Raw genomic sequence first — 55,666 nt, forward strand, 5'->3', positions numbered from 1 at the left:
GTCGCGGTCGGTGCCGCCGCAACCTGCGAGAACGGTTCCCAGGGTGAGCGCGGCCGCCGCGGCTGTGGCGGATGCGGAGACGATCGTCTTCCGACGCATCGGCCCAGTGTGTCTGACGGTCAGTCAGGAGTACAGAGGCGGGTGGCGCAGAAGTAGGCGGCGCAGAAGTGGGTGGCGCGGAGATGGGTGGCGCGGAGATGGATGGTGCGGGCCGGCGATCCCCCGTGCGACTCGCCGAATGGTGGATGTTCCCCCGTGAGATCCCCCGTGGTGGTGCGTCTAGTCGGCGATGAGACCCTCGCGGAGCTGTGAAAGCGTCCTGGTCAGGAGGCGGGAGACGTGCATCTGTGAGATGCCGACCTCTTCGCCGATCTGCGACTGCGTCATATTGGCGAAGAAGCGCAGCATGATGATCTGCCGTTCCCTGGGGGGCAGTTTGGCCAGGAGGGGTTTGAGGGACTCGCGGTACTCGACGCCCTCCAGCGCGCTGTCCTCGTAGCCGAGCCGGTCCGCGAGGGAGCCCTCGCCGCCGTCGTCCTCCGGGGAGGGGGAGTCGAGGGAGCTCGCGGTATAGGCATTGCCGACGGCCAGGCCGTCGACGACGTCGTCCTCGGAGACGCCCAGGCACAGGGCCAGTTCGGGCACCGTCGGCGAGCGGTCGAGCTTCTGTGCGAGCTCGTCGCTGGCCTTGGTGAGGGCGAGGCGCAGCTCCTGCAGCCGGCGCGGCACGCGCACCGACCAACTCGTGTCCCGGAAGAACCGCTTGATCTCGCCCACGACCGTGGGCATCGCGAAGGTGGGGAACTCCACGCCCCGTTCGCAGTCGAACCGGTCGATCGCCTTGATCAGGCCGATCGTGCCGACCTGGACGATGTCCTCCATGGGCTCGTTGCGGCTGCGGAAGCGGGCGGCCGCGTAGCGCACGAGGGGGAGGTTGAGCTCGATCAGGGTGTCGCGGACGTAGGCGCGCTCCGCGCTGTCCCGGTCGAGGGCGGCCAGGCGCAGGAAGAGGGAACGGGAGAGGGTGCGGGTGTCGATGGATTCGCAGTCGTCGAGCACGGCGTGCGGTGCGTCGGTGGCGAGCACCTTCGCGCTGCCCAGGTCTACGGACATGCCACCCCCTTGAGGTCGCGGACGGGTCACAGCGGTGCCCCTCGCACGAGGGGTTGGCCCCCACCTGAATACCGGAGGCCGCGCTGTGGCAAACGCAGTTCCTGCAGAATGTCACATGTCGGCAACACGCTGTAGCGTCAAGTCGACATATCTGCTGCCTCGTATGAGGAGGGGGTCACTCGTGAGGGTTAGGCTTCGATCCGATTTGCGGAACGCAGCCGCGCGAAGCTCCGCGAGAGCAGCCGGGATACGTGCATCTGGGAGACGCCCAGCTCCGCACTGATCTGGGACTGCGTCAGATTGCTGTAATAGCGCAGCAGCAGAATGCGCTGCTCGCGCTCCGGCAGCTGCACGAGCAGGTGGCGCACGAGGTCACGGTGTTCGACCCCGGCGAGTGCCGGGTCCTCGTAGCCCAGCCGGTCCAGCAGCCCGGGCAGCCCGTCGCCCTCCTGCGCGGCCTCCAGTGAGGTGGCGTGGTACGAGCGACCGGCCTCGATGCAGGCCAGCACCTCGTCCTCGGGGATGCGCAGCCGCTCGGCGATCTCGGCGGTGGTGGGCGTGCGGCCGTGCAGCACGGTGAGGTCCTCGCTGGCGCCGTTGACCTGCACCCACAGCTCGTGCAGCCGGCGCGGGACGTGCACGGTGCGCACGTTGTCGCGGAAGTAGCGCTTGATCTCGCCGACCACGGTGGGCATCGCGAAGGTCGGGAACTGCACGCCGCGGTCCGGGTCGAACCGGTCGATGGCGTTGATCAGGCCGATCGTGCCGACCTGGATCACGTCCTCCATCGGCTCGTTGCGGCTGCGGAAGCGGGCGGCGGCGTAGCGGACGAGGGGGAGGTTCGCCTCGATGAGCGCGGCCCGCACGCGTGCGTGCTCGGGCGTGCCGGTCTCCAGGGTGACGAATTCCTTGAAGAGCACCTGCGTGAGGGCCCTGGCGTCGGCGCCGCGGCTCCTCGGGTGATCGGTGCCGGCGTCGTCGGTGTCGGTGTCGGGGTCGGTGTCGGTTCCGGCGTCCCCCGTGGTGCCCGCGGCGGGGGGCGCGGCAGCCTTCGTCGCGGCGGTTTTCACGGCGGTGCTGGCGGGGCCGGCCGGGCCGGCGCCCGGACCGCTGCCCCGGCCGGGGTCGTCGAGGAGCTCGGGGCCGCCGGGGTCGGCGTCGGGTCCGAGGGGGCGCGCGGTGGCACCCGCGGGCGGCTGGTCGCGCTGGGGAGGGGCTTCCTGGAGGGGGGCTTCGGGGACGGTTCGGGCCGACACGGTTCTGCCACCCTTCATGGTCAACTCATCCGGCAAAAGCGGTCATAGCATCACAAGACATGTGCACTGTGTGCAAGAACCCCATAACATCGTGTTGACCATAAAAACGGCCCCTCGCCCAGGTGGCGAGGGGCCGTGCGCAGCGGGCGCTCAGAAGGGGTAGTCGGCGATCACCCAAGTGGCGAATTCACGCCACTGCGCGACACCCGCCTGATGCGCGGGGTGGTCCAGGTAGCGCTGCAGCGCCTCGGCGTCGTCGACGGCCGAGTTGATGGCGAAGTCGTAGGCGATCGGCCGGTCCGAGATGTTCCAGGCGCACTCCCAGAAGCGCACCTCCGGGACGGCGTCGCCGAGCGCCTCGAACGCCTGTACCCCGGCGACGACGCGCGGGTCGTCGCGCCGGACGCCCTCGTTGAGCTTGAACAGGACGAGGTGACGAATCACGGCACTGCCTCCACGCCGGGCGGACCGGACCGCTCCGGCTCGGCGGCGCGGCCCGTCAGCTGATCAGTTGGGTCATAAACTCGCCGACGCTCTTGGCGGCGTCCGAGATGCCCTCGAACCCTATCTGGACGAGCTCCGCCGACCGCTTGGGGGAGTGGATGATCGTGTACGACACGAAAATGACGGCAGCCCAGAGCGCGATCTTCTTCGCTTGCGCCACGAGGCACTCCTCCCCCGGTGATCCCTGCGACCGCGTCCCCCGTGATCGCCTCCTACGGTGGCGGAGTCTATCCGTACATGTGACCGAACCCGTGGTTTCCCCTTCCGCGCGCCGCGTGCGCGCCGCCGTCCTCACACCACCTTTAAGGACCAAAGGCCCGCCAAGCAGGGTCCTTCGCCGTAAGGGGGCCGGTGCGCCGGGGCGCAGGATAGGGGGAGCCCGTACCGGATCTGGCAGGAATCCGGAGGGCCAGGGACATGGCCTCACTGCGGGGTCAGGGCCGCGAGCTTCCCCCCGACTGCGGCCCGGACTTGGAGGCCGTGACCCCGACGGGGGAAGCGGCTGTCCCCCCGATGCCGCTTCCCCCGACCTGCTTTTCCGGAGCCCCGGCCCCGGACCCGTAGAGCGCCCGGGTCCGGAGCCGGGGCCTCGTGCGTTCCGCGCCCGCGCGCGCTCCGGCGCGGGCCGATCCGGAGGCGCGATCACAGCTTTGCGACAAAGGTGAGATTCACGTACTGCGGGGGCACCAGAAAGGTATCCGGCAGCCGGCGGATCGCCGGTGCCGGAGGTGAGGGGCCGAGGGAGGTCGGTGAGGGGCGACATGGGCGCGGACGAGCCCGCCTTCGCCATGCGGGAGCGCGTGGCGTGCGGCGCGATCATCATTGAACTGCACGGTGAGATGGACATCTTGGCGGAACAGGAGCTCGGGCCGCGCATGGACGCGCTGACCGAGCGGGGCCGCGCCGACATCGTGATCGACCTTCGCCGGGTGACGTTCCTGGACGCGAGCGGACTCCGGCTGCTGCTCAGAGCCCGGCACCGGATGCTCTGTCGCGGCGGGCGGCTACGGGTCGTGCGGGGCGTGGCGCGCGTGTCGCGGGTGATGCGCGTGGCCGGAGTGGAGAGCGCCTTCACCATCGTGGACGCGTTTCCCTCCGTACGGACGGAGGAGGCGGGTCCGCAGGACGGCAGCGTCGCCTGAGCCCGAGCCCGAGTCCGAGCCCGAGTCCGCGCCAGCGCCCGAGCCCGATCCCGAGCTTGGGCGCCGGCCCGGCCGGCGGCGCCGTCAGGCCGTGGCCCCCGCCGCCTCCACCAGGGCGCGGGCCGTGATCCGGCCGCCCTCCAGGGCGTGTTCGGCCGTGCTCGGGCGGAGGCGGCCCAGTGCCGGGTCGAACTCGCTTCCGAGGACGCCGGCGTGGTCCGTCCGCGGCTCGTCGAGCCGCACCGGCCACCCGTGCCCCTGGAGCGCGGCGGCGAACTCCCACGAGGAGCGGATGTCCACCTGGTCGTCCACCGTGCCGTGCACGAGCCGCACCGGCACCGGCGCGGGCGCGGTCCCGGCCGTGAGCCCCGCGATGCCCGTGAGGCCCGTGAAGTCCGCGAGGTCCTTCAGGGGGACCGAGCCGGTGGTGCGGGCGGGCACGTCGTAGCGGCCGGCCAGACCCACGACGGCGGCCGGCCGCCACCCGTCGAACAGGTCCGGCCGCAGCGCGGTGGCCACCGCCGCCCCCGCGCCGGCCGACCACCCCGCGACCACGACCCGGCCCGGGTCGCCGCCGAACTCCGCCGCCCGCTCCCGTACGAACGCCAGGGAGTCCAGCAGGTGCGCCATGCCGCGGTCGGCGGCGTCGGAGCGCCAGTCCGCGGCGAGGACCACGACCCCCTGAGCGGCCGCCGCCTCCGCGACGGGCCGCACGATCTCCCGCTCGTCCGGCCCCATGCCGTGCCAGAGCAGGACGGCGGGCGCGCCGGCGGCACCGGGCCGCCCGTAGACGTCCACGGCCTTGCCGGTCGCGGTGCGGGCGGGGGTCCGTGTCACGCCGGTCTCCACGCTCATGCTGGTGCGCTCCTGTCGTCGTCCGTCGTCCGCCGTCGGTTCGTTCGCCGTCCTGGCCTCTCCTGTCACTCTTTCACCACGGCAAGGGACTTCGTCACGGGACCCGTTGCAGCACCGTGTAGCCCAGCCGGACGTCCGGGTTGTCGGTCAGGACCGTGTCGTGGAGCTCGGCCCACGAGTGGAAGGCCTGGGACGGGGAGGGCGTGGCGCGGCTCCGGGCCACCGTCATGCAGGCCGGCAGGCCGAGCGCGCACAGATAGGTGGTCAGGGCCAACGACCTCGGCAGGCAGGGACCGTTGGGCAGCATGGCGCGGAGCACCAGCTGGGCGCCGAGGATCTCCCGGCGGGCCAGCCGCACCGCCGTGCCGGGGGACAGGCCGGACAGGGCGGCCGAGCCCCGGGCGGGCCGGGCCCGGCACAGGTACGGGTACGCCCCGCGCCAGCCGCGCCGCCGGTACAGCCACAGCGCCCGGGCCGTGCGGGCGACGGCGACGGCCCGCAGGCGGAGCGGGACGGCCGGCGGGGGCGGGCCCTCCCGGGGGCCGTCCAGGAAGAACTCCCAGTCCGCGGTCACCGCTCCGCCCTCCGCAGGCGGCGCCTGCGCGGCGGGCGCCCGTCGTCCCCGAGCAGCAGGGACCGCTCGCCCAGCCGGTCGGCGAGGCCGGCCAGCCCGGCGGCGAGCGTCGCGTCGTCCGCGTCGAAGTCCTCGCGCAGCCGGGCGACGGCCGCGGGCACGGAGTCGCACGCAAGGGCGGTGCGCAGCATGTAGGTGGCCGTGGAGTTGAGGGACAGGCAGACACCGCGGCGGGTGTCGAGGATGAGGCCGGCGTCGTCGGTGTCGTCGAAGACGGCGTGCTCGGCCAGGCCGATCAGAGGCATCGGGTGAATCCCCTCCGGTTCGCGGGCGTGCGCCGCGCGTCGCTGCGCAGGAACAGCTCGGTCATGGCGGTGCTGAGCAGGGTGTCCGCGTTCAGGCGCAGCCGGGCCGGCTCGGCCAGGACGTGCGCGAGCCGGAGCGGGTCGACGATGCCCGTGCGGACGAGGTGCGCCTGCGGCCCGCCGATGAGGGCGGCGAGGACGTGGCGGTGGCCGAGGACGTAGTCCTTGTGCGGGGAGCCGGGCCACAGCCGGCCGTGCCGCCGCCAGACGCCCGCGGGGAAGCGGCTGGAGAGCATCAGCCGGAGCACCGGCTTGGTGATCAGCCGCCCCTGGTGCGGCAGGAGCCGGTAGGCGTCCGGCATGCGGGCGGAGAGCCGCCGCAGGTCCTTGCTGCCCAGGGGGTTGTACAGCTGGATGCCGCGCGGTCTCCACAGGGTCAGGTTCGCGCAGTGCTCCTGCGGTGTGAGGCCGGGGTACTCGGGCAGGGCGCTCGCGGCGGGAGCGCCGTCCCGGTCGGCGGCGGACGGGGTGAGGAAGTCCGCGGGTCGCCCGCCGCCGCGCCCGGGCGGGCCGTCGTCGAGCAGGGAGGAGCCGGGCGAGGCGCTGCGCAGGATGCGGGGGAGCTCCCAGCGCGAGGTGAGCAGCCCCCGGCACAGGACGGCCTTCTCGCGCGCGGGCAGGTCGCCGGTGAGCACGCCGTGCAGCCCGTAGCGCGCCGGGCCGAAGATCCGGTCGCCCTCGCGGCCCCAGGCGAGGAAGGTGATCCCGTCCCGGGCGACGCGCTCGGCGGTCTGTTCGAGCCACCGGTAGGCCGTGTGGTTGTACGGGTGGGGGAACTCCCACCGCTCGTCGAGGTATCCGGCGCCGTGGTCCGTCACGACCGGCACGAACGGCACCCCCAGGTGCTCGCAGACCGCCCGGGCGTACCCGGACTCGTCCGCGAGGGGGTCCCGGGTGGCCCGGTGGTAGGCGACGACGTCGGCGCCGGCCGCCGCCAGGGCCGCGAGCACGGCCGCCGAGTCCAGGCCGCCGCTGAGCAGGATGCCGGTCCGGCCGCGGCCGGCGTACGGCCGTACGGATTCCAGCAGCAGGTCCCAGGCGGTCTCGGCGTACTCCGCCATCGTGGTGCGCGCGGGCAGCTCCAGCGGGGTCACCGGGTCGTACTCGGCCGTGGTCACCGCCCCGCGCTCGACGGTGACGATCCGGCCGGGCGGGACGGGGGTGACGCCGGGGTAGACGAAGACCGCCTCGCCGCGGCAGGAGCGCCGGACGGCCTCCGGGTCGAACTCCCCGGGGCCGTCGAGCAGGTCGGTCGGGTCGGTGGAGAACCGCAGCAGGTCCCCGGAGCACCGGTAGTGCAGGCCCTCCTCGCCCGCGGCGCTGCGGAAGAGGAACACCCGGTGGTCGGTGACCAGCGCCCCGGCCATGGTGCCGGGCATACGGGCCAGTTCCGCGTGGCGGCCCTCCTTGAGGGCGGACACGAGCCGCCCGACCCACGAGGGCGTGACCGGGCCGCGGACGACGCCGGTCAGCAGGAGCCTCTCCCGCTCGGAGGGGAACGGGACCCGGGGCGTCCCCGGCGCCGCCCACTGGACGAGGTGGCGCCCGGGGTCGGACCAGGACGGGCGCTGCCCGAAGGGAGTAGTCACGTACGAGATGCGGGACGGGCCGTCGCCGAACGGGACGCGTCCGTAGCAGCCCAGGTAGTCACCGACGGGTACAGGGACGGGCTCCATGACTTCCCTTCCGGGCCTTCCGACGGCCGTCCGGCACGGCCTTCCGACGACGCGCGCTGCTCAGAGAAGGGGTTCGGACGGCTGGGGGAACCCGCCGTGGGCGGTCAGCTGTTCGACCGTGCCGAGCTCGTCGATCCGCGGCTCCACGTAGGGGCGTTTGGCCGCGGGCGGATCGTCCGGCGCCGGCCGGTCGGTGGCGTGCGTGCTCTCCATCGCGGTCCCCCTCTTTCCGCAGGGCACTGTGTCCGTCCCCCTCCACGGTCGGGCACTCCTGCCGCTTCCGCACAGAGGGTGCTGACGCGCTGGAGCGGCGCCCCGGAGCGGGCGCAGGGGCGCGCGGCGCGCAAACGCTCAGGTACCGGGGCGCGCGCCCGGACGGCGGTCACGCCGCGTCATGCCGCCTCGATGAATCTCCGCACCATCGCCGCGAACGCCTCCGGGTGCGACACATGCGGAATGTGGCCTGCGCCTTGCAGACCCCTCAGCTCCGCCCTCCGCATCGTCCGCGACAGCTCGACCGTGACCGGCGGCAGCCACGCCGGGCTCTCCGTGCCGTACGTCAGCAGCGCCGGCCCGGCGCAGGCGGACAGCCGGGTGAGGTCGAGGCTCGCCCAGCCCGGGTCGGACTGCTCGGCCGCGAACGCGCGGCTGTTGGCGACGAGGGTCGCGCGCACCCGGTCGGGCAGGGCCTCCCAGGAGCCCGGGCCGAGGGCGACCTCCTCCGTGAAGCGGCGCACGCCCTCGCCCGCCTCCCCGGCGAGGATCAGGGCCACCGCCGCGTCGATGCCGTTCTGCGCGGCCCGCATCAGCACGTGGGCGGGGTCGTCGCCGCGGATGACGCCCAGCAGCGGGGGTTCGTGGGCGATGACGGTGCGCAGGAGGTCGGGGCGGCGGACGGCCAGGCCCAGGGCGGTCGACGCGCCGAAGGAGTTGCCGACGACGTGGGCCGGGGCGAGGCCGAGCGTCTGCAGCAGCGCGGCGAGGTCGTCCTCGTGCTCCCTGCGGGTGCAGCGGCCGGCGCCGCGGGTGCTGGCGCTGTGCCCGCGCCGGTCGTAGACGAGGACGCGGAAGGACTGCGCGAGGGCCGGGACGACCGCCCGCCAGGTGTAGTGGTCGGTCAGCCCGCCGTGGACGAGCACCAGCGGCTCGCCCTCGCCCGCGACCTCGTGGAAGAGCTCCGCGCCGCGCACCCGGACTCGCGCCATGCGCCGGCCTCCCTCGCTCGGACGTGCCGCTCGGGCACCCCGGTGGGTCCGGCCGCAGTCCGTCCATGACAGCCGCCGCGGCGCACCGTCCGCAAGACCGCCTCTCCTTCGTTCACCCGTTCGCACGCCGGGGCGGGAACGGGTGACACCCCCGGGCCTCCGGCTCCCTCCCGCGCGGGCGCCGCGGGGCGATCATCGAGGCATGGACAAGACCCTTCACCTCGCCCAGCAGCCCGAGGCCGACGCCCTGCTCGGCCGCAGCCCGCTCGCCGCGCTGACGGGGATGCTGCTGGACCAGCAGATCCCCATGGAGTGGGCGTTCGCCGGGCCGTACGCCATCGCGCAGCGGATGGGCCGCGACGACCTCGACGCGTACGAGATCGCCGCCTACGACCCCGAGGCGTTCGCGGCGCTGCTGTCGGAGAAGCCGGCCGTGCACCGCTACCCGGGGGCGATGGCCAAGCGCGTCCAGCAGCTGTGCCAGTACCTGGTCGAGCACTACGGCGGCGAGGCGAGCGCGGTCTGGGAGGGCGTCGCGACCGGGGAGGAGCTCTTCCGGCGGCTCAAGGAGCTGCCCGGCTACGGCGAGCAGAAGGCCCGCATCTTCCTCGCGCTGCTGGGCAAGCAGCTCGGGGTCGCGCCGGAGGGCTGGCGCGAGGCGGCCGGCGCCTACGGCGAGGAGGGCTCCTACCGGTCGGTCGCGGACATCACCGGGCCCGAGTCGCTGGCCAAGGTGCGCGAGCACAAGCAGGAGATGAAGCGCGCCGCCAAGGAGGGGGCGGCCAAGAAGGCGACCGTCCGGCCCGCCAGGCGGACTCCGCGGCAGACCCAGGGCTGACCCCGTCCGCCGCCCACCCGCCTCCCGGCCGGGCCTCCGGCCGGACCGCCGCGCTCAGACCAGGCGGGAGACCGCGCGCAGGTCCGGCGCGCGCTCGCGCAGCCGGGCGAGGAGGTCGCCGGCGGCGGCGTGCAGCGCGTCGAGCGGCATGGGGTCGAGCCGCTCCAGCAGGAACAGGGCGCTCGTGGACTTCTCGGTGATGCGGGTGCGGACGCACTGGCGGTGGTTCCAGCGGCGGCAGGTGACGCCGAGGTCGTCGCGCCAGACCACCTCGCCGGGCTCGGGGTGCTCGACGGCCGGCGCGCCGCCGGCGACCGTGTCGAACGGCTCGTCGCCGGTGGCCCGCACCAGGCGCGGCGCCCCGGCGTACGCGGACAGGTCCTCGCCGCCGACCGGGAGGCGGTGCGCGACGGACACGGCGTTGTAGACGTCGACCAGGAGGTTGACCTCGGGCAGGCCCGCGGGGGCGCGGCGGATCAGGGCCTCGGCGCTGTTGCGCGTACGGCTTGGCTTGGCGCCGAAGGCGCTGTAGGCCGAGCGCCAGGCGGCGATGCGGGGCTCGGCGGTGACGTCGAGGCCCTCGGCGGTCGCTGCGGCGTCGGCGAGTTGCCGGCGCGACCAGGGGTCGCTGGGGCCGGCGGGCAGCCCGTCCGCCGCGATCACCAGCACGGCGAAGTCGGGCCGCAGCGCGCGGACGGCCTCCTCCACGTGCACGCTCGCGGCCGCCGCTTCGAGATCCGGGTCCGGGGACATGGACGGTGCCCACCCTCCTGCAGTCGTTTGATTGAAATGGACGGTAGCATCAAACGACCGGATCCCGGGAGGCGGGAAGATGACCGGCATGAGCGGGAACACGGAAGCAACGGCGGACGCGGGCGAGCCCGGCGACGACAGGTCCGTCATGGAGGCCGTCGCCGCCCGTGTGCGGGCCCTGCGCAAGGACCGGGGCTGGAGCCTCGACACCCTCGCCGCCCGCGCCCGGGTCAGCAAGGGCATGCTCGTCGCCCTGGAGAACGCCCGCTCCAACCCCAACCTCGCCACCCTGGTCCGCCTCTGCGACGCCTTCGGCGTCCCCCTGACCGAGCTGCTGCAGCAGCCCGCGGCGCCGCTGCTGCAGTCCACGGCGCCCGACGGCCAGCCCGTCCTGTGGAACGGCCCGGGCGGCGGCAGGGGTCTGCTCGTCACCGGGGCCGCCCCGCCCGTGGGCGCCGAGCTGTGGCACTGGCGGCTCGCCCCCGGCGAGGAGCACCACAGCGAGGCCCACGTGCTCGGCACCGTGGAGCTCCTCCATGTCCTGCGCGGCACCCTCGCCGTCACCGTCGGCGGACAGGAAGTGGTCCTTCCGCAGGGGTACGGTCTCCGCATGGCGGGCGATCACCCCCACTCCTACGCGAACCGTACGGAGTCGGAAGTCGAGTATTCCGGCGTGGTGCTCGTACCGCCGCACGGCTGACCCCGTGTGGACGGCCGGAGCGCTCCGGCCGTGTCCACAGGCTGTGGGCAATGTCCCGGAAGGCGTGCCGCGGGGTCCCCGCTGCTCCTGGTATGCGGCCGATTGTCGCCTTCGCGCTCCCGTGCCGTGGCTGCGCCGGGAGCCTGTCGCCCGGTAGGCTTTCCGTGTGATCTTCAAGCGCATCGGAAACGGGCGGCCGTACCCCGACCACGGCCGGGAGAGCACCCGGCAGTGGGCGGACGTCGCCCCGCGCCCGGTGCGGCTCGACCAGCTGGTGACCACCAAGCAGCAGCTCGACCTGGAAACCCTGCTGGCCGAGGACTCGACCTTCTACGGCGACCTCTTCGCCCACGTCGTCAAGTGGCACGGCGACCTCTACCTCGAGGACGGCCTGCACCGCGCCGTGCGCGCAGCGCTCCAGCAGCGCCAGGTGCTGCACGCCCGCGTGCTCGAACTGGGCTAGCCGGAGCCGTCGCCCCGCGCATCCGGCCGGACCGGCGGGGGGCGGGGCCGTCCGGAGGCTGTTTCCGGCCGTTGTTCGGCCTTTCGGGTTGGGCCGTGCGAACCCATTGATCATTTAGTAGGCAGCGGCCCTGCCCCGCACTACGCTGCGCCCATGAGCATGCTCACCCCTCCCGGCATGGGCAGGAAGTACCGCATTACGGGCAAGCGATTCCCGCACATGCGCCGCCCCAGAAACCGCCGCAGGATCGTGCTCGCCGCAGTCACCTCAACCGCCGCGTTCGCCCTGGCCGGATGGGGGACCTTCCAGCTCGTCGACGTCTTCACCGGGGGCCCCAGCGAGACCCAGGCCCACGGCGCGGGCGCGAAGGGTGCGAAGGGGGCTAAGGACGGCGACTGCAAGGCGGCGGACGAGGGCGAGGAGTCGAAACCGCTGCCACGGCCCTCCGACATCACCGTCAACGTCTACAACGCGACTCCGCGCGGCGGACTCGCCAAGATCACCGCGGATGAACTCAGGAGCCGCGGCTTCAAGATCGGCAAGGTGGGCAACGCACCCGCCCTCTACGACAAGAAGGTCGAGCAGGTGGGCCTGCTGATCGGTGCCCCGACGGCCGCCGAGGGGGCGCTGAGGGTCGTCGGCACCCAGATGGCCGGGGCCGAGGTCAAGAACGACCAGCGCGCGGTCGACGAGGAGGTCGACCTCGTCATCGGCAACGAGTACAAGGAGCTCACGGGGCGGCAGGACGCCGACCGGGCCCTGACCGACATGGGCGTCGAACCGGGCGAGGCGCCTCCCTCGGACGCGCCCTCCTCGGCGCCGCCCTCACCCTCCAAGGCGCCGTCCCCGGTGCCGAAGCCCTCGAAGTGCTGAGGGAGAACCAGGCTCGCGGCGGCCCGGCATGACATGACACCGCCGGTCTTCCACGGTGTGGAAGACCGGCGGAATGCGCGGTGACGGCCCGCGCGCGCGTCGGAGCCGGCGGCTAGCCCGCCGTGCCGTACATGCGGTCGCCCGCGTCGCCCAGGCCCGGGACGATGTAGCCGTTCTCGTTGAGGCGCTCGTCGACCGAGGCGGTGACCACGGTGACCGGGGCGCCCGCGAGCTCGCGCTCCATGACCTCGACGCCCTCCGGGGCGGCCAGCAGGCAGATGGCGGTGACGTCGTCGGCGCCGCGCTCGATCAGCTCGTTGATCGCCGCGACCAGCGTGCCGCCGGTCGCCAGCATCGGGTCCAGGACGTAGACCTGGCGGCCCGAGAGGTCGTCGGGCATGCGCGTGGCGTAGGTCTCCGCCTTGAGGGTCTCCTCATTGCGGATCATGCCCAGGAAGCCCACCTCGGCGGTCGGCAGCAGCCGGACCATGCCGTCGAGCATGCCGAGGCCGGCGCGCAGGATCGGCACCACGAGCGGGCGCGGGTGGGAGAGCTTGACGCCGGTGGTCGCCGTCACCGGGGACTCGATGTCCACCTGCTCGGTGCGCACGTCGCGCGTGGCCTCGTAGGCGAGCAGGGTGACCAGCTCGTCGGCGAGACGCCGGAAGGTGGGGGAATCGGTGCGCTTGTCGCGCAGGGTGGTGAGCTTGTGCGCCACCAGGGGGTGGTCGACGACGTGGATCCGCATGACATCGACATTAACCGAGCTTTCGGCCCCGAGCCGCCGCCGTGCGGCGTTCGACCCTCCGCCGCAGGTCCGCGGCGGTCTGTCGCCGCACTGGCATCAAACCACCACTTAGGGGGAAAGTGGGCACGTACGCCCGGTCTGTCGCTCCGGGCGTGGCCGGCGAAGCACTCGGCACGAGGTGGTCCTGCCATGGCTGAAGACGCCCCCGAGAAGCCCGACACGACGCGTGGCGCACCGGCGCCCGAACCCCGCTCCGGCGCCGGATCCGGCCCCGGGGCCGAGGAGGAGGCGGACCGCCGCCGCAGACGCGCCCAGTTCCTGCGCGAGCTCAACGAGGCCAAGGAGCTCCGCGACCGCGTCCAGCCGCGCCGGGCGCGGGCCGCCCGGATGCGCCAGCAGATGCGGATGAGGACCTTCCGCTGGTGACGCGGCCGCCCGGACGGCGGTGCCCGCAGCGCCACGTGAGGCACATCTCTTCGGACTGCTGCACGACGCAGCGCGGAAGACCTCTCGCAACGGCGAGGTTTCTGCCACGATTCCGAGTGGGCGGGGTGGTCCCCGTCCGGCCCGGCACCGCCTATGACCAGTGGGAGAGTCACGGTGTACTTCGCCGCACTGCTCGCGCGCACCGACGACGGATGGGAAGCGAGCGACACAGAACTCGACAACGTGGAAACCCTGGCCGACCTCGCCGACCTGGCCCGGGAGACCTCCTCCGGGGACGACACGGTCCTCGCCCTCATCGAGCAGGAGGGCGCCTGGTTCGGCGTCGTCCGCGTCGACGGTGAGGACGACCCGCGCGTCTTCGTCTCGAACGCCGTCGTCGCGGGCCGCAGCTCGTACGGCGCGATGCTCGTCGACGAGCTGATCGGCCGCGACGACACCGACGCCGACGAGCTCGACGACCTCGACCTGGACGGCACGGAGGACGGCGAGCCCGACCCCGTGGAGGACGAGACCGAAGGGACGGACGCCGCCGAACCGCGGCCGCACGGCCCCCTCGGCGACTACGAGCTCCTCTCCGACCTCGGCGTGAGCGGGAAGGAGCTGCTGGCTCTCGACGGGGACGCGCTCAGCGAGATCGCCGACCTCCTCGGCTGCACGGAGGTCCTGGAAGCCGTGCGCTGACGCCCGCCCGGGCAGGTTCGCTCACACTGGTGCCATGAACGAAGCCGTCCGCGATCCCGGTCCCTCCCGCGCCGCTCCGGCGGGGGAGGAGCACGACCCTGTACGCGCACCGTGGACCGGCCCCATGCGGGCCGCCCTCGACGAGGCCGTACGGGCCCCCGCCACCGGCGACGTGCCGGTCGGCGCCGTCGTGCTGGGGCCGGACGGCTCCGTCATCGGCCGCGGCCGCAACGAGCGCGAGGCCACGGGCGACCCCACCGGCCACGCCGAGGTCCTCGCCCTGCGCGAGGCGGCGCGGGCCGTGGGCGAGTGGCGCCTGGCCGGGTGCACGCTCGTGGTGACGCTGGAGCCGTGCACGATGTGTGCGGGTGCGATCGTCCTCTCCCGCGTCGACCGCGTCGTCTACGGCGCCGTCGACGAGAAGGCCGGCGCGGCCGGCTCCCTGTGGGACGTCCTGCGCGACCGCCGGCTCAACCACCGCCCCGAGGTGATCCAGGGCGTCCTCGCCGGGGAGTGCGCGGGGCTCCTGACCGACTTCTTCCGCGGCCGCTGAGCGCCCCGGCGCCCATGATGAGCAGCGTCACACCCCTCCGCCCCCGGACCGATTTCAGAGCACGGCCCACCGTCCGCTAAGCTCTCTCTCGGTAGCGTGTCCGAGCGGCCTAAGGAGCACGCCTCGAAAGCGTGTGTGGGGGCAACTCCACCGTGGGTTCAAATCCCACCGCTACCGCCAGCGACACCCCTTCGCCCGTGGAAACACGGACGGAGGGGTGTTCTGCTTTTCCGGGGCGGTTCCGGTGGGCCGGGGCCCGGCCCGGCCGGTTCCTCGGAGAGCCGCCGGTCCGCCGGTCCGCCGGTCCGTTCCGGCGAAAGTGACATTCTCTCCGGGCTCCGGGAACTCGCGGCGCCGGGCGCGGTCGCCGGCCCGCCCGAGGGCGGGCGCGGTGTCCTCGGCGGGCAGCCGACGGTAACCCCGGACGGGCCGGCGGGGGCGGTCCGGATGACCTGCGCCACGACGGCGCGCGACGCACCATCAGCTTCCTTGACTGGTAAGGCGTTTCCGCCGAGGATTCCGCGGCGTGCATCGAGCGGCACGGTTTCGTACGAATGCTGCCGGGAAGCCGGCGGGGCAAGGAGTGACAAGGTGTGCGGCGCGGGCGTCATCAGCCTGCTGGCGGACGAGGGCGTCTCGCGCTGGCTGGACGGTGCCGGGTGGCACGAGCCCAACCCGCGCCGGCTGGCCCGGCTCGTCGACGACGGGCTGATCACCGGGCTGGCCCTGGGGCCCGAGCCCCTCACCCGCTCCCTGCGCCGGCGCACCCGCGCCCCCTGGCCGGGCCGCCCCCCGCGCGAGGCCGGGCCGGCCGCCGAGGCGCTGCTCGCCGCCGAGGCCCGGCGCGCCTGCGACGTGCTGCTGCCCGTCCACGAGCGCACCGGCGGCCGCGACGGGCACGTCGCGGTGGAGGTCGGCCCCGCCGCGGACACGGCCACGGCGCTGCGCCTGTGGCGGGCCGTGGACCGCCCCAACGCCCTGGTCGCCCTGCCCGCCGGCCCCGAGGGGCTGGCCGCGGCCGCCGACTGCCTGGCCGAGGGCGCCGGCGTGGACGTCGGCCCCGTGCTCTCGCCCGGGCACTACGACCTGGCGGCCGCCGCCTGGCTGGACGGCCTGCGCCGCGCCCGCCGCGCGGGCCGCGACCTCTCCCGGCTGCGGGCCGTCGTCTCGGTGCCGCTCGCGCCCGTGGACGCCGCCTTCGACGAGCAGCTGTGCCGCTCCTCGTCCGAGGCGGCGCACGTGATGCGCGGGGAGGCCGCGCTCGCCTCGGCGCGGCTCGTCCTCCACCGCCACGAGCAGCTGCTGACCGGGCCCGCCTGGCGCGAGCTCGCCTCCCACGGCGCCCGCCCGCACCGGATGCGCTGGACGGACACCGCCGTACGGACCCCGGGGATCCCCGACACCCGCTACGTGGACGAGCTCGTCGTCCGGGACACCGTCGCCACCATGACCCCGGCGACCCTGGAGGCCGTCGCCGAGCGCGGCAACCCGCGCGTCGACGCCGTCACCGGCCGGGGCCGCGCCTCCGCCCGGGTCCTGGACTCCCTGGAGATCCTTGGCGCCGGCTACGCGCACACCACGCGCGAGCTCGCCGAGCGCGCCGCGCGGCTGCGGTCCCTGCGCTGGCGGGAGCTGCTCGGCGCCGTCAGCGCGAGCCCGCCGGAGTAGCCGGCGCGGTGGAGGAGACGGCGCGGCGGGGGAGACGGCGCGGCGGGGGAGACGGTCAGGTCGTCGCGACCCGTACCGAGATGCCCGCCAGGACCGTGCCCATCACGTAGCGCTGCATCCGCAGCCACCGCGGCCGGCGGCGCAGGAAGCCCGATATGGCGCCGGCGCTCATGGCGATCAGGCCGTTGCCGGTGACGGCGACGGCGATCAGGGTGAGGCCGAGGACGAGGCTCTGCCCGGCCACGGAGCCCCGGTCGGGGTCGATGAACTGCGGCAGCACGGAGATGAAGAGGATGGCGATCTTCGGGTTGAGGAGGTTGGTGACCAGGCCCATCATGAACAGCTTGCGCGCCGGGTCCGGCGGCAGCGGCTTCGGGTCGAACGCGGAGACGCCGCCGGGCCTGAGGGTCTTCCACGCGAGGTAGGCCAGGTAGCCGGCGCCGGCCAGCTTGAGGGCCGTGTAGACGGCGGGCACGAGGCTGAAGAGCGTGGCGAGGCCGGCGACGGCGGCCAGCAGGTAGACGAAGAAGCCCACCGCGACGCCCAGCAGGGAGACGAGCCCGGCCCGCCGCCCCTGCGTGATCGAACGGGACACGAGGTAGATCATGTTGGGGCCGGGGGTGAGGACCATGCCGAGTTCCACGGCGGCTATGCCCACCAGCGCCTGCGTGCTGACCATGCGACTCCTCCGGGAGTGTGGGGTGCCGGCGGCCGGCCGGACCGTGGTCCCGCCCACCGCCGGTGATCACGGTCATTCAACCCGGGCCCACGCCCCCGTGGCGGCGATTTTCGTGGCGTACGCACCGAAGTCGGCGGCCTCGCGGCCCAGGACGCGCCGCACCCCGTCGGCGGGCACGGCCGTGTGACCCGCGCGGTGCAGGGCGAAGAGCGCGTTGAAGGCCGTCGCGGCCGCCTCGGGCAGCCCCGCCGCGATCAGTTCGGCGCGGTACTGCTCCGGCGTCAGCTCCTCGTAGGCGATCGCCCGCCCCGTGGCGCGGGCGATCACCGCGACGGCCTCGCCGAAGGTCAGCCCACGCGGCCCGGAGACCTCGTAGACCTCGTCGGCGTGCTCGGCGGCGCTGCGCGTGAGCAGCGCCGCCGCCACCTCGGCGATGTCGTCCGCGTCGACGAACGGCTCGGGCACGTCCCCGATCGGCAGCCCGAGCCGCCCCTCGCGGACCGGCTGCCACCACAGGTCCTCGCTGAAGTTCTGGCTGAAGTTGCTCGCCCGGACGATCGCCCACTCGGCGCCGGAGCCGCGGACCGCCTCCTCGGCGACGGCCATGCCCTGCCCGAAGTCCGGCCCCACGTGCTCGATGCCGCGCCCGGAGAGGACCACGAACCGGCGCACGCCCGCCCCGACGGCCTGCCGGACGAAGACGGGCACGGCGTCGTACCCCTCGTCCGGGGCGATGAGGTAGACGGCCGAGGCCCCTTCGAGGGCGGCGGCCCACGTGCCGGGCTCGGTCCAGTCGAAGCGGACCTCGCCGGATCGGGACGCGGCCCGGACGGGGACCCCCGCGGCGCGGAGGACGCGGACGACCCGGCGGCCGGTCTTGCCGGTGGCGCCGAGGACGAGGATGTCGTGGTCGGAGCGGGGGGAGTCGTGGTGGGAAGTCGTGTTCTCGGAAGCGGTGTTCGTCATGGCTACAGCCAATCCGGCGGCCGCCGTACCCACCATGGGCGACAGTCCGGGGCGCATGTCCGGGCGTACGAGCAGGAGGACGAGGGGGAGGACGAGGACGAGGGGCGTGCGGTGGCCCGGGCCACCGCACGCCGCTGGTCATGCCCTGGCTCAGGCCTCGGTCCGCTCCACCGGGATCCACAGCTCCGCGTCCGCCCGCGCCGCATCCTCGGACAGGCGGGTGCGGAGGATCTCGGGGCCGCGGCGGCTGCGGTAGGGGTTGGACGGGAACCACTGGGTGAAGACGTCCCGCCACAGGTGCTGGAGCGCCTGCGGGAACGGCCCGGAGCTCTCGAAGACGGCCCAGGTGCCGGCCTGGACGGTGAGGGCGTCCATGTCCTCGGGGACGGCGTCGGATCCGCTCACCACACCGTGGTAGTAGTCGAGTTCGGTCCCCTCCGCCCGGCTCGGGTCGAGGTCGTCGCTCACTCCCACGATGCCCTCGGGCTGCTGGTCGGACAGGGCGGCGATGCGCCGTATCGTCTCCTTGTCGATGCCCCGGATGAAGTCGGCGATCACCGGGTTCACCCCCTCGTGGACCAGTGGGGCCCGGACCTTCTTGCCGACCACGCGGAACTCTTCCTTCTCCACGACCCGGTATCGCATGCTGCTGTTCCCTTCGACGACGAGGCGGAAGGACATCCGGGGCTGGGAGTGCAGGGCCGCACCGGCCCGCCGGGCCTCGCCCGGGCCCACACCGTGCACGGCCCGGAAGGCACGCGCGAACGCCTCCCCCGAGCCGTAGCCGTAGCGCACCGCGATCTCCAGCAGCGTCCGCTCCCCCGCGAGCACCTCGGCGCCCGCGACCGTGAGCCGCCTGCGCCGGACGTACTCCGACAGCGGGATCCCCGCCAGGGCGGAGAACATCCGGCGGAAGTGGTACTCCGACGTCACCGCGATCCGTGCCAGCTCGGTCACCTCGATGCGCTGATCGAGATGCGACTCGATGTGTTCCAGGGCCTGGTTCAGCTGCTCCAGCACCTCGGTCTCCTTCCTTTACGTCCCTCACGTTAGGAAGGAGACACCCTGCCGGACCCGACATCCTGTGCCCGGTCCGGTCCGGTCCGGTCCGGTCCGGCCCGGCCCGGTCAGTGCGTGCGGGCCTCGCGCGTCACTTCTCGTCCGTCAGTCCCGGCATCGCGCCCTTCGTCGTGTTCAGGTCGATGACGGCGAAGGACGCGCCCTGGGAGTCGGTCAGGGCCGCGAAGCGGCCGAAGGGGCTGTCCATCGGGCCGAAGTGGAGTGCGCCGCCGCGGTCCCTGGCCTTGGCGACCGCCGCGTCGCAGTCGCCGACCGCGAAGAAGATCTGGATGTAGGGAGGGATCTCCGGCGGGAACTCCTCGCCCATCGCCATGCGGCCGAGCACCGTCTCGCCACCGAGGCTGAAGAGCTTGAAGTCGATCTGCTCGTCGCCGGCGTCCGCCTCGCCCTCCATGTGCTGCAGTCCGTAGGGGAAGACGGCGGGGAAGAAGGCGTCGGCCTTGCCGGGTTCGCGGGTGAAGACCTCGGCCCAGCAGTACGCGCCGGGCTCGCCGCGCTTCTGGAAGCCCTCGTGGGTGCCGGCCTGCCAGACGCCGAAGGTGACGCCGGCGGGGTCGCGGGCGAGGACCATGGTGCCGAAGTCGCCGACCGTCATCGGTTCCATCAGCAGTTCGCCGCCGGCCGCGCGGATCCTGTCCGCGGTGGCGGCGGCGTCGGGCGAGGCGAAGTACAGGCACCAGGCGGACTTGCCCTCCTGGCCCGGCATGGGGGGTACGACGGCGGCCACGGCCTTCCCGTCGGAGTACGCCTCGGTGTAGTTGCCGAACTCCGTCGCGCTCTCGCCGAACGTCCATCCCAGGACGTCACCGTAGAACTCCTTGGCCTCCTCGATGTCCGTGAACATCGCGTCGGCCCAGCACGGCATGCCCTCTGCTTGCGCGGCCATGGTCCCGGCTCCTTCCCGGCGATCAGCGAGCGATCCCCACCGTCCCCGAGCGTTCCCCCCATGCCACGCTAGCCACCCGCGACCGCCCCCGCACGGGGAGCGCGCAGCGCGATCAGCCCGACGATCGCCGCAGCGGCCACCGCGACGAGCCCGCACGCCAGGATTCCGGCCCTCGCCCCGTAGTGCTGGACCGCCCAGCCCACCACCGGGCCGCCGATGGGCGTTCCGCCCGTGTACACGAGCATGTACAGGCCCATGACGCGGCCGCGCATCGCGGGATCGGTGTGGAGCTGGACCAGGGAGTTGGCCGTCGTGGAGAACGTCACGCTCAGTAGGCCCACCAGCACCATCAGCGCGCCGAAGAGCCAGACGGACGGCGCGAGCGCCGTCACGGCCTCCAGGGCGCCGAAGGCGGCCGCGGTACCGACCAGCACCACCGTGCGGCTGCTGCGCCGCCGCGCCGACATCAGGGCCCCGGCCAGCGCGCCCAGGCCGACCGCCGTCGTGAGGAAGCCGAACTCCTTCGCGCCGCCGTCGAAGACGTTGTACGCGAAGCCCGAGAGCAGGGTGGGGAAGTTGAAACCGAAGGTGCAGACGAAGCCGACCAGGACGATGGGGCGGATGAGCTCGGGGTGCTCCCGCACGTGCCGCAGACCCGCCCTGATCTGGCCCTTCTCGCGCCGCTGCGGTGTCGCCGGCCGCAGCTCGGAGGCCCGTACGGCCAGCAGCGAGGCGATCACCGCGACGTAGGACAGCGCGTTCAGCGCGAACGCCCAGCCGCTGCCGATCACGACGATCAGCGGTCCGGCGGCGGCGGGGCCGAGCAGCCGGGCGCTCTGGAAGTTCACCGCGCCCAGGCTGACCGCGTTCGCGACGCGCTCGGGGCCCACCATCTCGGGGACGAACGTCTGGATCGCGGGGTTGGCGAAGACGTTCATGAGGCCGAGCAGGAACGCGAAGACGTAGACGTGGGCGACCACGACGACGTCGGTCAGCGTCAGCACGGCGAGGGCCGCGGCGAACAGGCCCATCGCGCCCTGCGTGGTGAGCAGGATCCGCCGCTTCGGGTACCGGTCGGCCACCACGCCGCCGAACAGGCCGAGCAGCAGCACCGGCAGGAACTGCAGGGCCGTGGTGACGCCCACCGCGAACGTGCTGCCGGTGAGGTGGAAGACCAGCCAGTCCTGGGCGACGAACTGCATCCACGTGCCGGAGTTCGAGATGAACTGGCCGAAGAAGAAGTAGCGGTAGTTGCGGACGGCGAGCGAGGCGAACATGCGGCTGCCCGGCTTCGCGGACGCCGGTGCGGGGGCCGCCTCGGCGGGGCCCCCTCGGGACGGAGCGGTCATCGGAACCAGGCCTTCGTACGGGTGACGCGTCGGGTGAGGCGTACGGACTACGGACGACGCGTCCGGATCACGCGTCGCGGCGGGCAAGGACCAGCAGGTAGGCGAGGCCCGGCAGCTCTCTGCGCACCGTCCGCACGGCGGTCACCGTGAAGCCCGCCCCGGCCAGCAGCTCCGTCGCCTCCCGCTCGTTGAACCACCGCGACAGACGGCCGTCCTCGGCGCGGTTCAGGACGCCCTCGGCGAGCTCCTCCGCCGTGGTGAAGAGGCTGACGGCCAGCAGCCCGCCGGGGCGCAGCCGCTGCCGCACGTTGGCCAGGTAGGGCGCGTAGTCCTCCGGGGCCTGGTGGTGCAGCACGCCGTTGTCGACGGCGGCGTCGAAGACGCGGTCGACCGCCAGGTCGGCGAAGTTGCCGACCTCGAAGGCGGCCGCGGCGCCGTACCGGCGGGCGATGTCCTCCCAGTCGGGCAGCCGTACGAGGTCGACCGCGGTGACCCGGTGGCCCTGGGCGAGCAGGAGCTCCATGTCCCGGCCGCGGCCCGCCCCGATGTCGATGACGGAGCTGCCCGGTGCGAGTTCCGTGCCGAGCAGCGGCACGAGCTCCCGCATGGCCGGCTCCTCGCTCCAGGAGTCCGCGCCGTCCTCGTAGCGCCGGACGAACGCCTCGCGGAGCAGCTCGCGGTAGCCGGTGTGCTCCCCGGTGCCGGGGCCGGTGCCGGGGCCGGGGCCGGTACGGGTATCGGCACCCGTATCCGTGGCTACGCCCGCGCTCGTACCCGCGCTCGTACCCGCTCCCGTACCCGTGCCCGTCTCCGTGCCCGTGCCTGTACTCACAGACCGCCTCGCTTCCTCTTCGCCGTGGCCTTCGCTGTCACGTTCGTCGTCACGTTCGCCGAGCCGTTCGTCGTCCCGTCCGCCGCCGCTTCCGTGCCGCCCGCCGCCCGTACCGCGGAGGGTTTGCCCCTCGGGTGGACCTCGCTCTTCGGCGCCCACACCCGGCTCCCGGCCGGGACGTCGGCCATCACCAGTGCGTGCGCGCCGACGAGGCTGTCGTCGCCGATGCGCACGGGGCCGAGGACGGAGGCGCCCGCCCCCACCACGACGCGGTCGCCGAGGGTGGGGTGGCGCCGCTCGCCCGGCAGCCGGTGGCGGTCCCGCCACCAGCCGATCGCGCCGATCGTGACCTGGTGGTAGAGGGTGACGTCGTCGCCGATCACGGCGTCCTCGCCGATGATTACGGCCGCGCCGTGGTCGATGAACAGCCGCCGCCCCACGCGTGCACCCGGGTGGATGTCGACCCCGCCGGACAGGAAGCGGCCGACGAGCGACAGCACGCGGGCCGTGACCCGGTGGCCCCGCGCGTGCAGCCCGCTCGCCGGACGGTGCAGCCACAGGGCCGGCAGGAAGGGGGCGAGGAGCGCCTCGCCGCGGCTGCGCACGGCGGGGTCGCGGTCGGCGACGACCTTCAGGTCCTCGCGCAGGAGGCGCAGACAGCGGGGCAGGAGGGACGGGCGCGGGGGCAGGGGCGGGGTCATGCCGCCACCTCCGGGGTGTCCTGCGGGGTGACTTCCGGGATGTCCTCCGAGGTGCCCTCCATGGCGATCTGGGCGGTGCCCTCCGTGGAGACCTGGGCGGTGCCCGCCGCACCTCGCATCGCCCGCGTGAACGCCGCCAGCTGGTCGGCGAGTTCCACGCAGCGCGCGTGCACCGGGCCCGTCACGTCCAGCCCGCGCCGCCCTCCGGCCGCGGGCGTGAAGTCCGCGGAGACCGTGCTGACCTGCATCGGCACCGCCCAGCCGCCGAGCGCCTTCACGACCTGGCGCAGCTGTTCGCAGGCGGTGGCCGAGCCGCGCGGCCCGCCGGCGTGGGAGACCAGGCCGACCGCCTTGCCCGCGAGGGCGTCGGACGGCAGGAGGTCCACGGCGCTCTTCAGCAGTCCGGAGTACCCGGAGTGGTAGACGGGCGTCCCGAGGACCAGCGCGTCACTGGCGAGAACGGCCTCGATGAACTCGCGTGCCTGGACGACGGGGTGGGGAGCCTCGCTCCAGTAGTGGTCGGGGTGGCTGCGCGGGAGGTCGAGCACGGCGAGGTCGGCGACCCCGCCGTCGAAGCCGCGCTGTTCCAGGAGGCCGCCGATGTGCCCGACGAGGGCGCGGGTGTGGGAGGCGGCGCTTGGGCTGCCGGCGACGCACAGCACGCGCGGGCGGGCGGTCACGACGCGTCCCCGGCCGGATGACGGCCGTCGCCATGACCGTCCCCGTCCCCGTCGCCGTCGCCCTCGCCGGCACCAGCACCGTGACCGTCGCCGTCCACCGTCACCCGTACGAGGTCGTGCGCCTCTTCCGCCGCCTTGCGCGCCTCGGCGGCCGTCGCCGCCGTGGTGATGAGGAAGCCGAGCCGGTCGAAGTTGTTCCGGGCGGGGCGCACCTCCTGCCCGGGCCTGGCGTGCAGCATGACCTCGGCCGTGCCGGGGGCCTGCCGCGCCGCGTCCGCGTCGATGCCGGTGAGCACGCCGGACACGGGTGCGGTGATCGCCCGGATGCAGCCCACGCCGTGCACGGGCGAGGGCGACGGGCTGCCGCCGAGGGCGAGTTCGACGACGTCGTGGTAGATGTTCCGCTCCAGGACGTAGTTGATCATCGTGGGGACGTAGCCGCCGATGAGGCGGCCGTTGATCTCGATGATCTGCGGCCCGTCCGGCCCGAGGACGACCTCGGTGTGGGTGTGCGCGCGGCGGATGCCGACGGCGGCGAGCGCGTCGGCGCACACGCGCACGACGGCCTCGCGCACGTCGTCGGCCAGCTCGGCGGGGAAGCAGCCGCCCAGCTCGACCGGGTGGGGCGCGGGGGCCAGCATGCGGTCCACGCAGCCGTACGGGGTGCTGACGCCGTCGACGGTCACCATCTCGCAGCTGACGACGGGCCCGGGGACGTACGCTTCCAGCAGCACCACTCCGCTGCCGGCGACCCCGCGCCCGTAGGAGCGCGTCCCGGTGACGGCCTCCGCCAGTGCGGCGACCTCGACGGCGTCGTTCGCGACGCCGACGTGGAGCGAGCCGAAGCCGTCGGCGGGCTTGACCACGACCGGGTAGCCGAGCTCCCCGGCCGCGGCCACGGCCTCCGCGACCGTCAGGGCCCGCCGGAAGGCCGGCTGCGCGACGCCCGCGGCGCCCAGGAGCTCGCGCACGGCGTGCTTGTCGCGCAGGCGCCGCATCACCGCGGTGCTCTCGAAGGGCAGGCCGAGCGCCTCGGCCACCTCCGCCGTGGCGGGCAGGTGGCCCTCACTGAGGGCGAGCACGCCGTGCACGGGGTGCTTGCGGTGGAGGGAGCCGACGACGTCGAGCAGGCCGGCCGGGTCCGTGGTGGGGACTCCGGTGAGCAGCCGGGTCGGGGTCTTCAGCGCCTCCTCGCCGCCCTCCGCTGCTAGGTAGGGGTCGAGGGAGTGGGCCACGAAGGTCACTTCGTGGCCGAGCGCGACGGCCTCGCTCACGACCTTGAAACCGGCCGTCGGAGTCGTCTCGACGAGGACCAGGTGAGCCATCTCAGCGCCCCTCGGGGGTCGTTGTCGTCACTGCGGTGGCTGCGGTGGCTGCGGTGGCTGTGGTGGCTGCGGTGGTTGCCATGGTTGTAGTGGCTGCAGTGCTTTCGGCGTGGCGGGTCATCGTCCGAGCTGCTCCCACTCCTCGGGCGTCCCGGCGTCGGGAAGCACGGTGACGACCGTCGCCGAGGGCGGCAGCGCGGCGGCCGTCTCTTTCGCGGCGAGCCAGTTGGCGGCGGCCGAGCTGCCGATGCGCAGGCCCGTGAGGTCGTGGAACTCCCCCATGGCGGCGAAGGCGCGCGGGTAGGACACCGTGCGGTGTTCGACCTCGTCGTCGTGGAGCGTCACGAACGGCTGCCGGATGCCGTGGCCCATGCCGCCGGAACCGGCGTACTTGCGCTGCCCGTTGGGCGGCTGCTCGCTTCCGTACGGCAGCTCGGCGGGGGTGACGCCGACGGCCCGGACGGCGGGGAAGCGTGCGCGCAGCGCCCGCAGGACGCCGACGAGGGTCCCGCCGGTCCCGATGGAGGCCACCCAGGCGTCCGGGACGCGGCCGCCGAGCTGCGCGGCGAGCTCCGCACCGGTGGTGCGCTCCTGCAGCAGGACGTTGGCCGGGTTGCGGTGCTGGTAGAGCAGGGTCCACTCGGGTTCGTCGGCGGCGATGCGCAGGGCCTCGCGCACGACGTCGAGGAAGCCGCGCTCCTTGTCGACGAGGTCGACGCGCGCGCCGCGCCCGGCGAGGGTGTCGAGGAGGCTGCGGGGGCTCGCCGAGGACAGGACGAAGCGGGAGCGGATGCCCAGCTCGGCGCAGAGGTGGGAGAGGGCGTTCGCGAGGTTTCCGCCGGAGTACTCCAGGACGCGGAGCTCGTCGAGCGGGCGGTCGCCGTGCTGCTGCAGGGCGCTGCCGAGCAGGGCGTAGGCGACGCGGTCCTTGATGGAACCGGCCGGGTTCTCCCACTCGCACTTGGCGAGCACGGTCGCGCCGCCGTCCGGGCCCGGCAGTTCGATCAGGGGCGTGTTCCCGAGCTCCTGCCCGAACTTCGCGTAGACCGGGTGCCGGTCCTCCAGGGCCGCGTGGTCCACCGTGGCCCCGTCCAGGCTGCCGGCCGGGTAGGGCGCTTCGAGCGGCTCGGGGCGGGAGGAGAGCAGCAGGGAAGGGGGTGAGGGGGGTACGGGGTTGTCGATGTCGCCGGCCTTATCCACCGTCAGCCTCCCTGAGCGGTTAACAAGCAAAGCAATCCGCAGTGCAGTTCCTTCATGAGCACTGCTCATCCATAAGCACTGCATCGGGCAGCGCGATCACCCTAGGCGGGATGGCGACTTACGCCACGAGGATTGTGATTGCTGCCACATTTGCAGGGAAAAGATGGCTGGTTGCTTTTCGCGGTTGCTGCGGGTGGCGGCAGGTGGTGCGGCGAATCGGACGCTCAAGTTCCGCTTTGCGCAAGCGAGTTGGACGGCCCGCGTCCGCGACCGCCCGGGCCCCCTCCGGGCGTAATTTCCAGCCACCTTCGGCATATTCCTATGTTTGGGCGGCGGGTAAGAACCCGAATGATTCAGCTCGCGAAAACCGGCTGATCAGCCGCTTTCTGTCCCGCCCGGTAAGCGCTCGGGCTCACCCCCCGGACCCGTTTGAACGCCGTGCTGAATCCGAACGGATCGGCATAGCCGACCCGGCGGGCGACCGACGCCAGCGTGGCCCCCGGCTCGCCGAGCAGATCCACGGCCAGCGTCATCCGCCATTCCGTGAGGTACGCCAGCGGCGGCTCCCCGAGCAGCTCGTGGAAGCGCTTGGCGAACGTGGAGCGCGACACGCCCGCCACCGCCGCCAGTGAGGCCAGCGTCCACGCCCGGTGCGGCGCGTCGTGCATCGCGCGCAGCACGGGGCCCACGACCTCGTCCCCCAGCGCCCGGTACCAGGCGGGGGACGCCGCCTCGGGCCGGTCGAACCAGTCCCGCAGCGTGCACACCAGCAGCCAGTCCAGCAGCCGGTCCACCACGATCTGCCGCCCGGGCAGGTGCGCGGCCAGCTGCGCCTCCAGATACCTGCGCATCGGCGCGCAGTCGTGGTGGCCGTCCGGGACGACGAGCACGGGCGGCAGCACCTGCAGCAGCCGGCGCGGAACCTCCCCCGGAACGCGGTAGGCGCCCGCCATGAGCACCGTCCGCCCGTCCACGCCCTCGCCGACCGGGTCCGAGCGCCCGCCGGCCGCGTCCGGGCTGCCGCAGGACACCTCCCGCACCGGCCCGGCGGCGCCCTCCGCCGAGGACGGGTCGTCCGTGAAGACGAACGGCTCCGGGCCCCGCACGATCGCCGTCTCACCCGCGGCCAGCCGCCGCGGCCCGCCCTCCGCCGGGACGAGCCAGCCCTCGCCGCGCAGCGGTGCGCACAAGGTCAGGAAGGCGCCGTCGGTGAAGCGCAGCGCCCACGGCGGCGACAGCACCGATCCCCCGAAGACCGCACCGTTGGCGCGCACGCCCCGCAACAGATCATCGAAAGGGTCCATGGAGGGCACGATATGCGGCGTGCGGAGCACCCTGTGCGGGCGGCTGCCGGACTCCCGGGCTCCGGGAAAGCGGCCTGGAGGTGCCTCCCTATTTGCGGTGGCAGACGAACGTCCTGCTCCCGTCGTCACCGGTCTGGATCACGGCACTTGCACATCCTTCCGGGCACCGGGGTGGTGCGGCGTGGGCGCTTCGCTGCCGGTCGGGCGGGTAATTGCATGCGGAGCAGTACCACGTGGGCTTGTACGGGTACGTCACGTCCCACCACATCGCGTTGCGGCAGTGCGGGCACCTGACCAGAGGAGGGCCGTTCCGGCCAGCGTTCATATCGGCATGCTGCCCCAGTGGGCCCGGCTCCGGGTCCGGTCCGGGAAGTTGTTCACCCGTTCGAGTCGCCACCCCTCAAGCGGAGTTGAGGCCTCAGCTCTCCACCGCCAACCGGTACCCCCTCTTCGGCACCGTCCTGATCAGGCCCGCGTGGGCCCCCAGTGCACTGCGCAGGCGGCCCACCGCCGCCTCGACCGCGTGTTCGTCCGTCTGGTCGTCGTTCCAGACGCGGCGCAGGAGTTCGCCCCGGCTGAGGACCCAGCCGGGGCGTTCGGCGAGGGCGCGGAGGATCGCGGCGGGGAGCGGGGGGAGCCAGAGGGCCTGGCCGTCGGCTATGAGGGCGTTGCCCTGGAGGACGAGGGGGCGGGGGCCGTTGCGGAGGGTGCGGCGGTCGCGGGCGGGGAGGATCTGGGTGAGGGTGCGGACGAGGGCGCCGAGGCGGCCGCGTTCGGGCCGGACGGAGGGGACGCCCGCGGCTTCCAGCGGGCGGGCGCAGACGGAGCCGACGCACACGGGCAGGACGGGTCCCCGGAGGGCGTCGAGGACCTGCGCGGACAGGCCGGCCCCGCGCGCGCAGTCCAGGAAGAAGTCGATGGCCGGGGCGCTGGTGAAGGTGAGGGCGTGGACCTCGCGGCGTACGGTCTGCTCGACGAGGCGCCGGACGGCACCCGGGTCCTCGGGCTGCCTCCAGCGGTAGACGGGCACTTCGATGACCTCGGCCCCGCGCTCGCGCAGGGTGTCCGCGAAGCCCGGGAGGGGCGCGCCGTGTTCCTGGACGGCGATGCGGCGGCCGGTGAGGTCGCGGGCGAGGAGCCAGGCCAGCAGTTCGTCGCACGCTTCGGAGCCGGGCGAGTAGGCCTCGGCCAGGCCGCTGGCGCGGACGGCGCCGGTCGCCTTGGGGCCGCGGCTGAGGACTTCCGCGTCCCGGCAGGCCCCGGCGAGCCCGGCGCCGTGCCCCCAGCCCTCGGCGGCGCTCATCCAGCCGCGCCAGCCGACGCCGGTGGTGGCGACGACGTAGTCGAGGGGGCCGGTGAGGCAGCGTTCGGTGGCGCGGCGCAGGGCGACGTCGTCGTCGAGCGGGACGATCCGCATCGTGGGCGCTTCGACGACGCGGGCGCCCCTGCGCCGGAGCAGGGCCGTGAGTTCGTCGCGCCGCCGGTCGGCGGTGACGCCGACGACGTAGCCGAGGAGCGGGCCGGGGGCGGGGAGCGTGGGGGGAGAGGTGCCGGTTCCCATGCTGCGCATGTTCGGGCGACGGGGTTTCGGGGTCGTTGCGGGCCCGTCACGCAGGGGTAAGGGAAGACGTCCGGCAGGTTACGGCGCATGTCGTCCGCCCGACGCCGCCTGCCCGGCCGTGTGAACGGCATGTACCGCACGGGCAACACGGCCGACGCGGCCGCGTAACGCCGCGGCGTGATCCTCGGTGCCATGACGACGACCGGCACCGATCCCGCCAGGGCCACCGACAGCCACTGCCCCTACTGCGCCCTGCAGTGCGGCATGCGGCTGCGCCCGCTCCCGGCCGGCGGCCCGGAGCCGGTCGAGGTCCTGGAGCGGCCCGGCTTCCCCGTCAACCTCGGCGCCCTGTGCGGCAAGGGCCGGGCGGCCGCGGCCGTGCTGCGCCCCGGCGCCCGGCTGACCGGGCCGCTGGTCCGTGACACGCGGGGCGTCCGTGACACGCGGGGCGGCCGCGATGGCCCGCTGCGCCCGGCCTCCTGGGACGAGGCCCTCGACCGGGTGGCCGCCGGCCTGACGGCGGCCCGGCGGCAGTACGGGCGGGACGCCGTCGGCGTCTTCGGCGGCGGCGGGCTGACGAACGAGAAGGCGTACCTGCTGGGCAAGTTCGCCCGGGTCGCCCTGCGCACCGCGAACATCGACTACAACGGCCGCTTCTGCATGTCGTCCGCGGCGGCCGCGCACCGGCGGGCGTTCGGCATCGACCGCGGCCTGCCGTTCCCCCTGGCGGACATCGCCCGTACGGACTGCGTGATCCTGGTCGGCGCGAACCCGGCCGAGACGATGCCGCCCGCGCTGCGCTACTTCCGCGAGCTGCGCGAGAACGGCGGCCGGCTGATCGTCGTCGACCCGCGCCGCACGCGCACCGCCGAGCAGGCCGACCTGCACCTGCAGCCGCTCCCCGGCACGGATCTCGCGCTCGCGCTCGGGCTGCTGCACCTGCTGATAGCCGACGGCCACCTGGACGAGGACTTCATCGCCCGCCGCACGACGGGCTTCGCGCAGGCCCGCGCCGCCGCCATGGCGCACTGGCCGGAGCGCGTGGAGCGGCTGACGGGCGTGCCGGTGGCGCAACTGTCCGCGGCGGCCGCCCTGTTCGGCGGGGCCGGGCGGGGCATGGTGCTGACCGCGCGCGGCCCCGAGCAGCAGAGCAAGGGCACGGACACGGTCAGCGCCTGGATCAACCTGTGCCTGGCGGCCGGCAAGGCGGGGCGCCCCGGGTCCGGCTACGGCTGCCTCACCGGCCAGGGCAACGGCCAGGGCGGCCGGGAACACGGCCAGAAGGCGGACCAGCTGCCCGGCTACCGCTCGATCACCGACCCCGCGGCCCGCGCCCACGTGGCCGCGGTGTGGGGCGTCGACCCCGCCGCCCTGCCCGGGCCGGGGCGCAGCGCGTACGAGCTCCTCGACGGCCTCGGCCGCGACGGCGGCGTCCGCGCACTGCTGCTCATGGGCTCGAACCCCGTGGTCTCGGCGCCCCGCGCCGCCCACGTGACCGAGCGGATCCGCGCCCTGGACTTCCTCGCCGTGAGCGACGTGGTCCTCTCCGAGACGGCTCGGCTCGCCGACGTGGTCCTGCCCGCCACCCAGTGGGCGGAGGAGACCGGCACGACGACCAACCTGGAGGGCCGGGTGATCCTGCGCCGCAAGGCCGTCGACGCCCCGGAGGGCGTCCGCGGCGACCTCGCCGTCCTGCACGGGCTCGCCGCACGGCTCGGCGTGCCCGAGGGGTTCCCCGAGGACCCCGAGGAGGTCTTCGAGGAGCTGCGGCGCGCCTCGGCGGGCGGGCAGGCCGACTACGCGGGCATCAGCTACGACCGCATCCGCGACGAGGACGGCGTCTTCTGGCCGTGCCCCGGCGAGGACCACCCCGGCACGCCCCGCCTCTTCCTGGACCGCTTCGCCACCCCCGACGGGCGGGCGCGGTTCGCCGCCGTGTCGCACCGGCCCGCCGCGGAGGAGCCCGACGGGGACTACCCGCTGTTCCTGACGACGGGCCGCGTCGTCTCCCAGTACCAGAGCGGCGCCCAGACCCGGCGCGTCGACGAGCTCAACAAGGCCGCGCCCGGCCCCTTCGTGGAGCTCCACCCCGCCCTCGCCCGCCGGCTCGGGGTCGAGGAGGGCGAGCTGCTGGCCGTCAGCAGCAGGCGCGGGCGGGCGGTCGCCCCGGCCCGCGTCACCGACACCGTCCGGCCCGACACCGTCTTCATGCCCTTCCACTGGGGCGGCGCGGGACGCGCCAACTCGCTGACGAACCCGGCCCTCGACCCCGTCTCGCGCATGCCCGAGTTCAAGGTGTGCGCGGTGCGCGTCGAACGGGCCTCCTCCGCAGATGCCTCCTCCGCCGCTACGGAGGCGGAACGGTGACGCGCCGCATCGCCGTCGTGGGCGCGGGCATGGCCGCCGCCCGGTTCGCCGACCGCTTTCAGGCGCTGGGCGGGGACGCGGAGGTGACGCTGTACGGAGCCGAGCCCTGCGCCCCGTACAACCGGGCGCTGCTCGCCGACGCCCTCACGGGCCGCTACGCCGCGGACGACCTCACGCTGCCGTCCGGCGACGCGCGGCTGCTGACGGGCCGCGCGGTCACGGCGCTCGACACCGTCGCGCACACCCTGCGGCTGGCGGACGGCGCGCACGTCGCCTACGACGAGCTCGTGCTGGCCACCGGCGCCGAGCCGGTCCTGCCGCCCGTCGAAGGACTGCGCGGCGCCGGCGGCCGCCCGCGCCCCGGGGTGCACGTGCTGCGCACCGCCGCCGACTGCCGCGGCCTGACCGGCGCGGCGGCGCACGCCCGCCGGGCGGTGGTGATCGGCGGCGGCGTGCTCGGGGTGAGCGCGGCCCGCGCCCTGGCCGCCCGCGGTCTGCCGGTGACGCTCGTCCACCGGGCCGGCCACCTCGTCGAACGCGACCTGGACGGCCCGGCGGGCGGGATCCTGCGCCGGGGCCTGACGGAGCTGGGCGTCGAAGTCCTCACGGACAGCGTGGCGGAGGAGGTGCTGACGAACGCCCCGGAGCCCGTGGCGCAGGCGGTCCGGGCGGGCGCCGCGGGGCGTACAGGCCGTCCGTCTCCCACCGCCCGCACCGCCCGCACTGCCCGCGCCCCGCGCCCCGTCGCCGCCGTCCGGCTCTCCGACGGCCGCCTGCTGGACGCCGGCCTCGTCGTCGCCGCCTGCGGCGTCGTGCCCCGCACCGCGCTCGCCCGCGCCGCCGGGCTCCCCGTCCGCACCGGAGTCGTCGTCGACGACCGGCTCTCCTGCGCCCCGGACGCGTACGCGATCGGCGACTGCGCCGAGCACCGCGGCACCGCCCACGGCACGGCAGGCGCCGCCTGGGACCAGGCCGACGTGCTGGCCGCCCGGCTCTCCGGCGCCGCACCGGACGCCCTGTACCCGGGCTCGCGCCCGTACACCCGGCTGACGGCCGGGCCCCTGGCGTACGCGGCGTTCGGCGAGACCGGACCCGAGGCGCCCGGGCCCGGGACCCCCGGGGTCGACGTCCTGCGGCTCGCCGACGCGACCCGCGGCTCGTACAAGAAGCTCCTGCTGCGCGGCGACCGGATCGTCGGCGGCATCGTCCTCGGCGACCCGGCGGCGGCCGCCGCCCTGGTCCGCGCCTACGAGCGGGACGAGCCCCTGCCCGGCGACCCCCTCCACCTGCTCATGGCACCACCCGCCCCGCAGCTGTCCACGCCACCGCACCCGCACCCGCCCCTGCCCACGGCCCGAGGAGCCTCCTGATGACGGTGAAACACCTGGTCCTGATCGGCCACGGCATGGTCGGCCAGCGCTTCCTGGAAGCCCTGACCGAGTGCACCCCGCAGTGGCAGGTGACCGTCCTGGCCGAGGAGCCCCGGCCCGCGTACGACCGCGTCCACCTGACCTCCTGGTTCTCCGGCACCTCCGCCGAGGAGCTCTCCCTGTGCAGCCCGGGGTTCGTGGCGGAGCACGGCATCGACCTGCGCCTCGGCGACCCGGCCGCCGCCGTCGACCGGGCCGCGCGGACCGTCGCCACCGCCTCCGGCCGCACCTTCCCCTACGACGCCCTGGTGCTGGCCACCGGCTCGTACCCCTTCGTCCCGCCCGTCCCCGGCCACGACGCCCCGGGCTGTCACGTCTACCGCACCATCGAGGACCTGGAGGCCATCCGGGAGGGCGCCCGCACGGCCCGGACCGGCGCGGTCATCGGCGGCGGGCTCCTCGGCCTGGAGGCCGCGGGCGCGCTGCGGGCCATGGGGCTGGAGACGCACGTCGTCGAGTTCGCGCCCCGGCTGATGGCCCTCCAGGTGGACGACGGCGGCGGCGCCGTCCTGCGCCGGAAGATCGAGGAGCTCGGCGTCGCCGTGCACACCGGCGCCGGCGCCCAGCGGGTCGACACGGACGACGACGGCCGGACCCGCGGCCTCACCCTCTCCGACGGCACCGCGCTCGCCACCGACCTGGTGATCTTCTCCGCCGGGGTGCGCCCGCGCGACGAACTGGCCCGCGCCTGCGGCCTGCCCGTAGGCGAGCGCGGCGGCATCGTCGTCGACGAGCACTGCCGCACCGCCGACCCCGCCGTCCTCGCCATCGGCGAGTGCGCGCTCGCCTCCGACGGCCGCGTGTACGGGCTCGTCGCGCCCGGCTACGCCATGGCCGAGACGGCCGCGCGCCACCTCTCCGGCGGCGAGGGCACCTTCACCGGCGCCGACACCTCCACCAAGCTCAAGCTCCTCGGCGTCGAGGTCGCGAGCTTCGGCGACGCGCACGGCACCACCCCGGGCGCCCTCGACGTGCTGTACTCCAGCAGCCGCGACGGCGTGTACAAGAAGCTGGTGATCGGCGCCGACGGCGCGCTCCTCGGCGGCGTCCTGGTCGGTGACGCGGAGGCGTACGGCCTGCTGCGCCCCCTCGCCGCCAGCGGCACCCCGCTGCCCGCCCCGCCCGAGCAGCTCGTCCTGCCCGCCTCCGCCGGGGCGCCCACCGGGCCGGTCGCCCTGCCCGACGAGGCGGTCGTGTGCTCCTGCCACCACGTCACCAAGGGCGCGGTCAGGGCAGCGGTGCGGGACACGGGCTGCACGAGCGTGCCCGATGTCAAGAAGTGCACCAGGGCCGGTACGGGCTGCGGCAGTTGCGTCAAGATGCTCGGCACCATCGTCAACGACGAGCTCGCCGCGACCGGCGCCGAGGTCGCCCGCGGCCTGTGCGAGCACTTCGACCGCACCCGCGCCGAGCTCTACGAGATCATCCGCGTCAAGGGCATCGACAGCTTCTCCCGGCTCGTCGACGAACACGGCACCGACCCGCGGCGGTCCGGCGAGGGCTGCGACGTCTGCAAGCCCGTCGTCGGCTCGATCCTCGCCGGCCTCGGCAACGGGCACATCCTCGACGGCGAACAGGCCGCCCTCCAGGACACCAACGACCACTTCCTGGCCAACCTGCAGCGCAACGGCTCCTACTCCGTCGTCCCGCGCGTCCCCGGCGGCGAGATCACCCCCGAGGGCCTCATCGTCATCGGCGAGATCGCCCGCGACTTCGGCCTCTACACGAAGATCACCGGCGGGCAGCGGATCGACCTCTTCGGCGCGAGCGTCGACCAGCTCCCCGGGATCTGGCGGCGCCTCGTCGACGCCGGCTTCGAATCCGGGCACGCCTACGGCAAGGCCCTGCGCACCGTGAAGTCCTGCGTGGGGGAGACCTGGTGCCGCTACGGCGTGCAGGACTCCGTCGGCCTCGCCATCGAACTGGAGCTGCGCTACCGCGGGCTGCGCGCCCCGCACAAGCTGAAGTCCGCGGTCTCCGGCTGCGCCCGCGAGTGCGCCGAGGCGCAGAGCAAGGACTTCGGCGTCATCGCCACCTCCGACGGCTGGAACCTCTACGTCGGCGGCAACGGCGGCGCGACCCCGCGCCACGCCGACCTGCTGGCCTCCGGCCTCGACCGCCCCACCCTGATCCGCACGATCGACCGCTTCCTGATGTTCTACATCCGCACCGCCGACCGGCTGGAGCGCACCGCCCCCTGGCTCGAACGCCTCGAAGGCGGCCTCGGTCACCTGCGCGCCGTCGTCATGGACGACGCCCTCGGCATCTGCGCCGACCTGGACGAGCTCATGGGCCGCCACATCGAGACGTACGAGGACGAGTGGGCCGCCACCCTCGCCGACCCCGAACGGCTGCGCCGCTTCGTCTCCTTCGCCAACGCCCCCGGCACCCCCGACCCGACCGTCCGCTTCGTCCCCGAACGGGGCCAGATCCGTCCCGCCCTGCCGCACGAGCACGCGCGTGAGCACGAGCGCGCGCCCGAGCGCGAGCAGGCCCGTACGACGCCGGTGATCGCCGGTGCCCGCCTGGAGGTGCGTGCACGATGACGACGACCGTGGAGATCCACGACGGAACGGGCTGGCAGCCCGTGTGCGACTGGGAGGCGCTCGTACCCGGGCGCGGCGTCGCCGTCCTGCTCGGCGACCAGCAGGTGGCGGTCTTCCGCGACCGGGCCGGGGAGGTGTACGCCGTCGGCAACCGCGACCCCTTCAGCGGCGCCTACGTCCTCTCGCGCGGCATCCTCGGCAGCCGGGACGGCGTGCCCGTGGTGGCCTCACCCATGTACAAGCAGGCCTTCGACCTGCGGACGGGCACCTGCCTGGACGAGCCGCTCGCGCCGGACGGCAGCGAGGCGACGGTACGGGTGTGGCCGGCGCGGCGGGGCGAGGGCGTGTGGGCGGTGACCCCCGCGGGGCCGGCGGGGCCGGCGGGGACGGCAGGGACGACAGGGACGGCAGGGCCGGCAGGGACGGTGAGGCCGGCGGGGCCGGTGGGGACGGCGCCGCAAGCGCACGCGCCGGGGACGGCGGAGGCACCCGCCGAAGCGCAGCCACCGCCACCACCACCCCCCGCGTCCGGCCCCCGCGACATCGCCGACTGGCGCCCCGAGGACCCCGTCTTCTGGAAGGAGACGGGCGCCCGCGTCGCCCGCCGCAACCTGATCTTCTCCGTGCTCTCCGAGCACATCGGCTTCTCCGTGTGGAGCCTGTGGTCCGTCCTGGTCCTCTTCCTCGGACCCGAGTACGGCATCGACCCCGCCGGGAAGTTCCTGCTCACCGCCCTGCCGACGGCGCTCGGCGCCGTGCTGCGGCTCCCGTACACCGTCGCCGTGGCCCGCTTCGGCGGCCGCAACTGGACGGTGTTCAGCGCCCTCCTGCTGCTCGTCCCGACCGTGCTGGCCGGCATCGTCCTCGAACCCGGCGTCTCCTACGGGACCCTGCTCGCCGTCGCCTGCGTCGCCGGGGTCGGCGGCGGCAACTTCGCCTCCTCCATGGCCAACATCAACGCCTTCTACCCGCAGCGCCTCAAGGGCCGCGCCCTCGGGATCAACGCCGGCGGCGGCAACCTCGGCGTCCCCGCCGTCCAGCTCCTCGGCCTGCTGGTCCTCGCCACCGCGGGCAGCGGCCACCCGCGCCTGCTGCCGCTGATCTACATCCCGCTGATCGCCCTCGCGGCCCTCGGGTCCGCGCTGCGCATGGACAACCTCACCGCCGTGCGCAACGACAGGCGCGCCCTGCGCGAGATCTGCCGGGAGCCGCACACCTGGGTCATGTCCGTGCTCTACGTCGGCACGTTCGGCTCCTTCATCGGCTTCGGCTTCGCCTTCGGGCAGGTGCTGCAGGTGCAGTTCCAGGAGGACTTCGCCACGCCCGTCGCGGCCGCGGGCCTGACGTTCCTCGGCCCGCTGCTCGGCTCGCTGGTGCGCCCGTACGGCGGGATGCTCGCCGACCGCTGGGGCGGGGCGCGGGTGACGCTGTGGAACTACGGGGCGATGGCCGCGGGCGCCGTGACCGTCCTGGCGGCGTCGCGGCAGGGCTCCCTGCCGCTGTTCGTCACCGGGTTCGTGGCGCTGTTCGTCTTCAGCGGCATCGGCAACGGCTCGACGTACAAGATGATCCCGGCGATCTTCCGCGCACAGGCGCGGACCGCGGTCGCGGCCGGCGCGGACCCCGACGAGGCCGAACGGGCCTCACGCCGCCGCGCCTCGGCGCTGATCGGGGTCGCCGGCGCGGTGGGCGCCTTCGGCGGCGTCCTGGTCAACCTCGCCTTCCGCCAGTCCTTCCTGGGCACGCACAACGGCGACGCGGCGTACCTCGCCTTCCTGGCCACGTACGCCCTGTGCGCGGTGCTCACGTGGGCGGTCTACCTCCGGCCGGGCCGGAACCGGCTGGACGGGGTGTGAGGGATGACCGCGTTCCGACTGCGCGCGGAAGCTCCCGCCCTCGTCGCCGTCGCCCACGGCACCCGCAGCCCGGCCGGGGTCGCCGTGACCGAGTCGCTGGTGCAGCGCGTACGGGAGCTGCGGCCCGGGCTCGACGTCCGGGTCGGCCACCTCGGCCTCGCGTCGCCGTCGCTGGAGTCGGTCCTGGCCGGGCTCGACGGCACGGCCGTGCTCGTACCGCTGCTCCTCGGCACCGGTTACCACCTGCGCTCGGACGTCCCCGCCGCCGTGGCGGCCGCGCCGTGGCTGCACTGCCGCACCGCCCCCGCGCTCGGCCCGCACCCGCTGCTCGCCGAGGCCCTCGCGGGGCGGCTGGCCGAGGCCGGGCGGCCGGAGCGGTCCACGGCGCCGGTCGTGCTCGCCGCGGCAGGCTCCTCCGACCCCGCCGCGACGGTGGACACCGCCCGCATGGCGCGGCTGCTCGCCCTCGGACTGGGAACGCGCGTGGTGCCCGCGCACGCGGCCGGGTGCGGTACGAGACCCGGCGACGCCGTGGCCGCCCTGCGGGCCGAGGGGCACGAGGACGTAGCCGTCGCCACCTATCTGACGGCGCCCGGGCACTTCAGCGAGACGGTCCGCAGGGGAGCGGGGACCCGGCTCGTCGCGGACCCGCTCGGGCCGCACGAGGCCGTGGCGCGGCTGGTCGTACGGCGGTACGAGGAAGCGGTGCGGCGGGAAGGCGCGGGGCGGCACGCCGCAGGGCGGGAAACCGTACGGCGGGAAGCCGTACGGCGGGGGGCCGCCTGACGGGAGGCTGTTCGTCAGGCGGCCGGCCGGGGGGAGACGGGGCGCCGGGGACGCCGCCGTCAGGGGGACGCGGCCCGGCGGAGTGTCGCGTCCGTTCGTCAGCCGCGTCCGTTGGCCAACCGGACCTGCTGGTCAAGCGGACCTGCTGGTCAAGCGGAGCCGCTGGTCAACCGGAGCCGCCGGTCAACCGGAGCCGTTCGTCAGGCGAACCCGTTCGTCAGGCGGACGCCCGTGACGAGCGACGGCCGGATCCGTACCGCGCAGTCCATCCGCTCGTCCCACCACGGCTCCAGCAGGGCCTCGTAGCGGGCGAGCTCGCCCGGGTCGGTGACCAGCGTGCAGTAGCCGGTGACCACGACGCTCCAGCCGAGGTGGGTCCCGGGGTCGATGGCGTCGGCCTCGTAGGCGACGACCACGCCCTGGCCCGGGTCACGGTTACCGGCCGCCCGCGTTTGCTCCGGACGCGCCGCGAGCCCGGCGAGGGCAGCGCCCTCGTGGGTGCGGATGACGACGTCCCCGCCGTCCACGACGTGGTTGACCGGCCGGATGGCGGGCAGGGCGCGGCGGGTGAAGACGACCCGGCCCAGGGAGACGCTGCCCAGGAGCCGGAGGGACTCGGCGCGGCTGAGTTCGACCCGGTGACGGGGAGGTGCGGTGGCGTCGCTCACCCCACCAGTACAGGCGAGCCGATCACCGCGTGCCAGGGGCCGTTCGGCCCCTGGGCGGGGGCGGGTCAGGGCCGGCTCCCGGTCACTGGGCACGGTCCGGCAGCGGATCGTGGCGGACGCGGGCGGCCGGGAGCGCCGGGGAGGGGCCCGCCGTGAGCCGGGCCACGAGCGGGCCGACCATGGACGGCGGCCCGCTGACGTAGGCGAGGTGCCGGGCCCAGCGCCCGTGGCCCGCGACGGCCTCCGCCAGCGCGTGGTGCTCACCGGGCCCCGGCCCCTCCCCGATTACCTGGGTGACCTTCAGCCACGGGTAGCGGCGCCGCAGTTCGTCCGGCGCCTCGGTGTCGTAGAGCGCGGAGGGGTGCCGGACCCCGAGGAAGAGGTGCGCGGCGCGGTGCGTGCTCCGGCGGGCGGCCAGGTCCTGCAGCAGGGCCTTCGCCGCCGCCCACCCGGTGCCGCTCGCCACGAGCAGCAGGTCGTGCGCGAGGTCGTCGTCGAGGGTCATCGTGCCGCTCGCCGGGCCGAGCCGCAGCGTGTCGCCGGGGCGGGTGCGGGCCACGAGGGCCTCGCTGACCCCGCCGCGGCCGGTCAGCCGCACGTGGAACTCCAGCTCGCCGTCCGGCCGGGGCGCGCAGGCCAGCGAGTACTGCCGCCACGCCTGCGGCAGCAGCGGCGAGGCCACCGCCGCGAACTGCCCGGCCCGGTACGGGTACGGCTCGTGCGGCCGCACGCGCAGGACGGCCAGGTCCGGGCGGCGCAGCTCGTGCCCGGTGACCGTGGCCTGCCAGGCGGGCGGCTCGCCGAGCGCGGCCTCCGCGCCCCGGACCATCGCCGCCACCGCGAACCGCAGCATCCGCACCCACGCCTGCTCCATGGCCTCGTTCCACCGCGGGCCCGCCGTGCGGCGCAGCGCCTCGCACAGCGCGGCCTCGAACGCCCGGTAGTGCGCGGGCCGTACGCCCAGCTTGCGGTGGTCGCGGCCGAGGCGGGTGAAGACGGACGCCACCTCGTCCGGGTCGTGCAGGTTCTCGATCAGGTACCAGAAGATCCCTTCGAGGTGCCTGCGCTGGAACTCCATCGAGTCAGGGAAGAGGCGCCGCAGGTAGGGCCAGTGCGCGAACATCGCGTCGTAGAGGTGGCCGATCAAGTCGCCGAAGGGCGTGACGAGTTCGAGGTGGTCGACGATCACGCGCTGGTCGGCGGCGCCGTCGTAGGGCCGCTCGGGCGGTGGCGACCCGGCCCGCTCGCCGGCCCCTTCCGCCGCCTGCCGCGCCCCCGGGGACAGCAGCTGCCGGCGCAGACGCATCGCGTCGTGCCGGGCGAGGAGGGAGTGGTAGGAGTCGTTGACGGGGTTCACGGGTCGGCAGCTCCTCGAGCTCCTCGCGCGGGCTGGGACGCGCCAGTATCGCAACGGGCCGGCGGGCCCGCCCGGCCCCGGTCCGCAGGGCCGTTCGGCCCTATCGGGGCCGTGGGGGCGGGGTGTGAGCTGGTTGCGGGGTCTGTGCGAGCGGGTCCCGGCGGGGGCGCCCGCACCCGGTGCGCCGCGCCCCCGCCGGGCCCGGACGCGGCGCCTCCGCGCGGCCCGGACATACTGCCTCGTATGGAACGGACCGATACGGACATGGCCCCGCAAGTCACCCCGGACGAGTCTGCGGAGACGGCCCCCTTGCGGGTCTTCATCCTCGACGACCACGAGGTGGTCCGCCGCGGTGTCCGCGACCTCCTCGAAGCGGAGCCGGACATCGAGGTCGTGGGGGAGGCGGCGACGGGCCGCGAGGCCCTCTCGCGCGTGCCCGCGTCCCGCCCGGACGTCGCCGTACTCGACGTGCGCCTCGGCGAGTCGGGCGAGGACGGCGGCGACCACGGCGGCATCGAGGTCTGCCGTGAACTGCGCGCCCGGATGCCCGGGCTGGCCTGCCTGATGCTCACGTCCTTCGACGACGACGAGGCCCTCTTCGACGCCATCATGGCGGGCGCCGCGGGCTACGTCCTCAAGCAGATCAACGGCTCGGAGCTGGTGTCCGCGGTGCGGACGGTGGCCACCGGGAAGTCGACGCTCGACCCGCGCACGGCGTCCCGGGTGATGGCCCGCCTGCGCGAGCCGAGCGAGCCGGAGGTGCCGGAGACGTCGGAACTGGACCGTCTCTCGCCGCGCGAGCGGGAGATCCTCGACCTCATCGGCGAGGGCCTGACGAACCGCCAGATCGCGGACCGGCTGTTCCTCGCGGAGAAGACGGTCAAGAACCGGATCTCGTCGATCCTGGCGAAGCTGGGGGTGGGCCGGAGGGTGCAGGCGGCGGTGATCGCGGGGAAGGTGCGGAACGGCTGAGGCGGGGGCTCCCCGGCCGTGAGCCCCGGCCCCGGCGGCCGGTGTCCCTCAGTCGGTGTCCTTCGGCCGGTGTCTCTCAGATGGTGTCCCCCAGCCGGTGTCCCCCAGCCGGTGCCCCTAAGCCGGTGTCCCTCAGTCCGGCAGCGGCACGCTCCACACGATCCGCGTCCCCCCGCCCTCGGGCGTCTCCACGGCCAGGTGCCCACCGTGCAGTTCGGCGCGGCACCGCATGTTGGCCAGCCCGCCGCGCCGGGGCGCGGAGCCGACGCCCACGCCGTCGTCGGTGACGGTGAGGGTGGCCGAGGAGGCGTCCACCGTCAGGGCGACGTCCACGCGGCGGGCGCGGGCGTGGCGGGCCGCGTTGCTGAGGGCTTCCACGGCCACCGCGAGGACCTGCTCGGCGAGTTCGCCGGGAACGTCGGTGTCGGCGGGGCCCTCGATGCGCAGGGCGGGGGCGAAGCCCAGCGTCCGCGTGGCCGCCTGGACCGCCTCGGCCATGCCGCGCCGCAGGCTGGGCCCGCCGCCGCGGCCGTCGCCCGCCGTCCGCAGCCCGAAGATGGTCGACCGGATGATCTGGATCGTGGTGTCCAGGTCGTCGACGGCCCGGCCGACGCGCTCGGCGGCTTCGGGCCGGTCGATCAGCCGGGTGGCGCTCTGCAGGGTCATGCCGGTGGCGAAGAGCCGCTGGATGGCCAGGTCGTGCAGGTCGCGGGCGATCCGGTCGCGGTCGTGGAGGACGGCCAGCTCCTCGGACTCGGCGCGCCGCTGGGCGAGTTCGAGGGCGATCGCGGCCTGGTCGGCGAAGCCGGAGATCAGCTTCACCTCGGTGTCGTCGAACGGGGGCCGCCCGGGCCGCCGGTGCAGCCGCAGCGCGCCGCACGCGCCGGGGCCGGAGGGCAGGGGGACGACGACGGAGGGCCCGTCGCCGGGCGCGGTGCCGGCGGCGTCCTCGCCGTCGTGCACGACGACGGCGCCGTCCGCGTCCGCGACCTCCCGCGCCCGCTCGGCGATCAGCTTCAGCGCCTCGTCCGCGTCCGTGCCGGACAGCAGGCTGCGGGTGATCTCGCCGAGCGCCTGCAGCCAGCGCTCGCGGCGGCGGCTCTCGTGGTACATGCGGGCGTTGTCGATGGCCACGCCCGCGGCGATGGAGAGCGTGGTGAGGACGGCCTCGTCGTCGGCGTCGAAGGCGGCGCCGCCCCGCTTCTCGGTGAGGTAGAGGTTGCCGAAGACCTCCTCGCGGACGCGCACCGGCACGCCCAGGAACGTGCGCATGGGCGGATGGTGCGCGGGGAAGCCGTAGCTGCGCGGGTGCCGGTTGAGGTCGGTGAGCCGCAGCGGGGCGGGGTTGCGGATGAGCTCCCCGAGGATGCCGCGGCCGCAGGGGGTGCGCCCGATGCGCGCGGTGAGCTCCTCGGACATGCCGACGGGCAGGAACTCCGACAGCGTCCCCCCGTCGCCGACGATCCCGAGCGCGCCGTACTCGGCATCGGTGAGCGTGACCGCGGCCTCGACGATCCCGTGCAGGACCTGGGGCAGCTCCAGCCCGTGCCCGAGGCTCATGACGGCGTCGAGGAGCCCGCGCATCCGATCGGCGGACGGTAACCCGCCGACTATGTGATCACCGGTCGGATCACCGGTGGGATCAGAGGTCGGATCAGTGGTCGGATCAGCGGTCTGATCTGCGGTTTCCGTCATGACTGCTCCCCGGGCCAGATACCTGTCCAGCAGCGTACGACAGGGCCGCCCGGCCCCGGGAAAGGGGCCCGCACGGCCCTGTTGCCGCACCCCGCCACGGGCAAGACTGCCCAGAGGCCGGGGGGAGCGGCGTCCCCTCCCACGTTGCCCGGAACTCCCCCCGGCTCCGCTCGCTTCAGCCCGTCCCCCGCCCCCCGGCGGCCTCCGCCCCGCTGTCCAGGATGGGGCGGATGACCACCGGGTGGCCGGTGAGGCCCTCGGGGCCGGGGCAGTGGGTGATGCGGGCGGCGATTTCGGTGACGCGTTCCTGGGTGGCGCAGTCCAGGACCCAGTAGCCGGCGGGGAGCGGGGTCGTCTCGCCGTACGGGTCGTCGGTGATGACGGGGACGCCGTCGGGGCCGCTGCTCACCCAGAGGGTCCGCGCCGGTTCGGCGAGGCCGTTGGCGTCGATGAGTTCGCCGGACGCGGCAAGGTCCTCGCCGATCTTCCCCATGAAGGCGAACATCGCCCGCAGGTCCTCCTCGCTCCACGCGGGGCTGTGGGCGGACGCCCTGCCGTTCATCGCGTCGTAGTCGGCCTGCGAGCCCTGCACCATGACGAGGTACCTCATGACGCCACTGTCGGGGACTACCGGGCAGTACGCCCGGCCGGGTGAGCCGGGCGGGGGGACGGGTGGGGCCGCGCGGGGAGACGTGTGGGGGCGGCCGGCGCGGGCACATGTCGGGTTCCGGGGGCGGCGGACGACGCGCGAGGGAGGCTGCACGGGATGAAGGCCCTGATCTGCGGTGGTGGGATCGCGGGGCTCGCCCTCGCGCGGTGCCTCGGCGACCACGGCTGGGAGGTGGTGGTCCTGGAGAAGGCCGACGCCCTCCGCACCCAGGGCTACATGATCGACTTCTTCGGTCCCGGCTACACGGCCGCCCGCGAGATGGGCCTGCTGCCCCGGCTGCAGGAGCTCGGCTACGCGGTGGACGCCCTCCGCTACGTGGACGAGGAGGGCCGCACGCGGGCCGGCCTGAGCTACGAGCGCTTCGGCAGGGCCGCCGGCGGCCACCTGATCAGCATCATGCGGCCGGACCTCGAACGGGCGCTGTACGAGAGCCTGCCGGGCAAGGTCGACGTGCGGTTCGGGACGGGGCTCACCGCGGTCACCCACCACCCGGACGGCGCGGCCGCCACGCTCACCGACGGCACGGAGGTCGCGGCGGACGTCGTCGTCGGCGCGGACGGCGTGCACTCGGCCGTCCGCGGGCTCGCCTTCGGCGCCGACGAGCGCTACGTGCGCCGCCTCGGCTTCCACACCGCGGCGTTCGTCTTCGAGGACCCGGAGATCCACGCAGTCGGTCGGCGGAACTTCGTCCTCACCGACACCACCGACCGCCAGATGGGCTTCTACAGCCTGCGCGACGGCCGCGTGGCGGCCTTCGCCGTCCACCGCTCCGCCGACCCCGCCCTCCCGGACGACCCGCGGGAGACGCTGCGCCGCGAATACGGCGGCCTCGGCTGGGTCGTCCCGCGGGCGCTGCGCGCCTGCCCGCCCGGCGACGAGGTGTACTACGACCTCGTCGCCCAGGTGGAGGTGCCGTGCTGGAGCCAGGGGCACGTGACCCTCGTCGGCGACGCCTGCTACGCGGTGTCCCTCCTCGCCGGCCAGGGCGCCTCGCTCGGCATGGCCGGCGCCTACCTCCTCGCCGAGCAACTGGCCGGGGCCCCGTCGGTCGGGACGGCGCTGCGGCGGTACGAGGAGAGGTGGCGACCGGTGGTCGAGGAGAAGCAGCGGGCGGCCCGGCGGGGCGTGCGCTGGTTCCTCCCCGGCTCGCAGACGGAACTGCAGGCGCGCCGCCTGGCCCTGCGCGCCGCCCGCCTGCCGGGCGTGGACCGCTACGTGGCGACGGCCCTGGCGGGGAGGACGAGGGGGGTGCTGGGGCGGGCGCTGAGGTAGGGGTGACTCAACGGCCTGTCCGGCTGCGGGAGTTCGGGGGTTCCGCGCCGGGGGCGCTTCGGTCACCATGGGGGTATGGCGGACAGGGCGGGAACCACCGGGACGGGCACCATGCGGTCCGACCTCATCGACCTCTCGGGCGTAGCCCTGGACGAGTTGCGCGAGGTGGACGGCCTGCCCGAAGCCCTCGACGCCCTGCGGAGCCGGCTGGCCGACGGGTCCTCCCCGCTGTGCCAGGGCGAGATGACCGCGCCGTGCGGGAGCGCGCCGTGGGCGCGGAGCGGGTCCCGGCCCTGACAGTTGATCAGCGCTGAGCCGTACCGGCTGCCGCTGCGGACGCTGCGAGCCGTGGCCACCGGCGAGGTGGCCGGGCCGGACCTGGCGCTGCTGGCCTCGGCGCAGCGCAGCCGCCTGCTGCTGGCGCTCGCGGCCGCCCAGGACCGTGCCGGGCCGGCGGAGCCCGCCGCCCGCCCGCCCGCGGGCGCACCCGCCACCCGCCCCGCGGTGGCCTGGGCGCAGCTGGCGGCCGTGCAGCGCGCGTGTCCGGAGGCCGTGGAAGCCGTCCTGCGCGATCCCGCCGTGGCCGCCTGGGCGTTCCGGCTCCTGCGGCGGCCGGCGCACGGCGCGTCGGCGACCCCGGGGGACGTCCCGCCCTGGGCGGGCCCGGCCCTCGTCGGTTCGCTCGCCGCGGCCGCGGCGGTCAGGGCCCGCGCCCGCTGCTCCCTGCGCGTCCCGGCGCGCCGGGGCCGCCTCTGGCTGCCCTCGCTCGGCCTCACCGGGGCGGTGGCCCGGGGGGAGTGGCCGGTGGTGGGCGTGGAGTGCGGCCCGGGCGGCACGGTGGTCTACGGGGACGGCGGTTCGGTCCGCCTGCCGGACGACCCGGCGCAGCCGGCCGAGGGCTGGTCGCCGCTGCCCCGCATCGGCGCCGGAGGGCCCGGAGGAGTCGGGGGACCCGGAGAAGCCGGGCGGCCTGGAGCACCCGGAGAAGCCGGACGGCCAGGGGACCCCGAAGAAGCCGGAAGCGCCGGAAGAGACGGAAGCGAGGGAGACGGCGGTCTCGTCCTCGACCACCTCTCCCCGTACCGCGACTTCCGCTCGCCGAGCGACCCCGCGGACCTCCCGCCCCCCGTGCTCCGCGCCTGGGACGTCCGGGTCGGCGAGGCCCTGGAGCAGTTGCGCCACGGCCACCCGGCCGCGTACCGCATGGTCTCCGGCACCGTCCGCTCGCTGGTCCCGGTCGACACCCCCAGCCCCCTGCGCCCCATCAGCGTGTCCGTGCCGGACGCGTACGGGGTGGTGATGATGTCGCTGCCGGAGGACGTCTCGGAGGTGGCGGCCACGCTGATCCACGAGGCCCGTCACCAGCTCCTCACCGCCGTGGGCGACCTGGCCCCCCTGTTCGTGCCGGTGCGCGAGGGCCCCGAGCGCCTGTACTTCGCCCCGTGGCGCGAGGACCCCCGCCCCCTCCGCGGCCTCCTCTACGGGGCCCACGCCTTCGCCGGCGTCGCCGAGTTCTGGCGCGAGCGCCGTCATCCGGAGGGAGAGCGGGCGGAGTTCGAGTTCGCCTTCCACCGCTGGCAGGTCCGCACGGCCCTGGCCGCCCTGCGCGGTGCGACGGGCCTGACGGAGGCGGCGGGCGGGGTGGTGGCGGGTCTGGCGGAGGCGTCAGGGGAGTGGTGGACGGACAAGGTCGTCGGCGCGCCCGCCCGCCTCGCCGAGCTGTGCTGCCGTGACCTGTGGGCCACCTGGCGCGCCGCCCACCTGACCGTCGACGACCGCGCCGCCGAGGCGCTCGCCCGGCGCTGGCTGGCGGGCCGCCCGCCGCCCGCCGGCCTCCCGGGAGCCACGGCGGCCCCCGCGCCCCGCCCCGCGGTGCGGGGCGGAGCCCGTACCTGGCTGTCCCGGCTGTGGCTCAGCGGCGGGAGGGCCTTCGACCGGGTGAGGGAGGGCCTCCTGGCCGGGGCGGACTCCCCGTGGCGGACGGCCGGGGCCACGCCGGCCGACGCCGCCCTGGTGGCCGGCGACACCGGCGAGGCACTGGCGCGCTTCCGCAGGACGGAGCAGGGCCGTGCGGCCTCCCCCGCCGGGTGCCCGTCCGCCTGGATCGGCCTCGGTCTGGCGGGGGAGGGGCCCCCGGGCGCGCTCGTCGAGCGCCCGGAGCTGGTGCTGGCGCTCCACGCGGCCCTGGCGCGCGGCGGGGCGACGGCCCTGCCGGGCCCCGAGGAACTGGCGCAGTGGCTCGCTTCGGGCACCACCGGGGAGACGGAAGGCCCTGCGCCGGCCGCGACGCCACCGCCCCTGCCACCGACACCACCGCCCCTGCCACCGACACCGACACCGGCACCATCGCCACCATCACCACAGCCGTCGCCACGGCCGCCGGAGCAGCCCGCGTCAGAGGCTCAGCATGTCGATGTCGCAGTTGGCGCGCAGCGACCGGGTCGCGTCCAACGTGGCCTGGTGCTCGGGCCCCAGCACCTCCCGGAATGACTCCAGGGCCAGCTCGTACATCTCCCGCGCCTTGCGGGTCCGGCCGAGGCCCTTGATGTCGTAGGAGAGGTTCAGCCGGATGGCCAGGGTCTCCGGGTGGCACATGCCGCGGGCGGCGATGCTCCGGGCGAGCAGCTCGACGCCCATGTCGTGGGCCTGCTGGATCTCGCCGAGCGCGGCGAGGTCGCTGGCGAGGTTCGTCCGGGCGAGCAGCGTGCGCAGGTGGTCCGGGCCGAGGGCGCTCCGCAGCCCGTCCACCGCCTTCTCGCCGAGGCAGCGCGCCTCCTCGATCCGGCCGAGCAGGCGCAGCGTCACGGACAGGTTCGTGGCGGTGGCGTACGTGTGAGGGTGGCTGTCGCCGAGGAGGCGGCGGCACAGGGCCATGGCCTCCCGCCCGAGCTCGGCCGCGGCCGTCAGGTCGCCGCTCTGGCGCAGGTCGGTGGCGTGGTTCAGCTGCGCCCACGCCATGTCGAGGGTGTCCTCCTTGTTCTTCGCCCGGAAGACCTCGGGGGCCCGCGAGGACAGCGCCAGCGCGCCGTGGAGGTCCCCGAGCTTGCGACGGGTCACCGAGAGTTCGCGGCCCACCCACGTCGCGAGGGCGTGGTCCTCCCCGAGCATGGCGACGACCTTGGCCCGGAGCTCCTCCTGCTTCTCCAGGGCCTCCCGGTAGCGGCCGAGCTCCTGGAGGTTGATGCAGATGCAGTGCAGGCTGGTGAGCGTCTGCTGGTGGTCGTCGCCGAGCACTTCGACCCTGCGCTGGTAGGTGTCCTCGTCGAGCCGGTGGACCTCCTCCATGTCGGCGGCGAGGCGGAGGCTGACGCCGTAGTTGGACGCGGCCTGCAGGGTGCCCGGATCGTCGGGGCCGAATTCGCGCAGCATGGTCTCGTAGGCCTGCTGGTCCATTTCGCGCGCGCGGTAGAAGTCGCCGCGGGCGCGGAAGAGGAGCGCCAGGAAGCTCAGGGCGCGCAGGGTGGCCTCGTGGCGCTCGCCGAGCACCCGGTGGCAGCGTTCGACGAGCTCCGACTGGAGCGCGTACGCCTCGCCGTAGCGGCTGCGCCAGCGCAGGCTCTCGGCCCGGACCTGGTCCATCTTGATGACCTGCTCGTGGTCGTCCCCGAGCAGCCGCCGCCACGTGTCGGCGGCCTCGTCGGCCATGTCCAGGGCGTCCTTGTAGTCGCTGCGGGCGACGAGGAACCGGGCCTCGTTGAGGACGAGTTCGCGCGCCCACGGGTCCTCGCACTCCAGCATCCTCGAGGACCGCACGTGGGGCAGGAGCGCCGAGTAGCGGGGCCACTCGCGGGACCGGCGCGGGCTGCGGGGGTCGGAGTGGGCGAGGATCTGGTGGGCGCAGTGGCGCATCTCGGCGCGCTCCGCGCTGTTCATCTGCTCGATGAGGACCCGCTGCACCAGGCGGTGGACCTGGATGGTCGACTTCCGGTGGTCGATCCGGGCGAGGGCATAGCGGCCGATCTCCCGTACGGCGCGGCCGAGTTTGATGGGGTCGTCCAGGGTGGCGCGCAGCGCGGGCGGTGCGGCCACGCCGCGCACGGCGGAGAAGAAGTACCAGTCGATCGGCTCGGGCGCGAAGAACGCACAGACCTGCAGCAGCTGGAGGGCGGCGGGGTGGTCGTCGCGGAGGCGGTCCAGCGACAGGTTCCAGGCGGCCGCGACGGGAAGCTGGTAGTCGGCCGGCGGGGCGACCCTCAGCAGCTCCTCGTACTTCGACTCGAAGAGGTCCAGGTACTGGTCCACGGGCATGCCGGTCTCGGCGAGCCACACGGCGGCCTGCTCGACGGCGAGCGGCAGGTCCCCGAGGGAGTCGGCCACCTGGTCGGCGGCGGCGTCGGAGATCTGGGGGCTGCGGCGTTTGATCAGGGCGACGCTCTCCTCGCGGACGAACACGTCCACCTCCAGGGAGCTCGCCAGGTTCGACCATTGCGGGTTGCGGGACGTGACCATGACCTTTCCGGGCCCGTCGTTCGGGAAGAACTTCCTCACCTGGTGCGGATCCTCCGCGTTGTCGAAGATCAGGAGCCAGTTCGCGTACGGCTCGCCGACGCGCAGGGCCTCCAGGACGACGGGCACCGCACTGCGGCGCGCGCCCGCCTGCAGACCCATGCGTTCCCCCAGCTCGATCAGGGATTGCACGATCTGGTTGGTCTGTTCGGAGGGGATCCACCAGATGAGCTGGTACTCCCTGCTGTTCCGGTAGACGTACTCCACGGCGATCTGGGACTTCCCGACCCCGCCCATGCCGTGCAGGGCCTCGGGGAGGACGGCGGTGACGCCCGTCGACAGACGCTGGTGCAGCCGTTCCAGGAGCTCTTCGCGGCCCGTGAAGTTCCTGTTCCGCTGGGGGACGTTGCCCCAGAGCCGCTGCGGCACGGTGATCTCCGGTCGCTCGGACGGAAGGACGGGTTGGTCATCGGCGGACATGGATCCTCCCTGGACCCGCGACGATGGGAGTTCCGGCCCGGCGGCGGCGGACGACGCCGTGGACGGATGAGGCGATGGCCGGTCGTCCGGCGAAGTCCCGGTCCCCAGCAGGGACCTCAGCCGGACCGCACGGGAATGGTAGGGCCCCGAGAGGGCGAGCAGCGCGCTCTGCAGCGGCTCCACGAAGGGACGCGTCCGGTCGTTCACCGGCGGGTCGGGCGCGTCGGCCCGCCAGGCCACCAGGGCGCCCCCGCCCGGAACGGACGAGGCCAGGCGCGGACCGAGCCGCTCGGCGACCAGACGCAGCACGCCCATCGTCTCGGCCCGGGTGCCGAGCGCCAGCAGCTCCTCCCGGACACCCGCCGCGAAGTCGAAGGAGACCCGCTCGGCATCCTCGGCATCGGCGTGGGCACCGGTGCGGACCAGCAGCCCGAAGAGCACGATCTCGGCGAGGTTCCAGTCCTCCGCGCCGGGCAGCGCCCGCTGGATCAGCCGCATCACGGGCAGGTTGAGCGGTGCGGCGGCGAGGCGGCGCGCCAGGGCGAACGCCTCGGGGGACGCCTTCCGCAGGAAGTGCCGGACGGCCTCGTAGGGACGCCCCGGCCGGGACGCCGTCAGATCGAGGACCAGGTCGTGGTGGGCGCGGGCCCCCAGGTCGCCGCCGGCCTGCGCGAGCAGCACGGCCACGTCGTGCCGCCCGCCCGGCGAGGCGACGAGGTGCGCCCAGGCGCGCAGCGAGGCGGGGGTGAGCTCCAGGAGGGGCACCGGGGCGGTCGCCGGGGGCACGGCGCCGGGCGTCGGCGCGTCGTCGAGGCCCGCCGACGGGTCGCTGATGTCGCGCACCCGGTAGAAGCGGTTGGCCACCGCCGGCCCGCGCGTGGTCAGCCGCGCCCCGACGGCGCTGGGCAGCGTGAACTCCCACAGCTCCTGGGGCGCCAGGCTGAGCACGGCCGTGGGGGAGGCCTGCGCGAGGGACCACAGGCGGGCGGCCGCGTCGCCGTTGCGCCAGGCCGGTGCGGCCCCGTCGGTGAGGACGAGGACGATCCGCCCCGGGCCGGTCAGCCCCGCGGCGGACGCGGCCCCGCGCCGGCGGGCGGCGGTGGACCCGCCGACCGTGTCGAGCGGGGACATGCTCAGAGGGGACATCCTCACGGAGCCGAACGCGCCCGTCTGCTCCACCAGCTTCCGCAGCCGGCGCACCGTGTCCTGCCAGACGGCCATGGTCGGGCCGCGGTCCACGAGCAGGGACAGGGCGAGGCGCTGCGTACCGGCGGCGTGGCCGCCCGGCCAGAGCACCATCCCCGCCGCCGCGTGACCCGCGAGGGCGCGGGAGTCCAGCCGCCGGCCGCCCGGGCCGGGGTGGTGGGTGCGCAACTGCCTGAGGGCACGGCTCAGGGCGATGCTGTCGGGGAGCGGCGGGGCGGCGGGCCAGGCGTCGGCGGCGTCCGGGTGGGGGTGGGGGCCGGCTTCGGGCCCGGGGGCGGAAGGGGAGCCGGGGGCGGAGGAGGGGCTGGGGATGGAAGAGGGGCTGGGGATGGGCAGTGGGACTTGTCCGGACAGCTGGTCGCGTGCAAGCGGTTGGCCGTGTACGAGCGGCTGGTCGCGTACGGGCGGCTGGTCGCGTACGGGCACCGCGGCGTCCTGACATGCGGCCAGGTACACCGCGTCCCTCAGCTCCAGCCAGGAGCGCGGTGACGACGGGCCGCGCACGCGCCCGGCCATCAGGCCCCCATTCCGGGCCCGCTCCCGTCGAGCCGGTGCCACAGGGCCTCGGCCAGGCCCAGCAGGTCCTCGGTGCGGTCGGTGGTGCGCTGCGAGGCGGCCAGGTAGAGGGAGTTGAGGAGCTGGTCGATGGACAGTCCGCCCCGCTCCCGGCTGCGGTCGAGGAACCGCTGGATCAGCGCGCTGCCCCACTGCCCGGCGGCCGCCCCGCCGAAGTGCGCCTCCAGCACGTCCATCAGGTCCTTCGCGCTGGGCTCGGGCACATGCAGCACCAGGCAGCGGCGCAGGAAGGCGGGAGGGAACTCGCGCTCGCCGTTCGTCGTCATGACGACGACGGGGAAGGCGCGGCAGGTGACCCGGCCCGCGGCGACGGCGGCCTCGCCGTCGGGGTCGTCGGTCCACACCGTGACGACCGGGTGCCGGCGCCGGATCCGCAGCAGCTCCGGGATGGCGAACGAGCCTTCCTCGAAGACGTCGAGCAGGTCGGTGGTGAAGTCGAGGTCGCTCTTGTCCAGCTCGTCGACCAGCAGGACGCGCGGTGCGGCGTAAGGGAGGAGGGCCGTGCCCAGCGGGCCGAGCTGAATGTAGTCGCCGAGGTCCTGCTGGGATTGCTGGAGTTGCTGGGGCTGATGGGGTTCCTGGGGCTGCCAGGTCGCCGGGGGCGGCTGCGAGGGCCGCGGGGCTTGGACCGCCGGCTGCGGGGGGCGGGTCCCGGGCGTGGTGCCGGGTGCGGCGCCGAGCGCGGCGCCCGGGCCTCCGCCGGCCGCCGCGTGCACCGCCGCCGTGTCCTGGACGCGGGCGACCGCGTCGTACTCGTACAGCCCCTGCTGGAGGGTGGTGCGGCTGGTGATGTGCCAGCGCAGGACGCGGCCCAGGCGCAGCTCGCGGCTGATGCGGTAGGCGAGGCTGGACTTGCCGGTGCCCGGCCGTCCGCTGACCAGCAGCGGGCGGCGCAGCAGCAGGGCGGCGTTGACCATCTCCGCCTCGCGGCGCGAGAAGGCGGACAGCGTGCGCAGCGGGGGGTGCGCGCCGAGCCGGCGCACGGCCTCCTCGTCGTCCGTGGTCGGGGGCGGCTGCACCGGGCTCCCGGTGAACTGCCGCCAGGGCGGGGGAGGGGGCAGCAGCTCGGCGAGGGAGGTGTCGTGCAGCCGCTCACCGGTGCCGCGGTAGATCCACCAGCGGGCGCGGGCGAACTCGTCGGGAGGGGTGGACGCCTCGGGGCGGGTGAAATCGCCGGGCCGGGTGGAATCGCCGGGACGGGACGGGCCGCCGCGGGCGGGGTCGCCGGGCCGGGCCGAGCCGCCGGGCCGGGGCGCGGGCGTGTCGTCGTCAGGGTGCGTCACCGTCCCCCTTCACCCCCTCACCGTCCACGGGAGGGCCCGTGGGAGCGTCGGCGGTCATGACCGGCATCCGGCGGGGATCGTCCCACAGCAGAGCAACGTGGCGGCCTACGCGGCCGGCAACGGTGTCCTCCCCCTTCTCCTCAGGATCGCAATCGCCGGACTCGATGCGCAATGCCTTGACCAGACCGGGCAGGCCGCGCAGGTCGCGGCCGTCGAGCAGCGTGCGCAGCGCCGCGCGGAAGGACGGGTCGCCGCCGCCCCGCCGGTCCCACAGCACCACGGGCACCCCCACCCGCAGCGCCTCCGCGAGCTCGTCCGGACGACCGCGCGCGCCGTCCGCGCCCTGAGCGCCTGCCGGCGGGCTGCTCAGCACCACCACGGCGGGCGGAGGGTCGGAGTACAGATGCCGCCTGCCGTCCTCCGCAAACCAGTGCACCCGCCCGGCCGTACCGTCCACGAAGGCCTCCCACCGTTGTCCCCAACGCCCGTGCAGATCGCGCCGGGTGAACCGGTCGAGGCTGCGGACGACGACCTGGTGGTCCTCGCCCAGCACGCCCGCCGCCCCCTGAAACGACGCCTTCCGCCACCGTTCCACCTGCAGGTGCAGCAGGCTGCGCGGCAGCATGAACTCGACCGCCAGATCGGACCGCAGGTACGCCCAGTCGCTCTCGGCCTGGCGGATCAGCCGCCGCACCTCCTGCTCGGCCTGCCAGCGTTCGATCCGGCAGTCCTTGCCGCGGAGCTGGTCGTCCGGGAACGCCCGCCGCCAGTGCGACAGCAGCACGTCACACCCGGGCTCGGGGGCGAGCAGCGGACGGATACGGACGATCAGATAGTCCGGGGGGTCCCAGACGCCGGGGAGAGGGGGAGGGAGAGAGGAAGGGAGAGGGAGAGGCGGGAGAACGGGGAGGACCGGGGGAAGAGGGGGGACGGGGCCGGGACGCGGGTCGGGGCCGTAGTCCTGATCGTGGTTGTGGCTGCGATCGTGGCTGTGGCTGTTGTGATCAGGGGGGTGCGGGTCGTGGTCGTGGGCCCAGGCGACGATTCTCAGCTGGGCCTGGCCCTCCGCCCCGAGGGCCAGCAGCTGCTGCAGGACCTGGAAGCAGGGCAGGGCCTCCCCCGGGCGGGCGTTGAGCGTCGCCGCGTGCAGGAAGACCGTCCACGGCTCGGTGCAGTGACCGGGCGCCGTGGGCAGGCGCAGGGCGTGCAGGAAGTCCGAGTACCGGCGGTGCAGATCGGGGATGCACACGCCGTCCAGCAGCCGGAAGAGCTCGGCCCACTCCTCGTCGCTCAGCAGCTCCACCTCCCACAGCGCGGTGGCCACGCGCAGCTTGCGGATGGCGACCGAGTTGCCCTCGCGCACCTCCAGGCTCTTCACCAGGGGGGCGAGCCCCGTCGGCCCGTCGCACAGGTCCTGCATCAGCTGGACGACGAGGCTGCGCCGGTTCGTCCCGGCCGTGCCGTCCGGCGCGGAGCGGGCCGTGCGGCCGAACCGGAGGACGAGGTCGTGCAGCGTCGCGTCGTCGGTGACGCAGCCGACCTCCATCACCGCGTCGACCAGATACCTCGGCGGCTCAGGGCGGGCGCCGTTCCCCGGGCCCTCGTACGGGTCATGCACGGTCCCCCGTTCCCTCCTCGCCGGTGCCGGTTCCGTCGGGTGAGGCGGCGCAGCAGATGCGGCCGAGGACGTCGGTGGCGTGGCGCGCCGAGACCGAGTCCCCGCACACGGTCCGTACGGCCGCGCGGAGCGCCGGGCAGCCGCCCTCCCGGTCCATGCAGGCCTGGACGACCGCCGCCAGCTGCTGGCGGGGGAAGGGGTGCTCGCGGATGCCGCGGCGCAACGGCGGCGGGAGCTCCGCACGGAGCGAGCGGCCGGAGTCGTAACCGATCTCCGGGACGTCGAGGAGGGCGTCCGCGAGCTCGTAGCGCTGCTCCGGCGGCGGGGGAGTGCACCGGCGGGGGGCGGTGCCGGGCCGGTCGCTGACGGCGCCGGCGAGCGGCGGCCAGAGGCGGACGGCGGCCTCCACCGGCAGCATCCAGGCGGCCTTGACCGTACGGTCGGTGTGGGCCGCCGTGACGAGGCCGATGACCCGGCCCCGGTCCGGATCCCACACCGCCGCGCCGCTGAATCCGCGCTCCACGACGGCGCCCGTCGTACGGAGCGCGTCGAGCTGCAGCCAGTCCGGGCACGGACCGCCGCCGCCCGTCAGCACGGCGGTCGCGATCAGCCCGGCCGGTGCGCCGCGCGGATAGCCGATGACGGACACCCGTCGGCCGTCCGGGGTGCCGCAGGGTGCGAGGGGGAGCGGGCCGCAGTCCCGGGGGAGGCGGGGGTGCCCGGGGGCGAGCGCGAGGACGGCGAGGTCGGCGCTGCCGGAGAGGGACGTGCCGGGAGGGGACTGGCCGAGGGGCGGCGGTGGCGCCCAGCCGCCGGGCACGGGGCGGGCCTTGGCCGACCAGTTGCGGCCGTGGAAGTCGACGTTGAGTTCGCCCGGTTCGCCTGGAGGAGGGGTGCCGGACGCGCTGAGGACGACATGGGCGCAGGTCAGGACGTGCAGCGCGGCTCCGTCCGGGGTGCGCGGCGCCACCAGGATGCCGGCTCCCCGTAAGTGGCCCTCGGGCGAGAGTGCCCGTACCTGCCCTCGATTCGGCCCCACAGCGATCGTCTCCCCCGGCGTCGTCCCGGTGTCGCCCCGGCGTCTGCGCGGTGCTCTTGCGACGTCACGCGCGTCAGTGGCTTGCCCGCGGGTGAAGTTCCTGGCCGAGCCCTGCTCAAGTAACTGGTCGAGCAATGCTCAAGCAACTGCTCAAGTCTAGGAGCGGTGGCCGGAATTCAGCAGGGTGACCCCCTCCGGTCGCCATCCATGAATCTACCGGCAGGGGTGGTGAGTCGGCGGAGCATCGTCGGGGAACGCGGTGCCGTCTTTGTGTTCTTACGGTGCGGGCGGCGTCAGCGGCGTCAGCGGCGTCAGTGGCGTCAGCGGCTTCACCCGCGTCAGGGGCGTCGGGAGCGTTGGGGCATCGGGCGCGTCAGCGGTGTCAGACAAGGGCCGCGGCGGTCAGCGCGAGGGCGGAGCCG

At 74.6% G+C, this 55,666-nt stretch carries 52 protein-coding genes, 1 tRNA gene and 1 pseudogene (2 of these 54 running past the window's edge); 20 read left to right on the forward strand and 34 right to left on the reverse strand.

What is annotated here, in order from left to right; genetic code table 11:
* The 5 genes from NQU55_RS14080 to NQU55_RS14100 all read right to left on the reverse strand — a co-directional run.
* Positions 1-99: the beginning of a hypothetical protein gene (locus NQU55_RS14080; protein ID WP_256790623.1), read on the reverse strand. Its footprint begins 708 nt before the window's first position; only the first 99 of its 807 coding nucleotides appear in the window; it begins with the start codon at positions 97-99; its stop codon lies off the left edge, out of view.
* 180 nt (positions 100-279) lie between these two features.
* Positions 280-1,113 carry an RNA polymerase sigma factor SigF gene (locus NQU55_RS14085; RefSeq protein ID WP_058045431.1) on the reverse strand — a complete coding sequence of 278 codons (834 nt, stop codon included), beginning with the start codon at positions 1,111-1,113 and terminating at the stop codon, positions 280-282.
* 188 nt (positions 1,114-1,301) lie between these two features.
* Positions 1,302-2,387 (reverse strand): RNA polymerase sigma factor SigF, encoded by a 1,086-nt coding sequence (locus NQU55_RS14090; RefSeq protein WP_372504717.1) that lies wholly within the window; start codon positions 2,385-2,387, stop codon positions 1,302-1,304.
* 132 nt (positions 2,388-2,519) lie between these two features.
* Entirely contained in the window at positions 2,520-2,813 is a 294-nt protein-coding gene (locus tag NQU55_RS14095; RefSeq protein ID WP_058045432.1) for a Dabb family protein, read from the reverse strand.
* Between the two features lie 55 nt (positions 2,814-2,868).
* Positions 2,869-3,033: a hypothetical protein gene (locus NQU55_RS14100; protein ID WP_168092965.1), complete on the reverse strand. Its 165-nt coding sequence runs from the start codon at positions 3,031-3,033 to the stop codon at positions 2,869-2,871.
* 589 nt (positions 3,034-3,622) lie between these two features.
* Between NQU55_RS14100 and NQU55_RS14105 the strand changes: the two genes are divergently transcribed.
* Positions 3,623-4,015 carry an STAS domain-containing protein gene (locus NQU55_RS14105; protein WP_245700453.1) on the forward strand — a complete coding sequence of 131 codons (393 nt, stop codon included), beginning with the start codon at positions 3,623-3,625 and terminating at the stop codon, positions 4,013-4,015.
* 84 nt (positions 4,016-4,099) lie between these two features.
* Here NQU55_RS14105 and NQU55_RS14110 read toward each other — a convergent pair whose 3' ends face one another.
* The 6 genes from NQU55_RS14110 to NQU55_RS14135 form a co-directional block, all read right to left on the reverse strand.
* On the reverse strand, positions 4,100-4,870 hold the full coding sequence (locus NQU55_RS14110; protein WP_168092964.1) for an alpha/beta hydrolase family protein: 771 nt from the start codon (positions 4,868-4,870) through the stop codon (positions 4,100-4,102).
* Positions 4,871-4,964: 94 nt separating this feature from the next.
* Positions 4,965-5,444, reverse strand: a complete 480-nt coding sequence (locus NQU55_RS14115; protein WP_168092963.1) for a lasso peptide biosynthesis protein — start codon at positions 5,442-5,444, stop codon at positions 4,965-4,967.
* Entirely contained in the window at positions 5,441-5,749 is a 309-nt protein-coding gene (locus NQU55_RS14120) for a PqqD family protein (RefSeq protein WP_168092962.1), read from the reverse strand. The genes NQU55_RS14115 and NQU55_RS14120 overlap by 4 nt, the downstream gene beginning before the upstream one ends.
* Positions 5,740-7,485 (reverse strand): asparagine synthase-related protein, encoded by a 1,746-nt coding sequence (locus NQU55_RS14125; RefSeq protein WP_168092961.1) that lies wholly within the window; start codon positions 7,483-7,485, stop codon positions 5,740-5,742. The genes NQU55_RS14120 and NQU55_RS14125 overlap by 10 nt, the downstream gene beginning before the upstream one ends.
* Before the next feature lie 60 nt (positions 7,486-7,545).
* Positions 7,546-7,698, reverse strand: coding sequence for a hypothetical protein (locus tag NQU55_RS14130; protein ID WP_168092960.1), 153 nt, complete (start codon positions 7,696-7,698; stop codon positions 7,546-7,548).
* A gap of 179 nt (positions 7,699-7,877) precedes the next feature.
* The gene (locus tag NQU55_RS14135; protein WP_168092959.1) at positions 7,878-8,690 is read right to left on the reverse strand and encodes an alpha/beta fold hydrolase; all 813 of its coding nucleotides are present in this window, start codon (positions 8,688-8,690) and stop codon (positions 7,878-7,880) included.
* A gap of 202 nt (positions 8,691-8,892) precedes the next feature.
* On the opposite strand from NQU55_RS14135, the gene NQU55_RS14140 reads away from it, so the two are divergent.
* Entirely contained in the window at positions 8,893-9,528 is a 636-nt protein-coding gene (locus tag NQU55_RS14140) for an HhH-GPD-type base excision DNA repair protein (RefSeq protein ID WP_168092958.1), read from the forward strand.
* A gap of 54 nt (positions 9,529-9,582) precedes the next feature.
* Here the strand turns inward: NQU55_RS14140 and NQU55_RS14145 are convergent, their stop codons facing one another.
* A complete protein-coding gene (locus tag NQU55_RS14145; protein ID WP_168092957.1) occupies positions 9,583-10,281 on the reverse strand; it encodes a B3/B4 domain-containing protein in 699 nt (232 codons plus the stop codon).
* Between the two features lie 88 nt (positions 10,282-10,369).
* On the opposite strand from NQU55_RS14145, the gene NQU55_RS14150 reads away from it, so the two are divergent.
* The 3 genes from NQU55_RS14150 (at position 10,370) to NQU55_RS14160 (ending at position 12,317) form a co-directional block, all read left to right on the forward strand.
* Positions 10,370-10,981, forward strand: coding sequence for a helix-turn-helix domain-containing protein (locus tag NQU55_RS14150; RefSeq protein ID WP_168092956.1), 612 nt, complete (start codon positions 10,370-10,372; stop codon positions 10,979-10,981).
* Between the two features lie 166 nt (positions 10,982-11,147).
* Positions 11,148-11,444 carry a type II toxin-antitoxin system VapB family antitoxin gene (locus NQU55_RS14155; protein ID WP_030368795.1) on the forward strand — a complete coding sequence of 99 codons (297 nt, stop codon included), beginning with the start codon at positions 11,148-11,150 and terminating at the stop codon, positions 11,442-11,444.
* Between the two features lie 153 nt (positions 11,445-11,597).
* Positions 11,598-12,317, forward strand: a complete 720-nt coding sequence (locus NQU55_RS14160; protein ID WP_168092955.1) for a LytR C-terminal domain-containing protein — start codon at positions 11,598-11,600, stop codon at positions 12,315-12,317.
* Positions 12,318-12,429: 112 nt separating this feature from the next.
* Here the strand turns inward: NQU55_RS14160 and upp are convergent, their stop codons facing one another.
* Positions 12,430-13,065, reverse strand: a complete 636-nt coding sequence (gene upp, locus NQU55_RS14165; RefSeq protein ID WP_058045443.1) for a uracil phosphoribosyltransferase — start codon at positions 13,063-13,065, stop codon at positions 12,430-12,432.
* Between the two features lie 189 nt (positions 13,066-13,254).
* On the opposite strand from upp, the gene NQU55_RS14170 reads away from it, so the two are divergent.
* The 5 genes from NQU55_RS14170 (at position 13,255) to NQU55_RS14190 (ending at position 16,414) form a co-directional block, all read left to right on the forward strand.
* The gene (locus NQU55_RS14170; protein ID WP_168092954.1) at positions 13,255-13,491 is read left to right on the forward strand and encodes a hypothetical protein; all 237 of its coding nucleotides are present in this window, start codon (positions 13,255-13,257) and stop codon (positions 13,489-13,491) included.
* A gap of 174 nt (positions 13,492-13,665) precedes the next feature.
* Positions 13,666-14,193, forward strand: coding sequence for a tRNA adenosine deaminase-associated protein (locus NQU55_RS14175; protein WP_256790625.1), 528 nt, complete (start codon positions 13,666-13,668; stop codon positions 14,191-14,193).
* 34 nt (positions 14,194-14,227) lie between these two features.
* Positions 14,228-14,746 carry a tRNA adenosine(34) deaminase TadA gene (tadA, locus tag NQU55_RS14180; protein ID WP_168092952.1) on the forward strand — a complete coding sequence of 173 codons (519 nt, stop codon included), beginning with the start codon at positions 14,228-14,230 and terminating at the stop codon, positions 14,744-14,746.
* Positions 14,747-14,836: 90 nt separating this feature from the next.
* Positions 14,837-14,926, forward strand: a tRNA-Ser gene (locus tag NQU55_RS14185).
* Between the two features lie 411 nt (positions 14,927-15,337).
* Entirely contained in the window at positions 15,338-16,414 is a 1,077-nt protein-coding gene (locus NQU55_RS14190) for a transaldolase family protein (protein WP_168092951.1), read from the forward strand.
* A 55-nt stretch (positions 16,415-16,469) separates the two neighbouring features.
* On the opposite strand, the gene NQU55_RS14195 is transcribed toward NQU55_RS14190, so the two are convergent.
* The 12 genes from NQU55_RS14195 to NQU55_RS14250 all read right to left on the reverse strand — a co-directional run bounded on the left by NQU55_RS14195 (position 16,470) and on the right by NQU55_RS14250 (position 28,977).
* Entirely contained in the window at positions 16,470-17,093 is a 624-nt protein-coding gene (locus NQU55_RS14195) for a LysE family translocator (protein ID WP_168092950.1), read from the reverse strand.
* Between the two features lie 72 nt (positions 17,094-17,165).
* Complete coding sequence (locus NQU55_RS14200) at positions 17,166-18,059, reverse strand: NmrA family NAD(P)-binding protein (RefSeq protein WP_168092949.1); 894 nt, start codon at positions 18,057-18,059, stop codon at positions 17,166-17,168.
* A gap of 150 nt (positions 18,060-18,209) precedes the next feature.
* Positions 18,210-19,079, reverse strand: a complete 870-nt coding sequence (locus NQU55_RS14205) for an AraC family transcriptional regulator (RefSeq protein WP_168092948.1) — start codon at positions 19,077-19,079, stop codon at positions 18,210-18,212.
* A gap of 130 nt (positions 19,080-19,209) precedes the next feature.
* Complete coding sequence (locus NQU55_RS14210; RefSeq protein ID WP_168095932.1) at positions 19,210-20,025, reverse strand: VOC family protein; 816 nt, start codon at positions 20,023-20,025, stop codon at positions 19,210-19,212.
* A gap of 68 nt (positions 20,026-20,093) precedes the next feature.
* Entirely contained in the window at positions 20,094-21,374 is a 1,281-nt protein-coding gene (locus tag NQU55_RS14215; RefSeq protein ID WP_168095931.1) for an MFS transporter, read from the reverse strand.
* Between the two features lie 67 nt (positions 21,375-21,441).
* A complete protein-coding gene (locus tag NQU55_RS14220; protein ID WP_168095930.1) occupies positions 21,442-22,206 on the reverse strand; it encodes a class I SAM-dependent methyltransferase in 765 nt (254 codons plus the stop codon).
* Positions 22,203-22,907 (reverse strand): serine O-acetyltransferase EpsC, encoded by a 705-nt coding sequence (gene epsC / locus NQU55_RS14225; RefSeq protein ID WP_168095929.1) that lies wholly within the window; start codon positions 22,905-22,907, stop codon positions 22,203-22,205. Before epsC ends, NQU55_RS14220 begins: the two co-directional genes overlap by 4 nt.
* Entirely contained in the window at positions 22,904-23,587 is a 684-nt protein-coding gene (locus NQU55_RS14230; protein ID WP_168095928.1) for an NADPH-dependent FMN reductase, read from the reverse strand. Before NQU55_RS14230 ends, epsC begins: the two co-directional genes overlap by 4 nt.
* Positions 23,584-24,912, reverse strand: a complete 1,329-nt coding sequence (locus tag NQU55_RS14235) for an ATP-grasp domain-containing protein (protein ID WP_256790626.1) — start codon at positions 24,910-24,912, stop codon at positions 23,584-23,586. Before NQU55_RS14235 ends, NQU55_RS14230 begins: the two co-directional genes overlap by 4 nt.
* Positions 24,913-25,029: 117 nt before the next feature.
* Positions 25,030-26,112, reverse strand: a complete 1,083-nt coding sequence (locus NQU55_RS14240) for a PLP-dependent cysteine synthase family protein (protein WP_206330099.1) — start codon at positions 26,110-26,112, stop codon at positions 25,030-25,032.
* Between the two features lie 353 nt (positions 26,113-26,465).
* Positions 26,466-27,416, reverse strand: coding sequence for an AraC family transcriptional regulator (locus NQU55_RS14245; protein ID WP_168096302.1), 951 nt, complete (start codon positions 27,414-27,416; stop codon positions 26,466-26,468).
* Positions 27,417-27,834: 418 nt separating this feature from the next.
* Positions 27,835-28,977, reverse strand: a complete 1,143-nt coding sequence (locus NQU55_RS14250; RefSeq protein ID WP_256790627.1) for a uroporphyrinogen-III synthase — start codon at positions 28,975-28,977, stop codon at positions 27,835-27,837.
* 192 nt (positions 28,978-29,169) lie between these two features.
* On the opposite strand from NQU55_RS14250, the gene NQU55_RS14255 reads away from it, so the two are divergent.
* From NQU55_RS14255 to NQU55_RS14275, 6 genes and pseudogenes are all read left to right on the forward strand, one after another.
* On the forward strand, positions 29,170-31,344 hold the full coding sequence (locus NQU55_RS14255) for a molybdopterin oxidoreductase family protein (RefSeq protein ID WP_168096265.1): 2,175 nt from the start codon (positions 29,170-29,172) through the stop codon (positions 31,342-31,344).
* Positions 31,341-32,714 (forward strand): NAD(P)/FAD-dependent oxidoreductase, encoded by a 1,374-nt coding sequence (locus tag NQU55_RS37110; protein WP_372504718.1) that lies wholly within the window; start codon positions 31,341-31,343, stop codon positions 32,712-32,714. The genes NQU55_RS14255 and NQU55_RS37110 overlap by 4 nt, the downstream gene beginning before the upstream one ends.
* A complete protein-coding gene (nirB, locus tag NQU55_RS14260; RefSeq protein ID WP_168095849.1) occupies positions 32,714-35,320 on the forward strand; it encodes a nitrite reductase large subunit NirB in 2,607 nt (868 codons plus the stop codon). The genes NQU55_RS37110 and nirB overlap by 1 nt, the downstream gene beginning before the upstream one ends.
* Positions 35,317-35,655, forward strand: a pseudogene (gene nirD / locus NQU55_RS14265) (nitrite reductase small subunit NirD); the annotation flags it as partial. The gene nirB and the pseudogene nirD, both read left to right, overlap by 4 nt.
* A 207-nt stretch (positions 35,656-35,862) precedes the next feature.
* Positions 35,863-37,176 (forward strand): nitrate/nitrite transporter, encoded by a 1,314-nt coding sequence (locus NQU55_RS14270; protein ID WP_256790643.1) that lies wholly within the window; start codon positions 35,863-35,865, stop codon positions 37,174-37,176.
* A gap of 3 nt (positions 37,177-37,179) precedes the next feature.
* Positions 37,180-37,962, forward strand: a complete 783-nt coding sequence (locus tag NQU55_RS14275; protein ID WP_256790630.1) for a sirohydrochlorin chelatase — start codon at positions 37,180-37,182, stop codon at positions 37,960-37,962.
* 200 nt (positions 37,963-38,162) lie between these two features.
* Here NQU55_RS14275 and NQU55_RS14280 read toward each other — a convergent pair whose 3' ends face one another.
* Together NQU55_RS14280 and NQU55_RS14285 are read right to left on the reverse strand one after the other, a co-directional pair.
* The gene (locus NQU55_RS14280; RefSeq protein ID WP_256790631.1) at positions 38,163-38,630 is read right to left on the reverse strand and encodes a pyridoxamine 5'-phosphate oxidase family protein; all 468 of its coding nucleotides are present in this window, start codon (positions 38,628-38,630) and stop codon (positions 38,163-38,165) included.
* Positions 38,631-38,712: 82 nt separating this feature from the next.
* Positions 38,713-39,987, reverse strand: a complete 1,275-nt coding sequence (locus NQU55_RS14285) for a globin domain-containing protein (protein WP_168096000.1) — start codon at positions 39,985-39,987, stop codon at positions 38,713-38,715.
* A 264-nt stretch (positions 39,988-40,251) separates the two neighbouring features.
* On the opposite strand from NQU55_RS14285, the gene NQU55_RS14290 reads away from it, so the two are divergent.
* Positions 40,252-40,959: a response regulator gene (locus tag NQU55_RS14290; protein WP_168096001.1), complete on the forward strand. Its 708-nt coding sequence runs from the start codon at positions 40,252-40,254 to the stop codon at positions 40,957-40,959.
* A gap of 132 nt (positions 40,960-41,091) precedes the next feature.
* Here NQU55_RS14290 and NQU55_RS14295 read toward each other — a convergent pair whose 3' ends face one another.
* Entirely contained in the window at positions 41,092-42,543 is a 1,452-nt protein-coding gene (locus NQU55_RS14295; protein ID WP_168095999.1) for a sensor histidine kinase, read from the reverse strand.
* A 286-nt stretch (positions 42,544-42,829) separates the two neighbouring features.
* A complete protein-coding gene (locus NQU55_RS14300) occupies positions 42,830-43,264 on the reverse strand; it encodes a YciI family protein (protein WP_256790632.1) in 435 nt (144 codons plus the stop codon).
* A 156-nt stretch (positions 43,265-43,420) separates the two neighbouring features.
* On the opposite strand from NQU55_RS14300, the gene NQU55_RS14305 reads away from it, so the two are divergent.
* The 3 genes from NQU55_RS14305 (at position 43,421) to NQU55_RS14315 (ending at position 47,086) form a co-directional block, all read left to right on the forward strand.
* Positions 43,421-44,596 carry an FAD-dependent monooxygenase gene (locus tag NQU55_RS14305; RefSeq protein ID WP_168096735.1) on the forward strand — a complete coding sequence of 392 codons (1,176 nt, stop codon included), beginning with the start codon at positions 43,421-43,423 and terminating at the stop codon, positions 44,594-44,596.
* A gap of 75 nt (positions 44,597-44,671) precedes the next feature.
* Complete coding sequence (locus tag NQU55_RS14310) at positions 44,672-44,893, forward strand: hypothetical protein (RefSeq protein WP_168096736.1); 222 nt, start codon at positions 44,672-44,674, stop codon at positions 44,891-44,893.
* Positions 44,894-44,944: 51 nt separating this feature from the next.
* The gene (locus NQU55_RS14315) at positions 44,945-47,086 is read left to right on the forward strand and encodes an aKG-HExxH-type peptide beta-hydroxylase (RefSeq protein WP_256790633.1); all 2,142 of its coding nucleotides are present in this window, start codon (positions 44,945-44,947) and stop codon (positions 47,084-47,086) included.
* Here NQU55_RS14315 and fxsT read toward each other — a convergent pair.
* The 5 genes from fxsT to NQU55_RS14340 form a co-directional block, all read right to left on the reverse strand.
* The gene (gene fxsT / locus NQU55_RS14320; protein ID WP_168094430.1) at positions 46,991-51,244 is read right to left on the reverse strand and encodes an FxSxx-COOH system tetratricopeptide repeat protein; all 4,254 of its coding nucleotides are present in this window, start codon (positions 51,242-51,244) and stop codon (positions 46,991-46,993) included. The genes NQU55_RS14315 and fxsT overlap by 96 nt on opposite strands.
* On the reverse strand, positions 51,244-52,416 hold the full coding sequence (locus tag NQU55_RS14325) for a MoxR family ATPase (RefSeq protein ID WP_168094431.1): 1,173 nt from the start codon (positions 52,414-52,416) through the stop codon (positions 51,244-51,246). The genes fxsT and NQU55_RS14325 overlap by 1 nt, the downstream gene beginning before the upstream one ends.
* A gap of 157 nt (positions 52,417-52,573) precedes the next feature.
* Positions 52,574-54,205 carry a VMAP-C domain-containing protein gene (locus tag NQU55_RS14330; protein WP_168094429.1) on the reverse strand — a complete coding sequence of 544 codons (1,632 nt, stop codon included), beginning with the start codon at positions 54,203-54,205 and terminating at the stop codon, positions 52,574-52,576.
* Positions 54,198-55,244 (reverse strand): trypsin-like peptidase domain-containing protein, encoded by a 1,047-nt coding sequence (locus NQU55_RS14335; RefSeq protein WP_168094428.1) that lies wholly within the window; start codon positions 55,242-55,244, stop codon positions 54,198-54,200. Before NQU55_RS14335 ends, NQU55_RS14330 begins: the two co-directional genes overlap by 8 nt.
* 382 nt (positions 55,245-55,626) lie before the next feature.
* A protein-coding gene (locus tag NQU55_RS14340; protein ID WP_168094427.1) for a hypothetical protein crosses the window boundary here: on the reverse strand, positions 55,627-55,666 show its final stretch. The gene runs 479 nt beyond the window's last position; only the last 40 of its 519 coding nucleotides appear in the window; its start codon lies beyond the right edge, outside the window — the gene reads right to left on this strand; its stop codon occupies positions 55,627-55,629.

The organism is Streptomyces telluris (assembly GCF_024519335.1).
GTDB classification, from domain to species: domain Bacteria; phylum Actinomycetota; class Actinomycetes; order Streptomycetales; family Streptomycetaceae; genus Streptomyces; species Streptomyces telluris.

Bases quoted from the DNA above. Each gene is read 5' to 3' on its own strand.
- NQU55_RS14085 (WP_058045431.1), bottom strand. From the start codon at position 1,113: ATGTCCGTAGACCTGGGCAGCGCGAAGGTGCTCGCCACCGACGCACCG.
- NQU55_RS14090 (WP_372504717.1), bottom strand. From the start codon at position 2,387: ATGAAGGGTGGCAGAACCGTGTCGGCCCGAACCGTCCCCGAAGCCCCC.
- NQU55_RS14110 (WP_168092964.1), bottom strand. From the start codon at position 4,870: ATGAGCGTGGAGACCGGCGTGACACGGACCCCCGCCCGCACCGCGACC.
- NQU55_RS14120 (WP_168092962.1), bottom strand. From the start codon at position 5,749: ATGCCTCTGATCGGCCTGGCCGAGCACGCCGTCTTCGACGACACCGAC.
- NQU55_RS14125 (WP_168092961.1), bottom strand. From the start codon at position 7,485: ATGGAGCCCGTCCCTGTACCCGTCGGTGACTACCTGGGCTGCTACGGA.
- NQU55_RS14130 (WP_168092960.1), bottom strand. From the start codon at position 7,698: ATGGAGAGCACGCACGCCACCGACCGGCCGGCGCCGGACGATCCGCCC.
- NQU55_RS14135 (WP_168092959.1), bottom strand. From the start codon at position 8,690: ATGGCGCGAGTCCGGGTGCGCGGCGCGGAGCTCTTCCACGAGGTCGCG.
- NQU55_RS14140 (WP_168092958.1), top strand. From the start codon at position 8,893: ATGGACAAGACCCTTCACCTCGCCCAGCAGCCCGAGGCCGACGCCCTG.
- NQU55_RS14145 (WP_168092957.1), bottom strand. From the start codon at position 10,281: ATGTCCCCGGACCCGGATCTCGAAGCGGCGGCCGCGAGCGTGCACGTG.
- NQU55_RS14150 (WP_168092956.1), top strand. From the start codon at position 10,370: ATGAGCGGGAACACGGAAGCAACGGCGGACGCGGGCGAGCCCGGCGAC.
- NQU55_RS14160 (WP_168092955.1), top strand. From the start codon at position 11,598: ATGAGCATGCTCACCCCTCCCGGCATGGGCAGGAAGTACCGCATTACG.
- upp (WP_058045443.1), bottom strand. From the start codon at position 13,065: ATGCGGATCCACGTCGTCGACCACCCCCTGGTGGCGCACAAGCTCACC.
- NQU55_RS14170 (WP_168092954.1), top strand. From the start codon at position 13,255: ATGGCTGAAGACGCCCCCGAGAAGCCCGACACGACGCGTGGCGCACCG.
- tadA (WP_168092952.1), top strand. From the start codon at position 14,228: ATGAACGAAGCCGTCCGCGATCCCGGTCCCTCCCGCGCCGCTCCGGCG.
- NQU55_RS14195 (WP_168092950.1), bottom strand. From the start codon at position 17,093: ATGGTCAGCACGCAGGCGCTGGTGGGCATAGCCGCCGTGGAACTCGGC.
- NQU55_RS14200 (WP_168092949.1), bottom strand. From the start codon at position 18,059: ATGACGAACACCGCTTCCGAGAACACGACTTCCCACCACGACTCCCCC.
- NQU55_RS14210 (WP_168095932.1), bottom strand. From the start codon at position 20,025: ATGGCCGCGCAAGCAGAGGGCATGCCGTGCTGGGCCGACGCGATGTTC.
- NQU55_RS14215 (WP_168095931.1), bottom strand. From the start codon at position 21,374: ATGACCGCTCCGTCCCGAGGGGGCCCCGCCGAGGCGGCCCCCGCACCG.
- epsC (WP_168095929.1), bottom strand. From the start codon at position 22,907: ATGACCCCGCCCCTGCCCCCGCGCCCGTCCCTCCTGCCCCGCTGTCTG.
- NQU55_RS14235 (WP_256790626.1), bottom strand. From the start codon at position 24,912: ATGGCTCACCTGGTCCTCGTCGAGACGACTCCGACGGCCGGTTTCAAG.
- NQU55_RS14245 (WP_168096302.1), bottom strand. From the start codon at position 27,416: ATGGACCCTTTCGATGATCTGTTGCGGGGCGTGCGCGCCAACGGTGCG.
- NQU55_RS14250 (WP_256790627.1), bottom strand. From the start codon at position 28,977: ATGGGAACCGGCACCTCTCCCCCCACGCTCCCCGCCCCCGGCCCGCTC.
- NQU55_RS14255 (WP_168096265.1), top strand. From the start codon at position 29,170: ATGACGACGACCGGCACCGATCCCGCCAGGGCCACCGACAGCCACTGC.
- nirB (WP_168095849.1), top strand. From the start codon at position 32,714: ATGACGGTGAAACACCTGGTCCTGATCGGCCACGGCATGGTCGGCCAG.
- NQU55_RS14275 (WP_256790630.1), top strand. From the start codon at position 37,180: ATGACCGCGTTCCGACTGCGCGCGGAAGCTCCCGCCCTCGTCGCCGTC.
- NQU55_RS14290 (WP_168096001.1), top strand. From the start codon at position 40,252: ATGGCCCCGCAAGTCACCCCGGACGAGTCTGCGGAGACGGCCCCCTTG.
- NQU55_RS14295 (WP_168095999.1), bottom strand. From the start codon at position 42,543: ATGCGCGGGCTCCTCGACGCCGTCATGAGCCTCGGGCACGGGCTGGAG.
- NQU55_RS14300 (WP_256790632.1), bottom strand. From the start codon at position 43,264: ATGAGGTACCTCGTCATGGTGCAGGGCTCGCAGGCCGACTACGACGCG.
- NQU55_RS14305 (WP_168096735.1), top strand. From the start codon at position 43,421: ATGAAGGCCCTGATCTGCGGTGGTGGGATCGCGGGGCTCGCCCTCGCG.
- NQU55_RS14310 (WP_168096736.1), top strand. From the start codon at position 44,672: ATGGCGGACAGGGCGGGAACCACCGGGACGGGCACCATGCGGTCCGAC.
- fxsT (WP_168094430.1), bottom strand. From the start codon at position 51,244: ATGGCCGGGCGCGTGCGCGGCCCGTCGTCACCGCGCTCCTGGCTGGAG.